At 64.0% G+C, this 56,179-nt stretch carries 56 protein-coding genes (2 of these 56 only partly in view); 18 read left to right on the forward strand and 38 right to left on the reverse strand.

Annotated features, from left to right (window positions below; all coding sequences use genetic code 11):
• The 7 genes in view from AQ12_RS15535 to scpA are tightly spaced (at most 37 nt apart) and all read right to left on the reverse strand, a layout consistent with a single transcriptional unit that may run on beyond the window.
• Positions 1-349 carry the 5' portion of an alkaline phosphatase D family protein gene (locus AQ12_RS15535; protein WP_053076757.1) on the reverse strand. The gene continues 716 nt to the left of window position 1, outside the view, so 349 of the gene's 1,065 nt are visible here — the first part of the coding sequence; its start codon is at positions 347-349; the stop codon falls past the left edge of the window.
• A gap of 13 nt (positions 350-362) precedes the next feature.
• Entirely contained in the window at positions 363-2,498 is a 2,136-nt protein-coding gene (locus tag AQ12_RS15540; protein WP_048440825.1) for an acetyl/propionyl/methylcrotonyl-CoA carboxylase subunit alpha, read from the reverse strand.
• 11 nt (positions 2,499-2,509) lie between these two features.
• A complete protein-coding gene (locus AQ12_RS15545) occupies positions 2,510-4,042 on the reverse strand; it encodes an acyl-CoA carboxylase subunit beta (RefSeq protein ID WP_048440826.1) in 1,533 nt (510 codons plus the stop codon).
• Positions 4,035-5,042, reverse strand: coding sequence for a methylmalonyl Co-A mutase-associated GTPase MeaB (meaB, locus tag AQ12_RS15550; protein ID WP_048440827.1), 1,008 nt, complete (start codon positions 5,040-5,042; stop codon positions 4,035-4,037). The genes AQ12_RS15545 and meaB overlap by 8 nt, the downstream gene beginning before the upstream one ends.
• Positions 5,039-5,455, reverse strand: coding sequence for a type II toxin-antitoxin system VapC family toxin (locus AQ12_RS15555; RefSeq protein ID WP_048440828.1), 417 nt, complete (start codon positions 5,453-5,455; stop codon positions 5,039-5,041). Before AQ12_RS15555 ends, meaB begins: the two co-directional genes overlap by 4 nt.
• The gene (locus AQ12_RS15560) at positions 5,452-5,829 is read right to left on the reverse strand and encodes a ribbon-helix-helix protein, CopG family (protein ID WP_048440829.1); all 378 of its coding nucleotides are present in this window, start codon (positions 5,827-5,829) and stop codon (positions 5,452-5,454) included. Before AQ12_RS15560 ends, AQ12_RS15555 begins: the two co-directional genes overlap by 4 nt.
• A gap of 37 nt (positions 5,830-5,866) precedes the next feature.
• The gene (scpA, locus tag AQ12_RS15565) at positions 5,867-8,023 is read right to left on the reverse strand and encodes a methylmalonyl-CoA mutase (protein WP_048440830.1); all 2,157 of its coding nucleotides are present in this window, start codon (positions 8,021-8,023) and stop codon (positions 5,867-5,869) included.
• A gap of 115 nt (positions 8,024-8,138) precedes the next feature.
• Here scpA and AQ12_RS15570 point away from each other — a divergent pair, with 115 nt between their 5' ends.
• The 4 genes from AQ12_RS15570 (at position 8,139) to AQ12_RS15585 (ending at position 13,491) form a co-directional block, all read left to right on the forward strand.
• Complete coding sequence (locus tag AQ12_RS15570) at positions 8,139-8,786, forward strand: GntR family transcriptional regulator (RefSeq protein WP_048440831.1); 648 nt, start codon at positions 8,139-8,141, stop codon at positions 8,784-8,786.
• 104 nt (positions 8,787-8,890) lie between these two features.
• Complete coding sequence (locus tag AQ12_RS15575) at positions 8,891-9,859, forward strand: TAXI family TRAP transporter solute-binding subunit (protein WP_048440832.1); 969 nt, start codon at positions 8,891-8,893, stop codon at positions 9,857-9,859.
• 7 nt (positions 9,860-9,866) lie between these two features.
• Entirely contained in the window at positions 9,867-11,912 is a 2,046-nt protein-coding gene (locus tag AQ12_RS15580) for a TRAP transporter fused permease subunit (protein WP_238587734.1), read from the forward strand.
• Positions 11,913-12,105: 193 nt separating this feature from the next.
• Entirely contained in the window at positions 12,106-13,491 is a 1,386-nt protein-coding gene (locus AQ12_RS15585) for a hypothetical protein (protein ID WP_048440833.1), read from the forward strand.
• Positions 13,492-13,497: 6 nt separating this feature from the next.
• On the opposite strand, the gene AQ12_RS15590 is transcribed toward AQ12_RS15585, so the two are convergent.
• The 24 genes from AQ12_RS15590 to AQ12_RS15705 form a co-directional block, all read right to left on the reverse strand.
• On the reverse strand, positions 13,498-14,679 hold the full coding sequence (locus tag AQ12_RS15590) for an acyl-CoA dehydrogenase (protein WP_048440834.1): 1,182 nt from the start codon (positions 14,677-14,679) through the stop codon (positions 13,498-13,500).
• Between the two features lie 99 nt (positions 14,680-14,778).
• On the reverse strand, positions 14,779-15,177 hold the full coding sequence (locus AQ12_RS15595) for a RidA family protein (RefSeq protein WP_048440835.1): 399 nt from the start codon (positions 15,175-15,177) through the stop codon (positions 14,779-14,781).
• Positions 15,174-16,331: an acyl-CoA dehydrogenase family protein gene (locus AQ12_RS15600; RefSeq protein WP_048440836.1), complete on the reverse strand. Its 1,158-nt coding sequence runs from the start codon at positions 16,329-16,331 to the stop codon at positions 15,174-15,176. Before AQ12_RS15600 ends, AQ12_RS15595 begins: the two co-directional genes overlap by 4 nt.
• Before the next feature lies 1 nt (position 16,332).
• A complete protein-coding gene (locus AQ12_RS15605) occupies positions 16,333-17,193 on the reverse strand; it encodes an enoyl-CoA hydratase family protein (protein WP_048440837.1) in 861 nt (286 codons plus the stop codon).
• A gap of 39 nt (positions 17,194-17,232) precedes the next feature.
• Positions 17,233-19,566 carry a bifunctional salicylyl-CoA 5-hydroxylase/oxidoreductase gene (locus AQ12_RS15610; protein ID WP_048440838.1) on the reverse strand — a complete coding sequence of 778 codons (2,334 nt, stop codon included), beginning with the start codon at positions 19,564-19,566 and terminating at the stop codon, positions 17,233-17,235.
• Positions 19,567-19,668: 102 nt separating this feature from the next.
• A complete protein-coding gene (locus AQ12_RS15615; protein WP_048440839.1) occupies positions 19,669-19,929 on the reverse strand; it encodes a hypothetical protein in 261 nt (86 codons plus the stop codon).
• 3 nt (positions 19,930-19,932) lie between these two features.
• On the reverse strand, positions 19,933-20,400 hold the full coding sequence (locus tag AQ12_RS15620) for a hypothetical protein (RefSeq protein WP_048440840.1): 468 nt from the start codon (positions 20,398-20,400) through the stop codon (positions 19,933-19,935).
• 55 nt (positions 20,401-20,455) lie between these two features.
• Positions 20,456-21,574, reverse strand: coding sequence for a tRNA dihydrouridine(20/20a) synthase DusA (gene dusA, locus AQ12_RS15625; protein ID WP_082151628.1), 1,119 nt, complete (start codon positions 21,572-21,574; stop codon positions 20,456-20,458).
• Positions 21,552-22,550 (reverse strand): phosphotransferase family protein, encoded by a 999-nt coding sequence (locus AQ12_RS15630; RefSeq protein ID WP_048440918.1) that lies wholly within the window; start codon positions 22,548-22,550, stop codon positions 21,552-21,554. The genes dusA and AQ12_RS15630 overlap by 23 nt, the downstream gene beginning before the upstream one ends.
• 56 nt (positions 22,551-22,606) lie before the next feature.
• On the reverse strand, positions 22,607-23,383 hold the full coding sequence (locus AQ12_RS15635; RefSeq protein WP_048440841.1) for an SDR family NAD(P)-dependent oxidoreductase: 777 nt from the start codon (positions 23,381-23,383) through the stop codon (positions 22,607-22,609).
• Positions 23,380-24,555, reverse strand: coding sequence for an acyl-CoA dehydrogenase family protein (locus AQ12_RS15640; protein WP_048440842.1), 1,176 nt, complete (start codon positions 24,553-24,555; stop codon positions 23,380-23,382). The genes AQ12_RS15635 and AQ12_RS15640 overlap by 4 nt, the downstream gene beginning before the upstream one ends.
• A 25-nt stretch (positions 24,556-24,580) precedes the next feature.
• Positions 24,581-26,023 (reverse strand): dihydrolipoyl dehydrogenase, encoded by a 1,443-nt coding sequence (lpdA, locus tag AQ12_RS15645; protein ID WP_048440843.1) that lies wholly within the window; start codon positions 26,021-26,023, stop codon positions 24,581-24,583.
• A 60-nt stretch (positions 26,024-26,083) separates the two neighbouring features.
• Positions 26,084-26,716, reverse strand: coding sequence for a TetR/AcrR family transcriptional regulator (locus tag AQ12_RS22215; RefSeq protein WP_053076758.1), 633 nt, complete (start codon positions 26,714-26,716; stop codon positions 26,084-26,086).
• Between the two features lie 24 nt (positions 26,717-26,740).
• Positions 26,741-27,451: an ABC transporter ATP-binding protein gene (locus tag AQ12_RS15655; protein ID WP_048440844.1), complete on the reverse strand. Its 711-nt coding sequence runs from the start codon at positions 27,449-27,451 to the stop codon at positions 26,741-26,743.
• Positions 27,444-29,294: an ATP-binding cassette domain-containing protein gene (locus AQ12_RS15660; RefSeq protein WP_082151629.1), complete on the reverse strand. Its 1,851-nt coding sequence runs from the start codon at positions 29,292-29,294 to the stop codon at positions 27,444-27,446. Before AQ12_RS15660 ends, AQ12_RS15655 begins: the two co-directional genes overlap by 8 nt.
• Positions 29,291-30,175: a branched-chain amino acid ABC transporter permease gene (locus AQ12_RS15665; RefSeq protein ID WP_048440845.1), complete on the reverse strand. Its 885-nt coding sequence runs from the start codon at positions 30,173-30,175 to the stop codon at positions 29,291-29,293. The genes AQ12_RS15660 and AQ12_RS15665 overlap by 4 nt, the downstream gene beginning before the upstream one ends.
• A 39-nt stretch (positions 30,176-30,214) precedes the next feature.
• Positions 30,215-31,429 carry an ABC transporter substrate-binding protein gene (locus tag AQ12_RS15670; protein ID WP_048440846.1) on the reverse strand — a complete coding sequence of 405 codons (1,215 nt, stop codon included), beginning with the start codon at positions 31,427-31,429 and terminating at the stop codon, positions 30,215-30,217.
• Between the two features lie 23 nt (positions 31,430-31,452).
• Positions 31,453-32,208, reverse strand: a complete 756-nt coding sequence (locus tag AQ12_RS15675) for a carboxymuconolactone decarboxylase family protein (protein WP_048440847.1) — start codon at positions 32,206-32,208, stop codon at positions 31,453-31,455.
• On the reverse strand, positions 32,205-33,731 hold the full coding sequence (locus tag AQ12_RS15680; RefSeq protein WP_048440848.1) for an AMP-binding protein: 1,527 nt from the start codon (positions 33,729-33,731) through the stop codon (positions 32,205-32,207). Before AQ12_RS15680 ends, AQ12_RS15675 begins: the two co-directional genes overlap by 4 nt.
• A 5-nt stretch (positions 33,732-33,736) precedes the next feature.
• Positions 33,737-34,909, reverse strand: a complete 1,173-nt coding sequence (locus tag AQ12_RS15685; protein ID WP_048440849.1) for an acyl-CoA dehydrogenase family protein — start codon at positions 34,907-34,909, stop codon at positions 33,737-33,739.
• A gap of 15 nt (positions 34,910-34,924) precedes the next feature.
• On the reverse strand, positions 34,925-36,202 hold the full coding sequence (locus tag AQ12_RS15690) for a dihydrolipoamide acetyltransferase family protein (RefSeq protein WP_048440850.1): 1,278 nt from the start codon (positions 36,200-36,202) through the stop codon (positions 34,925-34,927).
• 3 nt (positions 36,203-36,205) lie between these two features.
• Positions 36,206-36,991, reverse strand: coding sequence for an enoyl-CoA hydratase/isomerase family protein (locus AQ12_RS15695; protein WP_048440851.1), 786 nt, complete (start codon positions 36,989-36,991; stop codon positions 36,206-36,208).
• On the reverse strand, positions 36,984-37,985 hold the full coding sequence (locus AQ12_RS15700; RefSeq protein ID WP_048440852.1) for an alpha-ketoacid dehydrogenase subunit beta: 1,002 nt from the start codon (positions 37,983-37,985) through the stop codon (positions 36,984-36,986). The genes AQ12_RS15695 and AQ12_RS15700 overlap by 8 nt, the downstream gene beginning before the upstream one ends.
• Positions 37,982-38,956, reverse strand: a complete 975-nt coding sequence (locus AQ12_RS15705) for a thiamine pyrophosphate-dependent dehydrogenase E1 component subunit alpha (protein ID WP_048440853.1) — start codon at positions 38,954-38,956, stop codon at positions 37,982-37,984. Before AQ12_RS15705 ends, AQ12_RS15700 begins: the two co-directional genes overlap by 4 nt.
• A gap of 137 nt (positions 38,957-39,093) precedes the next feature.
• Between AQ12_RS15705 and AQ12_RS15710 the strand changes: the two genes are divergently transcribed.
• The 5 genes from AQ12_RS15710 (at position 39,094) to AQ12_RS15730 (ending at position 42,523) form a co-directional block, all read left to right on the forward strand.
• Positions 39,094-39,858, forward strand: coding sequence for an SDR family NAD(P)-dependent oxidoreductase (locus tag AQ12_RS15710; protein ID WP_048440854.1), 765 nt, complete (start codon positions 39,094-39,096; stop codon positions 39,856-39,858).
• Positions 39,859-39,983: 125 nt separating this feature from the next.
• Positions 39,984-40,826, forward strand: coding sequence for a universal stress protein (locus AQ12_RS15715; protein WP_048440855.1), 843 nt, complete (start codon positions 39,984-39,986; stop codon positions 40,824-40,826).
• 28 nt (positions 40,827-40,854) lie between these two features.
• Entirely contained in the window at positions 40,855-41,118 is a 264-nt protein-coding gene (locus AQ12_RS15720) for a CBS domain-containing protein (protein ID WP_048440856.1), read from the forward strand.
• A gap of 36 nt (positions 41,119-41,154) precedes the next feature.
• Entirely contained in the window at positions 41,155-42,012 is an 858-nt protein-coding gene (locus AQ12_RS15725; RefSeq protein WP_048440857.1) for a L,D-transpeptidase family protein, read from the forward strand.
• A gap of 106 nt (positions 42,013-42,118) precedes the next feature.
• The gene (locus tag AQ12_RS15730) at positions 42,119-42,523 is read left to right on the forward strand and encodes a hypothetical protein (RefSeq protein ID WP_048440858.1); all 405 of its coding nucleotides are present in this window, start codon (positions 42,119-42,121) and stop codon (positions 42,521-42,523) included.
• Between the two features lie 161 nt (positions 42,524-42,684).
• Here the strand turns inward: AQ12_RS15730 and phbB are convergent, their stop codons facing one another.
• The 3 genes from phbB to phaC are packed head-to-tail and all read right to left on the reverse strand — an operon-like array spanning position 42,685 to position 46,361.
• On the reverse strand, positions 42,685-43,422 hold the full coding sequence (phbB, locus tag AQ12_RS15735) for an acetoacetyl-CoA reductase (RefSeq protein WP_048440859.1): 738 nt from the start codon (positions 43,420-43,422) through the stop codon (positions 42,685-42,687).
• 42 nt (positions 43,423-43,464) lie between these two features.
• A complete protein-coding gene (locus tag AQ12_RS15740; protein ID WP_048440860.1) occupies positions 43,465-44,646 on the reverse strand; it encodes an acetyl-CoA C-acetyltransferase in 1,182 nt (393 codons plus the stop codon).
• 26 nt (positions 44,647-44,672) lie between these two features.
• Complete coding sequence (gene phaC, locus AQ12_RS15745) at positions 44,673-46,361, reverse strand: class I poly(R)-hydroxyalkanoic acid synthase (RefSeq protein ID WP_048440861.1); 1,689 nt, start codon at positions 46,359-46,361, stop codon at positions 44,673-44,675.
• A 90-nt stretch (positions 46,362-46,451) separates the two neighbouring features.
• On the opposite strand from phaC, the gene AQ12_RS15750 reads away from it, so the two are divergent.
• Positions 46,452-46,730 (forward strand): hypothetical protein, encoded by a 279-nt coding sequence (locus AQ12_RS15750; RefSeq protein WP_048440862.1) that lies wholly within the window; start codon positions 46,452-46,454, stop codon positions 46,728-46,730.
• Here the strand turns inward: AQ12_RS15750 and pgeF are convergent.
• The 4 genes from pgeF to AQ12_RS15770 are packed head-to-tail and all read right to left on the reverse strand — an operon-like array spanning position 46,662 to position 49,139.
• Positions 46,662-47,441, reverse strand: a complete 780-nt coding sequence (gene pgeF / locus AQ12_RS15755) for a peptidoglycan editing factor PgeF (RefSeq protein ID WP_048440863.1) — start codon at positions 47,439-47,441, stop codon at positions 46,662-46,664. The genes AQ12_RS15750 and pgeF overlap by 69 nt on opposite strands.
• A 3-nt stretch (positions 47,442-47,444) precedes the next feature.
• Positions 47,445-48,086: a maleylacetoacetate isomerase gene (gene maiA, locus AQ12_RS15760; protein ID WP_048440864.1), complete on the reverse strand. Its 642-nt coding sequence runs from the start codon at positions 48,084-48,086 to the stop codon at positions 47,445-47,447.
• A 35-nt stretch (positions 48,087-48,121) separates the two neighbouring features.
• Complete coding sequence (locus AQ12_RS15765; protein ID WP_048440865.1) at positions 48,122-48,430, reverse strand: AzlD family protein; 309 nt, start codon at positions 48,428-48,430, stop codon at positions 48,122-48,124.
• Entirely contained in the window at positions 48,420-49,139 is a 720-nt protein-coding gene (locus AQ12_RS15770) for an AzlC family ABC transporter permease (RefSeq protein ID WP_053076759.1), read from the reverse strand. Before AQ12_RS15770 ends, AQ12_RS15765 begins: the two co-directional genes overlap by 11 nt.
• A gap of 72 nt (positions 49,140-49,211) precedes the next feature.
• On the opposite strand from AQ12_RS15770, the gene AQ12_RS15775 reads away from it, so the two are divergent.
• The 8 genes in view from AQ12_RS15775 to AQ12_RS15810 are tightly spaced (at most 44 nt apart) and all read left to right on the forward strand, a layout consistent with a single transcriptional unit that may run on beyond the window.
• Positions 49,212-50,651, forward strand: coding sequence for a Rieske 2Fe-2S domain-containing protein (locus AQ12_RS15775; protein WP_048440866.1), 1,440 nt, complete (start codon positions 49,212-49,214; stop codon positions 50,649-50,651).
• Positions 50,652-50,660: 9 nt separating this feature from the next.
• Positions 50,661-52,142: a glutamine synthetase family protein gene (locus AQ12_RS15780; protein WP_053076760.1), complete on the forward strand. Its 1,482-nt coding sequence runs from the start codon at positions 50,661-50,663 to the stop codon at positions 52,140-52,142.
• Positions 52,143-52,186: 44 nt separating this feature from the next.
• Complete coding sequence (locus tag AQ12_RS15785; RefSeq protein WP_048440867.1) at positions 52,187-52,501, forward strand: antibiotic biosynthesis monooxygenase; 315 nt, start codon at positions 52,187-52,189, stop codon at positions 52,499-52,501.
• 14 nt (positions 52,502-52,515) lie between these two features.
• Positions 52,516-53,865, forward strand: a complete 1,350-nt coding sequence (locus AQ12_RS15790) for an FAD-dependent oxidoreductase (protein ID WP_048440868.1) — start codon at positions 52,516-52,518, stop codon at positions 53,863-53,865.
• Positions 53,862-54,917, forward strand: a complete 1,056-nt coding sequence (gtdA, locus tag AQ12_RS15795) for a gentisate 1,2-dioxygenase (protein ID WP_048440869.1) — start codon at positions 53,862-53,864, stop codon at positions 54,915-54,917. The genes AQ12_RS15790 and gtdA overlap by 4 nt, the downstream gene beginning before the upstream one ends.
• Positions 54,914-55,618 (forward strand): fumarylacetoacetate hydrolase family protein, encoded by a 705-nt coding sequence (locus AQ12_RS15800; protein WP_048440870.1) that lies wholly within the window; start codon positions 54,914-54,916, stop codon positions 55,616-55,618. Before gtdA ends, AQ12_RS15800 begins: the two co-directional genes overlap by 4 nt.
• A 15-nt stretch (positions 55,619-55,633) precedes the next feature.
• Positions 55,634-56,107: a TRAP transporter small permease gene (locus AQ12_RS15805; protein WP_048440871.1), complete on the forward strand. Its 474-nt coding sequence runs from the start codon at positions 55,634-55,636 to the stop codon at positions 56,105-56,107.
• A protein-coding gene (locus tag AQ12_RS15810; RefSeq protein ID WP_048440872.1) for a TRAP transporter large permease crosses the window boundary here: on the forward strand, positions 56,104-56,179 show its start. It continues 1,241 nt past the right edge of the window; the window shows 76 of its 1,317 coding nt (coding positions 1-76); the start codon lies at positions 56,104-56,106; its stop codon lies off the right edge, out of view. The genes AQ12_RS15805 and AQ12_RS15810 overlap by 4 nt, the downstream gene beginning before the upstream one ends.

The raw sequence follows: 56,179 nt of genomic DNA on the forward strand, positions 1-56,179 counted from the left end.
CATTGGCGCCATAGTCGTTGTCATCCCACACGGCCATGTGCGGCACCGAGCGACGAAAGCGTGCGAAGTGCGATTCGGCTGCCTGCAGCGCGTAGGCTTTGCGCAACTCTTCAACGGTCCACTGCGGCTGGCTGTAATAGATGTTGTCGCCGCCGAAGATATGCAGGTCCGGCTTGTCAGCAGCGATGGTGTCCCAGATGGGTTGCGCCAGCGTCTGGTGCGCGCACGACGCAAACGAGATACGGCTTGCAGCGGTCGGTAGCGGGGGCGGCGCATCCAGCGACCGCTGCGTGGTGGCGCAACCGCCAAGTCCGATGGCGGCCAGTCCCAGAACATCGCGTCTTTGCATCGCGCGGATTTCCTCAGATGAATTCGACGATGGGCTGATCGACAGTCAGGCTCTCGCCCTTGGCCGCGAGCACCTTGCCCACGACGCCGTCCGCCGCAGCGAAGAGCACGTTCTCCATCTTCATCGCCTCGATCACGGCGACGCGTTCGCCGGCCTGCACTTTTTGTCCCACTTCGACTGCGACATCGACCAGCAAACCCGGCATGGGCGACAGCACATAGCGGCTCATGTCGGGCGGCGCCTTGAAGGGCATCAGCGCGTGCAATTGCGCTGCACGCGGGGTGAGCACGAGTGCGTCCAGTCGAGCGCCGTTGTGCGAGATGCGGATGGCCAGCGGGTTCTTGCCGACGCCTCGCTCGACCTGCGCCGCAAATGGCTGGCCGTTGGACGTGCCGCGAATGCGCGCGCCGCCCAGGTGCCAGTTGCTGCACAGGTCGTAGCGCTTGCCGTTGGTCTCGACCACGCTGGAGCCGGAGGTCGCCTGGAAGTCGCTGACCCTGGCGGCCTGGCGGGTGTGTTTGCCTTCGTCATTGAGCTGAACGACGACGAAGTCTTCACCGACGGTAAATCCGTGGCCGGGCATCTGGCCGCTGATCCCGGCTGCGCGCTGCAGGTTGCGGCGATTGACAAATGCCGCGAGCGCAGCAAGGAAGTCCGGGTCGTCGTGCGTCACGTCCTGGGCGTGGAATCCATTCGCGTAGTTTTGCGCAATGAAGCCGGTGTTGAAGTCGCCCGCGATGAACTTGGGATGGGCCAGCAACGCCGCCTGGAACGGGATGTTGCTGGAGATGCCGCGGATCACGAAAGCATTGAGCGCTTCGCGCATCTTCGCGATGGCGTCGTTGCGATCGGTACCGTGCACGATGAGCTTGGCGATCATCGAGTCGTAGAACATCGGGATCTCGCCGCCGTCCTGCACGCCGGTGTCGACGCGAACGCCTCCCCTCACCCCAGCCCTCTCCCCTGCGGGGAGAGGGAGTTGGGACACCAGTGACTTGCCCCCTCTCCCGCTGGCGGGAGAGGGCTGGGGTGAGGGCGGCACACCCCCTGCAAACATCGTCTGCTTCGGCGTCTGGAATCTCACCAGCCTGCCGGTACTCGGCAGGAAATTGCGAAACGGATCTTCTGCATTGATGCGGCATTCCATCGCCCAGCCATCGCGCTTGACCTCGGCCTGCGTCAACGGCAACTTCTCGCCCGCGGCCACGCGAATCATCAGCTCCACCAGATCGAGCCCGGTGATGCACTCCGTCACTGGATGCTCCACCTGCAGACGCGTGTTCATCTCCAGGAAGTAAAAGCTCTGATCTTTGCCGACCACGAACTCCACGGTGCCCGCGCTCTCGTATTTCACGGCCTTGGCCAGTTGCACCGCCTGCTCGCCCATCGCCTTGCGCGTGGCATCGCTGATGAAAGGCGACGGTGCTTCTTCAATCACCTTCTGGTGCCGCCGCTGGATCGAACACTCGCGCTCGTTGAGATAGATCACATTGCCGTGGCTGTCACCCAGCACCTGGATTTCGATGTGGCGCGGCTCTTCGACAAACTTCTCGATGAAGACGCGGTCATCGCCAAAGCTGTTTCGTGCCTCGTTGCTGCACGATGTGAAGCCCTCGAAGGCTTCCTTGTCGTTGAACGCCACGCGCAGTCCCTTGCCGCCACCGCCGGCCGAGGCCTTGATCATCACCGGGTAGCCAATGCCCTTGGCAATCTCGACCGCCTGTTCGGCTGAATCAATCGCGGCGTTGTAGCCGGGGATGGTGTTGACCCTGGCGTCGTCGGCCAGCTTCTTGGAGGCGATCTTGTCGCCCATCGCCGCGATGGAATAGTGCTTGGGTCCGATGAAGGTGATGCCCTCTTCTTCGACCTGCCGCGCGAAGGCTTCGTTCTCGGAGAGAAAGCCGTAGCCCGGATGCACGGCCTGCGCGCCGGTCTGCTTGCACGCAGCGATGATCTTGTCGGCGCGAAGGTAGCTTTCGCGGCTGGCCGCGGGTCCGATGTGCACGGCTTCGTCCGCCAGTTCGACGTGTCGTGCGTCGCGATCGGCGTCGGAGTAAACCGCCACCGTCTTGATGCCCATCTTGCGCGCGGTCACGATGACCCGGCAGGCGATTTCGCCGCGATTGGCGATGAGGATTTTATTAAACATGGATGGTTCCTTCACAGCGGAATGTTCCCGTGCTTGCGCCACGGGTTCTCCAGCTTTTTCTCGCGTAGCATGATGAGCGAGCGGCAAATCCGCTTGCGGGTCTCATGCGGCAGGATCACGTCGTCGATGAATCCGCGCGCGCCCGCAATGAACGGATTGGCGAAGCGCGCCTTGTACTCTGCTTCGCGCGCCGCCAGCTTCGCCGGGTCGCCCTTGTCCTCTCGGAAGATGATCTCCACCGCGCCCTTGGCACCCATCACCGCGATTTCGGCCTGCGGCCACGCAAAGTTCACGTCACCGCGCAGGTGCTTGGAGCTCATCACGTCGTAAGCGCCGCCATACGCCTTGCGCGTGATTACCGTGATCTTGGGCACCGTGCACTCGGCATAGGCATACAGCAGCTTGGCACCGTGCTTGATGATGCCGCCGTACTCCTGGCTCGTACCCGGCATAAAGCCCGGCACATCGACAAAAGTAATGACGGGAATATTGAACGCATCGCAAAACCGCACGAAGCGCGCAGCTTTGATCGAGCTCTTGATATCGAGACATCCCGCCAGCACCAGCGGCTGGTTCGCGACGATGCCAACCGTCTGGCCTTCCATGCGGGCAAAGCCGATGACGATGTTCTTCGCGTACTCCGGTTGCAGCTCGAAGAAGTCGCCGTCGTCCACCGTCTTGGTGATCAGCTCCTTGATGTCGTAAGGCTTGTTCGGGTTGTCCGGCACCAGCGTGTCCAGCGACATGTCCATGCGGTCCGCCGGATCGTTGCTGGGGCGAACGGGTGCCTTCTCACGGTTGTTGAGCGGCAGGTAGTTGTAGAGACGGCGCAGCATCAAAAGCGCTTCAACATCGTTCTCAAACGCAAGGTCGGCCACGCCGCTTCGCGTGGTGTGCGTCACCGCGCCGCCGAGTTCTTCTGCTGTCACTTCTTCGTGCGTCACCGTCTTGACCACCTCGGGTCCGGTGACAAACATGTAGGAGCTGTCCTTGACCATGAAGATGAAATCGGTCATCGCAGGCGAGTACACAGCGCCGCCCGCGCAGGGACCCATCACCATGCTGATCTGCGGAACTACGCCGGATGCCAGCACGTTCTTCTGGAACACATCGGCGTATCCGCCCAGCGACGCGACACCTTCCTGGATGCGCGCGCCGCCCGAATCATTCAGGCCGATCACCGGTGCACCGACTTTCATCGCCTGATCCATCACCTTGCAGATCTTTTCGGCATGCGCTTCCGACAAGGCGCCGCCGAACACGGTGAAGTCCTGGCTGAACACGAAGACGAGGCGACCGTTGATCATGCCGTAGCCGGTCACGACACCATCGCCGGGGATCTTGGTGTTCTCCATGCCGAAGTCGGTGCAGCGATGCTCGACGAACATGTCCCACTCTTCGAAGGTGCCTTCGTCGAGCAGCAGTTCAAGCCGCTCGCGCGCGGTGAGCTTGCCTTTTTTGTGCTGTGCATCGATGCGCTTGGGGCCTCCGCCCTGGCGCGCGGCTTCGCGCTTTTTTTCAAGTTGTTCGAGGATGTCATGCATCGGGTGGTTCTCCGTGGAATGCGTTGAGCAGGCGCCGCGCCGCGGTTGAAGGAGCAAGCCGCCCTTCGTCAACGTCGCGTGTCATGGTGGCAAGAATGGCTTGCACCGCGGGTGCCTGCCGGAAGGATTGCTTGAGGCCCGCATCGATGCGCTGCCACATCCAGGCCAGGGACTGATGGCGGCGGCGGTCGGCCAGACGGCCATTGGCGGTTTGCGACTGGCGAAACCGGGTTACTTCGGACCAGAAGCTGTCGACGCCCGTGCCGTTGAGTGCGCTGAGCTGGATGACGGTGGGGGACCAGGATTGTTCTCGCCCATGCTGCGAATAAACCCGCAGCGCACTGGTGATCTGCGCCCTCGCCCGCGTCGCCGCATCTTCATCGAGGTCGGCCTTGTTGATCACGACCAGGTCGGCGATTTCCATCACGCCCTTCTTGATTGCCTGCAAGTCATCGCCGGCATTGGGCAACTGCATCAGCACGAACATGTCGGTCATGCCGGCGACGGCGATCTCGCTCTGTCCCACGCCGACCGTCTCGACGATCACGATGTCGTAACCGGCCGCTTCGCAGACCAACATCGCCTCGCGCGTCTTTTCGGCTACACCACCCAAAGTGCCGCTCGAAGGACTGGGCCGGATGAACGCGCGCTCATCGACAGACAGCTTTTCCATGCGCGTCTTGTCGCCCAGGATGGAGCCGCCCGAAACCGTGCTCGACGGATCGATGGTGAGCACCGCCACACGATGGCCTTGCCCGATGAGGTACAGACCCAGCGCTTCGATGAAGGTGCTCTTGCCCACGCCCGGCACACCGCTAATGCCCAGGCGAAACGACTTGCCGGTGTGCGGCAGCAAGGCGGTGAGCAGTTCATCGCCCTGCGCGCGATGATCGGCGCGCGTCGATTCGAGCAGCGTGATGGCTTTGGCGATGGCACGGCGTCTGGCCGGGGGATCGCCGGCAAGCACGTCGTCGGTCAGTGAACGCGCTGCTGTAGTCACAGTATCTCGAAAGCCTGGCCGTCAGGCAGGCGGTAGCGCGAGAAGTCGCGAATGTCCAGGGTCATGATGGTGCGAATGTCGGTCTGCGCCGCGACGCTGTAAAGCGTGGCATCGGCCAAATCCATGACGGTTCGCCTGGGCTCGGTCCAGGTGTCCATCAGCAGGGACAACTCCGGGAGTTCAGCCGCGTCCATCGGAAAGATTTGAACGGCCCCATGGCCGATCCAGCGCAGCAAGGCGAGCCGGGCCGTGCCGCTCACGAGATGTGAGGCTTCGATAACGCAGGGCCAGGTGCTGTGCAGACGCAGTTCATGACCTTGCTTGCGCAGCAGTTCCCTGTAATGCCTGTGCGCCTTGTCGCGCACGTCGAACAAGGCAACCATGGCGCTGGCGTCGATCAGTGCAGGCTTCATTTGGCTCGGGGCGATCGGGCGGGCCGCACGGGCCGAGCCGCAACAGCGGGCGCCGCTCGGTCCTGGGCCCATTGATCCTGCAGCGCCTGGTGCTTTTGCTCAAGCACTGCGCGCACGCGTTGTTTGGCGCTTGCGGCATCCGCGACATCTGCGCCTTTGGCAGCCGCTTTCGACGATTTGCCGGTGCCAGCTGGCGCGACTGCATATTCGGCCACCTCTTCCTGCACCTGGAGCAAGAGCTCGTAGGGATTCTTTCGCCCGAGGGCGCGCTCGACCGCATCGACGATGAACTGCGACTTGGTCTGGCCCATGCGCTTGGCCGCTGCTTCCAGCTCGCGCTCGAGCACCGGGTCCATGCGAACGGATACGGCCATGATGTTCTCCGAAGGATGTGAATACCGTATTACTGTATCACGCAGCCGGTTGATTCCTGCGAATCTGCTCCAGCACATCCTTCGCGCTCGCCGGGATCGGCGTACCCGGCCCATAGATCCCCTTGACGCCCGCGTTGTAGAGAAACTCGTAGTCCTGCTGCGGGACCACACCACCCACAAACACAATGATGTCGTCCGCGCCCTGCTTCTTCAGTTCGGCAATGATCTCGGGCACCAGCGTCTTGTGGCCCGCTGCCAGCGTCGAAACGCCAACCGCGTGTACGTCGTTCTCGATGGCCTGCCGTGCGCACTCTTGCGGCGTCTGGAACAGCGGCCCTATATCGACATCGAACCCGAGATCGGCAAACGCCGTCGCAACCACCTTGGCGCCCCGGTCGTGGCCGTCCTGGCCCAGCTTGGAAATCATCACCCGCGGACGGCGGCCCTGCTCATCGGCAAACGCTGCAATCTCGGCCTTCAGTTTGTCCCAGCCTTCGGCCGAGTCGTAAGCTGCTGCATACACACCAGTCACCTTTTGCGTATCGGCGCGATGGCGCCCGTAAACTTTTTCGAGTGCCTCGGAAATCTCACCCACCGTGGCCCGAAGCCGCACCGCGTTGACCGAGAGTTCGAGCAGATTGCCCGTGCCGTCATGCGCAGCCGCAGTCAGTGCATCCAACGCAGCCTGCACCGCCGAAGCATCGCGCGACGCACGAATCCTGGCAAGCTGCGCGACCTGCTGTTCACGCACCATCACGTTGTCCACATCGCGGATCTCGACCGGGTCGGCCTTGTCGAGCTTGTACTTGTTCACGCCGACGATCACATCCTGCCCCGAGTCGATGCGCGCCTGCTTTTCGGCTGCCGCCGCCTCGATCTTCAGCTTGGCCCAGCCCGAATCGACCGCGCGGGTCATGCCGCCCATCGCCTCGACTTCCTCGATGATCTTCCAGGCCGCGTCCGCCATGTCCTGCGTCAGCTTCTCCATCATGTAGCTGCCGGCCCAGGGGTCGATCACGTTGGTGATGTGCGACTCTTCCTGCAGGATGAGTTGCGTGTTGCGAGCGATACGGGCCGAGAACTCGGTGGGCAGTGCGATTGCTTCGTCGAACGAATTGGTGTGCAGCGACTGCGTGCCGCCGAACACGGCAGCCATCGCCTCGATGGTCGTGCGCACGATGTTGTTGTAGGGGTCCTGCTCAGTGAGCGACCAGCCCGAGGTCTGGCAGTGCGTGCGCAGCATCAGGCTCTTGGGGCTCTTGGCGTCGAAGCCCTTCATGATGCGCCACCACAAAAGGCGGGCCGCACGCATCTTGGCGACTTCGAGGTAGAAGTTCATGCCGATGGCCCAGAAGAACGAAAGCCGTCCGGCGAACTCATCGACATCCAGCCCCTTGCCCAGGGCTGTCTTCACATACTCCTTGCCGTCGGCCAGCGTGAACGCGAGTTCCAGCGCCTGGTTGGCGCCTGCTTCCTGCATGTGATAGCCCGAGATCGAGATCGAGTTGAACTTCGGCATCTTCTTTGCCGTGTACTCGATGATGTCGCCGATGATCCGCATGCTCGGCTTGGGCGGGTAGATGTAGGTGTTGCGGACCATGAACTCCTTGAGGATGTCGTTCTGTATGGTCCCGGAGAGCTTGTCTTGCGCGACGCCCTGCTCTTCTGCAGCGACGATGTAGCCGGCCAGCACCGGCAGCACCGCGCCGTTCATCGTCATGGAGACGCTCACCTTGTCCAGCGGAATGCCATCGAAGAGCACCTTCATGTCCTCGACCGAATCGATGGCGACACCGGCCTTGCCTACGTCTCCTGTCACCCGGGGATGGTCGCTGTCGTAGCCGCGGTGCGTGGCCAGGTCAAACGCAACCGACACGCCCTGCCCCCCGCCTGCAAGGCCCTTGCGATAGAACGCATTTGATTCCTCGGCTGTCGAGAAACCCGCGTATTGCCGGATGGTCCAGGGACGCGACGCATACATGGTGGCCTGCGGGCCACGCAGGTAGGGCTCGAAGCCCGGCAGCGTGTTGGTGTGTTGAAGATCAGCGACGTCGGCGGCCGTGTACAGCGCCTTGACTTCGATGCCGTCGGGCGTGTGCCAGTTGAGCCGATTCACATCGCCCTGCGGTGCGGATTTGGCGGCTGCGCGCTTCCACGCATCCAGTTCATCGGGTTTGTTGTCGGGCGTGGTCATGGTGTGCTCTTGATGTCCGCGTTTTTGGTGTGCGTTGCCAGTGTGCCGTGTTTCAGGGAGTTTACATCATTCATAATTATTGATTCAGAATTAAGAATCGACCTAGAATCGCCGCATGGCTTCCGCCGTCACTACCCTCACACTCACCCCGCGCGCCCTCTATGTAGAGGTCGCCGAGCAGCTGCGCCAGCGCATCTTTGCGCGCGAGCTGGAGCCCGGCAGCTGGATCGACGAGATGAAGATCGCCGAGGAGTTCGGCATCAGTCGCACGCCTTTGCGTGAGGCGCTCAAGGTGCTCGCCGCCGAGGGGCTGGTGACAATGAAGGTGCGGCGCGGTGCCTACGTCACCGAGGTTTCAGAGACCGATCTTGCCGATGTCTATCACCTGCTCTCGCTGCTGGAAAGCGATGCGGCTGGCGTGGTGGCCGAGCGCGCGACCGAGGCCGAACTCAAGGAGCTGCAATCGCTCCACAGAGAGCTGGAAGCTTCGGTGAGCAACCGCGAAAAGTTCTTCGCGCTCAATGAGCGGTTCCACATGCGACTGCTCGAAGTCGCGGGCAACAAGTGGCGCGACCAGATGGTGGCCGACCTGCGCAAGGTGATGAAGCTCAACCGTCACAACTCCCTGCTCAAGGCCGGCCGGCCGAAGGAGTCGATGCTGGAGCATCGCGCGATCGTCGATGCGCTGATGCGTCGCGACGCCGGGGCAGCCGTCAAGCGGATGCAGGAGCACTTCAGCAACGGGCTGGAAGCCGCAGCCTAGAAGCGCCGGAAAAACAGCGCCGCGCATACAAAAGGCACAAGCGTTTCACTGCATTGACAACGGCAGTACCGTCCTCCAGCATCCGTGCACCTATTGGAGACACCATGATTCGACTACTGCGTAACGTAGCAAGCTTTTCGGCGCTCGTCCTTTCCCTTGCACTCCCAGGCCTTGCAGGCGCCCAGAACATCTCGATTGCCACCGGCGGCACCGGCGGGGTTTACTACCCGATGGGCGGCGGCCTCGCGGCTGTGCTGTCCAAGAACGTGCCCGGCATGCAGGCCACGGCTGAGGTCACCGGCGGCTCGGTGGACAACCTCAAGCTCATCGGTACCGACAAGCCCTATGTCGGCTTCACGATGGCCGATGCGGGCCTCGATGCGCTGCGCGGCGAGGACAAGTTCAAGGGCAACAAGGTCGCTGTACGCACGCTCATGGTGCTGTACCCCAACCGCATGCACCTGGTCACGGTCGAAGGCCGCGGCATCACGAAGATGTCCGATCTCAAGGGAAAGCATGTCTCCACCGGTTCGCCGGGCAGTGCGACCGAAGTGATGGCCTTTCGCATCATCGAAGCCGCTGGCCTTGACAAAGACAAGGACATGAAGCGCGAGCGGCTCGGCGCTGCCGAGTCCGTCAATGCGATCAAGGACAACAAGATCGACGCCTTCTTCTGGGTGGGCGGCCTGCCTACTGCCGCAGTGACCGACCTGGCCAACACGCCCGGCACCAAGATCAAGATGATCGACCACAGCGAAGTCGTGGCCAAGATGAACCAGAAATACGGCCAGCTCTATGTCGAGGACAGCATCCCCAAGGCCGTCTACAAGGGCATGGACACCGACAACAAGCAGGCGACGGTCATGAACCTGCTGGTGGCCCACGAAAAGATGGACGACAAGACGGCCTACAACATCGTCAAGACCATTTTCGACAAGCGTGCCGACCTGATCGCGGTTCACAAAGAGGCCGAAAACTTCAAGCTGGAGAACCAGAAGGCGTCCGCTTCGCCGATGCCGTGGCACCCTGGTGCGGTGAAGTACTTCGCCGAAAAAGGCATCAAGCTGAACTGACCGCTGCGTGACACAAGAGACCGCACCGCTGCCGATGCCTGCCGCATCGGTGAGCGATGAAGCGCTGGAAAAAGCGCAGAAGTTCATCGAGGAAGAAGAAGGCGCCGCCAACCACTTCACGGGCTGGCGCGCTGCCTTCATCACGCTGGTCGCCGTCGCGATTTCGGCGTTCCATCTCTACGCCGCGTACGCCATCGTGCCCACGCAGATGCTGCGGCCCCTGCACGTGGCGATGGTGCTGTTCCTCACCTTCCTGATGTTCCCGATTGCCCGGCGGTTCCGGCATCGCATCATGTGGTGGGATGTGGTCGCGGCCTTGCTGGCCGTTGCCGTGGTCGCCTACCTGATCTACGGCGGCGACGACTTCACCGACCGCAACACGACACCCAACGGATGGGACATCGTGTTCGGCATCGCGCTGGTGGTGCTGATCCTGGAGGCGATGCGCCGCACCACGGGCTGGATCATGCCGGCGGTGACGAGCGTGTTCATCGTGTATGCGCTGATCGGACCCGTGTTGCCTGCGCCCTGGACGCACAAGGGTTATGAGGTCGGGCGACTAGTCGGCCACCTCTACATGACGCTCGAAGGCATCTTCGGCGTGGCGGTGGACGTCTCGTCATCGCTCATCATCCTGTTCACGATCTTCGGCGCGTTCCTGCAGTACTCGGGCGCGGGCAAGTTCTACATCGACTTCTCGTTCTCCGCGATGGGCGGCAAGCCCACCGGAGCGGGGCGCACAGTGGTGCTGGCGTCGTTCCTGCTGGGCGGGCCTTCGGGTTCCGGTGTGGCGACCACGGTGACGCTAGGCGCAGTTGCCTGGCCGATGCTGCAAAAGGTCGGCTACGAAAGGAACGCCGCAGGCGGTCTGCTCGCTGCGGGCGGCCTGGGCGCCATCATCTCGCCGCCGGTGCTCGGCGCAGCAGCGTTTCTCATTGCAGAGTTCCTGAAGATTTCATATCTGGACGTGCTGCTGATGGCCGTCATTCCTACCCTGCTGTTCTACCTGGCGCTCTTCCTGATGGTCGAGATCGATGCGCGCAAGTACGGCATGGGCAACGTCGCGTTCCAGAAGGCCGACACGCTCTGGAACCTCACCCGCAAGTACTGGTATCACTTCATCTCGCTGATTTCCATCGTCGTCTTCATGATGATGGGGTTCTCGCCAGTGCTCTCGGTGTTCTGGGCGACTGCCGTCACGCTGGTCGTGAGCTTTCTGCGTTCTGAAAGCGCGCTGATTCCGTACGACGTATTCAGGGGTCGCGGACCCATCGTGCCGCAGCTGTGGAACTCGGGCTTCATCAAGGCGATGTCGGCTGGCACGACTGGCGTGCTCAACGTTGCGGCGACCTGCGCAGGAGCCGGCATCATCGTCGGCGTCGTCACGCTCACCGGCCTGGGCCTGAAGTTCAGCAGCATCGTGATCGACCTGGCGGGCGGCTCTCTGATACTCACCGCGCTGTACACGGCGCTCGTCGTGTGGATCGTGGGACTGGCCGTTCCGGTGACGGCGTCCTACATCATCTGCGCGGTCATCGCAGCGCCAGCCCTGATCAAGATGGGTGTGCCCGATTACGCGGCGCACATGTTCATCTTTTATTACGCGGTGCTATCGGAAGTTTCGCCGCCCACTGCACTCTCGCCGTTCGCGGCATCGGCCATCACCGGCGGCGATCCGTACAAGACGACCATGCAGTGCTGGAAGTACACGACGCCTGCGTTCCTCTTGCCGTTCATGTTCGTGCTCGATCCTGCCGGGCAAGGTCTGCTTCTGATGGGATCGACCAAGGCGCTCGCTGCCGCGAACTGGTGGTCGATTGCCGAGGTCACGCTGACTGCGGCGCTGGGCATTGCGGCAATTGCTGCCGGCTTCCAGGGTTGGGCGTTGCGCAAGACAAATGCGCTGGAACGCACGATGCTGATCGCCGCCGGGTTCGCCCTCGTCTATCCGTCGGCGATCGCGGACCTGCTGGGCGTCGGGCTGGTGGCGGCTGCGCTGGGACTGCAGTACCTGCGGGGTCGACAGCTGTCCGTTGGAGCGGATCGCCTTTGATTCACGCCTGGAAAATGCCAGAGCAGTTGATGAACGATTTGCACGTGAGCGTTACTCAGTGCCTTTCATCAGCAAGGTGTTTTCGATGCAAGCAACCAGTCGCCCGGCCTCCTCATCTCACGGGCCTGCCCCCATCACGCGCCGGGGCCTACCGCGATCCCAGCCAGATGAGCGGGTACCCGCCCGCGAAAAATTGCGCGCGGCACTGTTCGACTTCCTGGGCGGACACAAAGCCACCACGCCCGCTGAGATCGCCGATGCGCAAGGGCTCGGCGCCTGCGCTTGCGACGAGCTGATCAGCCGCATCGCCGGCCCTGAGCTCAATCTCAGGGGGTTTACGCATGTAGAGGCGCTGCCGCCCGAAGTCTGGTCAGCGCTGCAACGTTATGCCAAGGCTGCAAACCGCGTTGGCATTCAGGAAGTGTGTGTCGGGTCGGGCCTCAACTTCCGCGACGGGATGCTGATGGCAGGGCTTGCCAAACTGGAGCTGGTCATCGTGCGCTCGGAAACCCCGGTTGAGCGTGCGGTGGGCGAGCGCCTGTTCAAGTCACTGGAGTACCTTGAGGTCATTTACTCGCCCGCAGCGCCAGGCGATGCACAGATAGTCGCGCTGCGCGACGCAGATTTTCAGACACCCGCACAGAACCTGCGCATCCGCAATCGCGCGAGCTGGGCCGCTTTCGACAAGGAGGTGAACCGCAGGGATGGGCAGTTTCCCGGCGCCATGGCCGCTGCCAGCCATCTGATTGCGCGGTCGGCTGACATGCCGTGGGGAGCTTTCGAGCAGGGCCTGCAGGGCGCACTGGCGCATTGCATTGACACGGGCAACGTGGAGGTCATACGAGGAATTGCACGCGCCGTGCTGACCTCCGATCACCTGATGCTTCACAACGACCGCAAGCTGTCGATATTGTCCGGCGGGGCGCTTGCGCAGCGCACCAGCTCGCACCAGGCTGCCCGCACAGCCAGTGCGTTGCGCCCGGCACCTGAGTACAGGTCACCGCTCAATGCCAAAGGCGCCAAGGAAGCATTGCGGGCCCAGCAGGGGAAGGTGTTCGTGCCTGCGCTCGGCGCGTTTGTCGAAGAGCCAGAGCACGAAGAAGCCGAGGCGCAAGAGCTACAGGGCGTGGCCGGGTCGGACGAGTTGGAGCACCCCGCGCAGCCGGCCCGCCCACTGCGTGCGCCTTTGCTGCACGCGCTGCTCGCCGATCCCTGGACGCCAGGCACCCCGATGACAACAGCCGTGCTGCGTTACGTGGGCATCGGTACGCTGATAGAAGAGGTCGTACGTTCTGGCCTTGACGACGCAGACATCGAGAAGCTGGTTGCATGCGAGCATCCGACCGCGCGAGGGCCGATGACATGGGCGCAGCTGGCGATGGCGAACGGCCATCCGGGCGCAGTCACCTACGCAATGGTGGCGATTCTGGAGTCGCCCCTGGAACTCGCTTTGCAGCAGCGATTCATCGTGGCCCTGGGCGTGGACCCGGCCACCGTTGTGACAGCGCTGCGTGATCCGATTTGGCACGGGGCCAACTGGACCAACACACTGATCCGCAAATTTACACCCCGCACCTAGACGCGCTCAAAACGCGCTGATCCCAGTCTGCGCCCTGCCCAGAATGAGGGCATGCACATCGTGCGTGCCCTCATAGGTGTTGACCACTTCCAGGTTCACCAGGTGCCGGGCCACGCCGAACTCGTCGCTGATGCCGTTGCCGCCCATCATGTCGCGCGCGGTGCGGGCAATGTCCAGCGCCTTGCCGCATGAGTTGCGCTTCATGATCGAGGTGATCTCGACTGCTGCGGTGCCTTCGTCCTTCATGCGGCCCAGGCGCAGGCAGCCTTGCAGGCCCAGCGTGATTTCGGACTGCATGTCGGCGAGCTTCTTTTGCACCAGCTGGTTCGCCGCGAGCGGCTTGCCAAACTGCTTGCGATCCAGCACGTATTGACGCGCGCGGTGCCAGCAGTCTTCTGCCGCACCCAATGCACCCCACGCAATGCCATAACGCGCGGAGTTCAGGCAGGTGAACGGACCCTTCAGGCCACGCACATCAGGGAACGCGTTTTCCTCGGGGCAGAAGACTTCATCCATCACGATCTCGCCCGTGACCGATGCGCGCAGGCCGACCTTGCCGCTGATCTTGGGGGCCGACAAACCCTTGGAGCCCTTGTCGAGCACGAAGCCGCGAATCGAGCCTTCGTCGTCCTTGGCCCAGACGACAAACACGTCGGCGATAGGGCTATTAGTGATCCACATCTTGGAGCCGGTGAGGCTGTAGCCGCCGTCGACCTTGCGGGCACGCGTGACCATGCTGCCTGGGTCGGAGCCGTGGTCGGGCTCGGTCAGGCCGAAGCAGCCGATCCATTCGCCGCTGGCGAGCTTGGGCAGGTACTTGCGTTTGGTTGCTTCATTGCCGAACTCGAAGATCGGCACCATGACCAGCGAGGTCTGCACGCTCATCATCGAGCGATAGCCCGAGTCGATGCGCTCGACTTCACGTGCAACCAGGCCATAGCAGACGTAGTTGAGGCCCGCGCCGCCGTAGGTCTCGGGAATCATCGAGCCGAGCAGGCCGAGTTCGCCCATCTCACGAAAGATGGCGATGTCGGTTTTCTCGTGGCGAAAGGCTTCCAGCACGCGGGGCAGGAGCTTGTCCTGCGAATAGGCAGCAGCCGTTTCACGCACCATGCGCTCGTCGCCGGTGAGTTGTTGCTCCAGCAGCAACGGATCGTCCCAATGAAAACTTGCTTTGCTCGTGGCCATGAATCGTTCCTGAAAAATGTGCGTATATCGTAGCCGCCAACTACCGATCGCGCGTCGTCGAACTGCATGGATGCCGGATCAGGTCCGGCATGACAACCCTCAGCCCGGCAGCATGGCTGTCGCCTCGATCTCCACCTTGGCGCGGTCCTCGACGAGCGCCACCACCTGCACTGCGGTCATCGCGATCGTGTAGTTGCCGATGATCTCGCGGTAGGCGCGGCCGATCTCGGCTGCGGCTGCCATGTATTCGCGCTTGTCCGTCACGTACCAGGTCATGCGCACGATGTGCTCGGGCTTGCCGCCGGCTTCGGTCAATACATCGACGATGTTTTGCAGCGCCTGCCGAACCTGCGCAGCGAAATCGTCGCTGTGAAAAACGCCCTGCCCGTCCCAGCCGATCATGCCCGCGATGAAGAGCATGCGGCCGCTGGCGACCACGCCATTCGAATAACCCTTGGGGCGCGGCCAGCCGGCCGGAAGAATCGCCTGGTGCGTCATGTCATGTCCTTGAGGAGTTCGCGCGCAATGATGAGTTGCTGCACTTCGGTCGCACCTTCGTAGATGCGAAGCGATCGGATCTCGCGGTAGAGGCGCTCGACCATCTGGCCGCTCACCACGCCCAGCCCACCAAAGATCTGCACGGCCGCGTCGATCACCTGCTGCGCGCCCTCGGTCGCAGTGAGCTTGGCCATTGCGGCTTCGCGCGTGACGTTCTCGCCCTGGTCGCGTTGCCACGCGGCCCGATAGACCAGCAGCGCCGAGCTGTCGATGGTGGTTGCCATCTGCGCGAGCTTGGCCTGCGTCAGCTGGAAGTCCGACAGCACCTGGTTGAACATCTTTCGCGTCGTGGCGCGTTGCAGCGCCTCATCGAGCGCGCGGCGCGCAAAGCCCAGCGACGCAGCAGCAACGGATGTGCGAAACACATCGAGCGTGCGCATCGCGACCTTGAAGCCCTCGCCTGCCGCGCCGACGCGCTGCGTCAACGGCACGCGGCAGTCGGTGAACTTGAGGCGCGCAAGCGGGTGCGGCGCGATGACCTGGATGCGCTCGGCAATCTCGAAACCCGGCGTATCGGCATCGACGATAAAGGCCGAGATGCCGCGCGCACCGGGTGCTTCACCGGTGCGGCAGAACACGACGTAGAAATCAGCGATGCCGCCATTGGATATCCACGTCTTTTCACCGTTGATGATGGCGTGGTCACCTTCGATGTGCGCACTGCACTGCATCGCTGCGACGTCGGAGCCGGCCTCGGGTTCGGACAACGCGAACGCTGCGATGGCTGCGCCTTTGGCAACCCTGGAGAGATAACGTGCCTTTTGATCTGCGGTCCCCTGCAGGCTGATTGCGCCCGAACCCAGGCCCTGCATCGCAAATGCGAAATCGGCCAGGCCGCTGTGCCGTGCCAGCGTTTCGCGAATCAGGCAGATCGCGCGTGTGTCGATGGCGTCCGACGCACCGAACTCGCCGCCCACGGCGTGCCGCAGCCAGCCGCCCGCACCCAGCGACTTCACAAGCTGGCGGCATTCGTCATCGACATCGCTGCCGTGGTCGTGAGGGATGTGCTCGGCGGCCCAGGCGTCGAGCGAACGCGCGAGTTCGCGATGCCGCTCCTCGAAGAACGGCCACTTGAGATAGCGGGTATCGGCCATGTCAGTTGCCCTCGAAGACGGGTTTGGATTTGGCAACGAACGCGTTGTAGGCGCGCGTGAAGTCCTCGGTCATCATGCAGATCGCCTGGGCCTGCGCCTCGGCTTCGATGGCCTGCTCGATCGTCATGGCCCACTCTTGATGAAGCATCGTCTTGGTGATGCCGTTGGCGAATGTCGGGCCTTGTGCGAGGTCACCGGCCAGCTTCTGCGCTTGCCCCAGGAGGTCTTCAGGCGTGCAGATGCGATTGAAAAAGCCCCAGCGCTCGCCCTCTTCTCCCCCCAGCGAACGGCCGGTGTAGAGCAACTCCGACGCGCGCCCTTGCCCGACGATTCGCGGCAGCATCGCGCACGCGCCCATGTCGCAACCGGCCAGTCCGACGCGGTTGAAAAGAAATGCGGTCTTGCTGCGCGCCGTGCCCAGGCGCAGGTCCGAGGACATCGCAATGATCGCGCCTGCACCCGCGCACACGCCGTCAATCGCCGCGACGATGGGCTGCGGACATGCGCGCATCGCCTTGACCAGATCGCCGGTCATGCGCGTGAACATGAGCAGCTCGGGCGCCTTGAGCTTGACCAGCGGACCGATGATTTCGTGCACATCGCCGCCCGAGCAGAAGTTGTCGCCCGCGCCCACAACGACGATAGCGTGAACATCTGTCGCGTACTTCAGGCGTGCAAAGAGATCGCGCAGCTCGGCGTACGAATCGAAGGTGAGCGGGTTCTTGCGCTCGGGGCGGTTGAGCGTGATCGTCGCGACGGCGTCGGTCACGTTCCAGAGGAAGTGCGTGGCCTGGTAGGTGGCGAGTTGCTGGCGGTTGCCGGCGACAAGGGCGGGGTCTACGCGTTGAAGGTCAGTGGTCATGTTGGTGGCCTTGTGATGGATCGCAGGGCTGCCCCCACCTTAGCCCTCCCCCAACGGGGGTGGGGATGGGAGCAAAGTCTTTTCGCGTTCGAGGTTGCGTTCGAGCTGGGTCTTGCCCGAAAGGTACTGCCTGGGCCAGTTCACCTGCGTGTAGCCGATTTTTGCGGCTTCCTGCAGGGTCCATGCGGCGTTGGCCAGGTGCGGGCGTGCAACTGCGCACAGATCCGCGCGCCCGGCGGCGATGATGCTGTTGACGTGGTCAGCCTCGGAAATCGCGCCCACCGCAATCGTGGGGATGCGTGCCTCGTTGCGGATGCGGTCCGAGAACGGCGTCTGGTACATGCGCCCGTAAACCGGCTTTTGCTTCTTGCTGACCTGGCCCGACGAGCAGTCGATCATGTCGGCGCCTGCCGCCTTGAACAGCTTCGCAATCTCGACCGCGTCGTCGGGCGTGATGCCGCCTTCGACCCAGTCGTGCGCCGAGATTCGCACCGACATCGGCAGGTGCTCAGGCCAGGCTGCACGCATCGCAGCGAAGACTTCGAGCGGATAGCGAAGGCGGTTTTCCAGCGACCCGCCGTACTCGTCCGTGCGCTGGTTGGTCAGTGGCGAGATGAAGCTGGAAAGCAGGTAGCCGTGCGCGCAGTGCAGCTCCAGCCAGTCGAAGCCCGCTTGCGCTGCGAGCCTTGTGCTGCGAACGAAGTCTGCCGTGACGCGATCCATGTCCTGGCGTGTCATCGCCCGCGACCAGTCGCTGACACCGTCGATGAACTGCTGCGGCGACGCGGAAACGAGCGGCCAGTTGCCTGTGGGCAGCGGCTGGTCTTCGCCTTCCCACGGAACGCAGGTCGAGCCCTTTGCGCCCGCGTGACCGATCTGGATTGCGATCTTCGCGTCGGTGTTGGCATGGACAAAATCCACGATCCGTTTGAAGCCATCGCGCTGCGTCTCGCTCCACAGACCCGGGCATCCGGGGGTGATGCGCGCATCGGGTGTCGGGCAGGTCATCTCCACCATCACCATGCCCGCACCGCCCATCGCACGCGCGCCCAGGTGCACCAGGTGATAGTCGGCGGGCAAACCATCCACGCACGAGTACTGCGCCATCGGCGAGACGACCACGCGATTCTTCAGCGTGACACCGCGCAGGGTGAACGGCGTGAACATCGGCGGCGCCGGGCGCTGCGCCGGCTGGCGTCGGAGCCCGGCGCTCGTAGCGATCCAGTCTTCGTAGGCCTCGACGTAGTCCTTGTCACGAGCGCGCAGGTTCTCGTGGCTGATGCGCTGGCTGCGGGTGAGCAGCGAATACGCGAACTGCTCGGGTGGCAGGTGCGCATAGCGGTCCACGTTCTCGAACCACTCGGTAGAGTTGCGCGCTGCATTCTGGATCTTGAGCACTTCGACGCTGCGGATGGCTTCGTATCGGGTCAGCGCCTGTTCGAGACCGTCGTGCTGGCCGTCACACAAAACGCGAGCCAGCTCGATCGCATCTTCCAGCGCCAGCTTGGTCCCCGAGCCGATAGAAAAATGCGCGGTATGCGCCGCATCGCCCATCAACACCACCGGTTGCCGCCCGTTGTGATGCACCCAGGTCTTGCACACCACGCGCGGAAACCTGATCCACTGCGCCGAGCCGCGGAGATGCGCCGAATTGGAGATCAGCGAGTTGCCGTCGAGGTACTTCGCAAAGAGCTTCTCGCAATACGCAATCGCGTCTTCCTTCTCCATCTTGTCCAGGCCCGCCTTCAACCAGACCTCTTCCGGCGTCTCGACGATGAAGGTGGAGGTGTCGCCGTCGTACTGGTAGGCATGCGCCTGGAACCAGCCATGCGGCGTCTCTTCAAAGGCAAAAGTGAAAGCGTCGAATTTCTTGTGCGTGCCCAGCCAGACAAAGCGGCATTTGCGCGTGTCGATGTCGGGCTGGTAGGTCTGGGCGTACTTGGTACGGATGCGGCTGTTGAGGCCATCGCAGGCGATGATGAGATCGGCGTCCGGATACTGTTCATCGCCCTTCACGTCGGTCTCGAACACGAGCTTGACGCCAAGCTCTTCGCAGCGTTTTTGCAAAATGTTGAGCAGCCGCTTGCGACCGATGCCGCAGAAACCGTGGCCGCCCGACACAGCCTTGTGTCCGCGAATATTGACTTCGATGTCGTCCCAGTGGTTGAACGCGCCCAGGATTTCGCTGGCGGTCTGGGGGTCTGCGGCCTGCAGGTTGCCCAGCGTCTGGTCCGAGAACACGACGCCCCAGCCGAAGGTGTCGTAGGGCTTGTTGCGCTCGACCACCGTGATGTCGTGCGCAGGCTGATGCTTTTTCATCAGCAGTGCGAAATACAGGCCCGAAGGTCCGCCGCCTATGCACACGATCTTCATAAATACTCCATGTCTGGATTATTTAAGTTTAAAGCATTTGACCGCCACCCCCAAACGAAAAAAGGCGGGGATTACCCGCCTTTTCAAAAGGGACGCCCGCGTTCAGATGAACTTGTCGGGATTCTTCAGCGAGCCGTCGCTCACGATGGCCAGCCCGCTGCGCACTGCTGCGAACAACTCCAGGCTGTCGGGCTTGCGCAGTGGCCTGAAAGATGTACTTTGCGGCACCTCGAAGTCCTTGCCCACACCCAGGTCCTCGTCGCCGCGCCAGGAGAGCGTGGACGCCGAGACGTCCTGCCGGACCATGCCTTGCGTGCCAGGATTTGGGACGCCGACTGGGGAACTGCCGTTGATCGCGCTCATGGATTAGCCCTTCTTTCCTGATTGCCGGCGGATGCGGTCGATTGCCGTCATCGCAGAGTCTTGAATCTTGCGGTATTGCGCATCTTCGCGGCCGAGTTCGAATGCCTTGTCGAAGTGTTCGATGGCCTCTTGCCCCCGGTTCATTCCGGCAAAGCATTCCGCCAGCCGGTACATCGGCAGCGCCGATTCGCCGTTGCGCATCGCGTGCTGGTAGAACGTGGCGGCGACGTTGTAGACGCCCAGCCGCTGGAACGCCCGACCGGTCAGAAAGTAAAAACGCGCATCGAAAGCGGTGTTGATCGCCAGTGACATGGCCAGCGGCGCGGCCTGGAGGAAGTTGCCCTCTTCGCACAGCATCTGGGCCACGATGTACATCTTTTCGTGCTCATCGCCGGGCGTTGCCGGAGGTGGCGTGCCAAGCGCACCCTTGGCCTCCAGGGCGCGCAAGCGATCCAGGGCGGTTTCAATCATTGCCGCCACAGCGGGGTCACGCCCTGAACCGGGTAGCCGATCCGGCGGGTTCGTATCAGGAAACATGCGTCTGGGCGGGTCGGGAGGTTGCCATTGCGGGTTCATGAGCAATGGGTAACGGCCCTTCGCAATTCGTTCCACCCGCGTGGGCCAGCCGCATGACCTCCAGCGGATGCGCATCGCGCAGCTTGTGGTCGCTCCAGACCTGCCGCCACCGGCGAGCGCCGGCAAGTCCGTTGCGCAGACCCAGCATGTGCCGGGCAATCGAGCTCCATGCCGTGCCGTGCGCCTGCGCCTCCCTGGCCATGTACTCGCACATTTGCGCTTCGACTGATTCGCGCGTCAGGGCTGAGGGTGCATCGCCGTAGAACTGCTCGTCCCACTCGGCCAGCCACCAGGGGTTGTGATAGGCCTCGCGCCCGACCATCACGCCGTCGACATGGGCGAGCTGATCGTGGACCTGCGCGGTGGTCTTGATGCCGCCGTTGACCGCGATGGTGAGATGGGGAAACTCCGCTTTCAGCCGATGCGCGAAGTCGTAGCGAAGCGGCGGCAGCTCGCGGTTTTCCTTGGGCGACAGGCCTTTGAGCCACGCGTTGCGCGCATGGATCAGGAACACCTCGCAGCCCGCCTCTGCGAGCGTGCCGACGAAATCACGAACGAACTCGTAGCTCTCGATCCGGTCGATGCCCACCCTGTGTTTCACCGTGACCGGGATCGACACCGCATCGCGCATCGCCTTGACGCAATCGGCAACCAGTTGCGGCTCGGCCATGAGGCACGCACCGAACGAGCCGCGCTGCACGCGCTCGGACGGGCATCCGCAGTTCAGGTTGATCTCGTCGTAGCCCCACTCTTCGCCCACGCGAGCGCAGCGCGCCAGGTCACCCGGCTCGCTGCCGCCCAGTTGCAACGCGACAGGGTGCTCTTCGGGATTGAAGACGAGGTGCCGCGGAATGTCGCCGTGGATCAGCGCGCCGGTCGTCACCATCTCGCTGTAGAGCAGCGCGTGGCGGGACAGGAGCCGGTGGAAGTAGCGGCAATGACGGTCGGTCCAGTCCATCATGGGCGCCACGCTCATGCGCCAGGATGAAGGGTTCTCTCTGATACTCAAACAAGGTCCCGGATGGTTTGCGAACGTTCGGCCGCACTCAGGTGCCGGCCCTGCCCGCATCGTAACGTCGGGCAGCGTCCCAGGCCAGGTCAGCAAGCGGCCGCGCCTTTTCTCCGGTCTGCGCTGCATCTGCGGACGCCGCATTGCCATCGCGCGCACGCCTGGCGATTCCCTGCAGGATCGCAGCCATGCGAAACAGGTTGAACGCCAGGTAAAAGTCCCAGTGCTCGTCGATGCCGTCGATTCCGGTGCGCTCGGCGTACCGGCGGCGGTATTGCGCTTCCTGCGGAATTGCGAGCGCGTCCAGGTCCAGCCCGCCAATGCCGCGCCAGAGCGCCGCCGGGATATGCCAGCTCATGCAGTGATAGCTGAAGTCCGCCAGCGGATGCCCCAGGGTCGCGAGTTCCCAGTCGATGACGCCAAGCACGCGGGCGCTGCTGTGGTCGAACACCAGGTTGTCGAGCCGGTAGTCGCCATGGACAACAGCAGTGCGTTCACCCAGCGGAATACGCTCAGGCAGCCATTCCATCAGGCGATCCATCGCGCCGATGGACTCGGTGAACGATTCGCGGTACTGGCGGGTCCAGCGGGCGATCTGGCGAGCGAAATAATTGCTGGGCTTGCCGAAATCCGATAGGCCCATCGCAGCGACATCCACGCGATGCAAACTGGCAATGACGCGGTTCATCTCGTCGTAAATGGCGGCGCGCTCTTGCCCCGTCATCCCCGGCAAGCCCTGGTCCACCAGCACACGTCCGTCCAGGAACTCCATCAGGTAGAAAGGCGCGCCAACAATCGAAACGTCGTCGCAATAGGCATAAACCTCCGGCACCGGCACGTCGCTCTGGCGCAGCGCCTTCATCACCCGTGCTTCGCGTTCGATCGCATGCGCGGACGGCAGCAAGTCGCCCAGGGGCTTTTGCCGCAGGACGCATACACGGTCCGCACCCGTCACCCGGTAGGTCGGGTTGGACTGCCCGCCGGTCAGCCTTGTCAGCGACAGGGCGTGCGGGGTCGCGATACCGTTGGCCCGCATGAATTGCGCCAACGCGCCGACGTTCAGCGCAGAGGGTCCCGAGCCTGACGGCGCCGTCACAGCGAGCTCACCAGATGCCCGTGATCCACGGCCAGCGATGCCCCGGTCATGGCCGCCCCGGCATCGGAGGCCAGCAACAGCAATGGACCATCGAGATCCTGCAGCTGGCCGAACCGCCGCGCCGGTATGCGCGCGCGCAGGCGCTCGCCGGCCTCGCTCGACAGGAACGCCTGATTCAGGTCCGTTGCGATGTAGCCGGGCAGCAGCGCATTCACGCGGATTCCATGGCGCGCCAATTCAAGCGCCATCACCTTCGTCGCCTGCAGCACGCCGGCCTTGGAGATGGCGTATGGCGCCACGCCGCCGGCGACTCGCTCACCCAGAATCGAGGCGACATTGATGACGCAGCCGGGCTTGCCTGCAGCGACCAGCCGCCGGGCGGCCTCGGTCGCCACCAGCCAGCTGCCCTTCAGGTTGGTGTCGATGACATGGTCCCAGTCGCTCTCGTCCTGTGCCAGCAGTGGTTTGGTCACCGACACGCCCGCGTTGTTGACGACCACGTCCGGTACCCCGGCCCGTGCGAGGATTTCATCAAAAGCGGCGTTCACGCTTGCGGTGTCTGTCACGTCCAGTGCAACCGCGTGCGTCCGGCAACCCTCGTCGGCGAGCTGCGCGGCCAGCTCCAGCACCCGGTCACGGCGCCGTGCTGCCAGCACCACCGTCGCACCCGCACGGGCCAGCACGCCAGCGAAATGCTGGCCCAGCCCACTGGACGCTCCGGTGACCAATGCGAGCTTGCCCTCCAGCCCAAACATGTCGCCGGGGGCGGTCATGGCGCCGCCTTTCCGTGCGCGGCCACCAGCTTGCGGGCCATGCTCCAGCGATGCGTTTCATTCGGGCCGTCGTAGATGCGAAATGCGCGCATGTCCATGAAGATGCGCATGACGGCCGCCTCGCCTGTCACGCCCTGCCCGCCCAGGATTTGCACGCAGCGGTCGATCACCCTCCACTGCGCTTCCGAGCACACCACCTTGGCGCGGCTGGATTCGAAGTTGCACTTCTCGCCCTGGTCGAGCATCCACGCGGTGTGCCAGATATGCAGCCGCGAAGTCTGCAGGTCCATGTCGTTGTCTGCCAGCATGAAGCCCACGCCCTCGTGTTCGGCCAGTGGCTTTCCAAAGGCCTGGCGCTGCGCTGCATAGGCGAGCGCCACGTCCTGGGCACGCCGCGCCTGTCCCAGCCAGCGCATGCAATGCGTCAGGCGCGCAGGCGCCAGCCTGATCTGCGCATAGCGAAAGCCCTTGCCCACCTCGCCCAGCACATCGCCTGCCGGCACGCGCACATCGTCGAACCGCAGCACGCCATGACCGCCGGTGAAGCACCGGTCCATGCTGTCCATGTTGCGCTCCAGGGTGATGCCGGGGCGGTCCATGTCCGTGAGAAACATCGTGGCCGAGCCGTCTTCCATGCGCGCCATCACGATGGCGTAGCTGGCCCCGTCGGCGCCGGTGATGAACCACTTGGTTCCGCTGATGACGTAGTCGTCGCCATCGCGCCTGGCGCTCGTTTGCAGCATCGAAGGATCGGCACCCGCGCCGGGAGACGGCTCCGTCATCGCGAAGCAGGAGCGGGTCTTGCCGGCGACTTGCGCACGCAGCCAGCGCTCCTTCTGGGCCGGTGTGGCGACCTCCTCCATCAGGTGGATATTTCCCTCGTCAGGCGCGTGGATGTTCAGCGCGGTCGGGCCGAGCCACGAGTAGCCCGCTTCCTCGAACACCACCGCCTTGGCCACATGGCTCAAGCCCATGCCGCCCATCTCGACGGATGCGTGCGGTGTCAGCAGGCCGGCAGCCCTGGCCCGGGCCACGAGTTCCTGCCGCAGGTCCTCGCTGGGGCCGTGGGCGCCGGCACGAGGGTCGTTTTCAAGCTCGATCACCTCTTCGCAGATGAAGTTGCGTACGCGCTCGCGCAGTTCGAGCAATTCCTTGGACAGTTGAAAATCCATGCAGGGTTCTCCCAAAGTTGCGGGTTCAGTGGTTGACGGCCCGACCCCACGCATCCAGCGTCGACTCGAGGATCGCTTCGCTCAACGTGGGGTGCGGAAATACGGTGTGCATCAGCTCGGCCTCGGTCGCCTCCATCGTCTGCGCGATGGCGACGCCCTGGATCAATTCGGTCACCTCGGCCCCGATCATGTGCGCGCCCAGCAGCTCGCCGCTGTCGGCATCAAACACCATCTTGACCATGCCCTCGGGCTCGCCGAGCGCCAGCGCCTTTCCGTTGGCCGCGAACCGGTGTCGGCCCACCTTGATCGAACGGCCCTGCGCCCTGGCCTGGGCCTCGGTTGCACCGACGCTGGCAATCTGTGGCGAGCTGTAGGTGCAGCCCGGAATGCGGCTCGTATCCAGCGGGGTCGTTCCGGGGACGCCGGCAATGTGCTCCACGCAGATGACTGCTTCATGGCTGGCCTTGTGCGCCAGCCAGGGGGCGCCTGCGAGATCGCCGATCGCATAAACCCCCGGCTCGTGCGTTTCGCTGAACGGCCCGGTGAGCACGTGCGTTCCTTCGATGCGGACCCTGGTCTGTTCGAGTCCCAGGTTCTCGACGTTGCCGCGTATTCCCACGGCCTGGATGACGCGTTCGGCGGTCAACTGCTGCACTTCACCCGACGCCAGGCGAATACGGGCGGTGACACCGTCGCCCTCGTTATCCATCGACTCCACCCGCGTGCCGACGAAAAACCCGATGCCCTGCCGCTCGAACGACGCCTGCGCCATCGCGGAGATCTCGGCGTCTTCTGCGGGCAGGATGCGGTCCAGCATCTCGACGACGGTGACATGCGATCCGAGCGAGCGATAAAAGCATCCCAGCTCGATGCCGATGGCGCCCGAGCCGATCACCAGCAGCGACTTCGGCAGTGCCTGGGGCGTGATGGCCTCACGGTAGGTCCACATGCGGTCAGGATCGGCCGCCATGCCGGGCAGCGTCCGCGCCCGGGCACCCGTGGCCAGGATGACGTGCCGTGCTCGCAGCGTGCTTGCTCCTGCAGCGCGCTCCACATGGACCTCGCGCTGGGCCTCGCCCACTGCCGCGCCCATTGCCGCGCCCAGACGTGCCGTGCCTTCGACGACCGTCACGCGGTTTTTTTTCATGAGGTAGCGCACGCCCTGTGACAGCTGAGCTGCGATCGCGCGCGATCGGCCCACGAGCCGCTGCATGTCGATGACCGGTGGTCCCGGCAAGGTGAAGCCATGCACCGCTGCCTCCTGCATGTCCTTGAACAGGTGCGCCGAGCGCAGCAGTGCCTTGGTGGGTATGCAGCCCCAGTTCAGGCAGATGCCGCCCAGGTTTTCGCGTTCGATGAGGACGGTTTTCAGCCCCAGCTGCGAGGCGCGGATCGCGGCGGTGTATCCGCCCGGACCACCACCGATCACGGCGAGGTCGTAAGTGTCTGGGGAAGCAGCAGCCGGCATGGCGGGAATCCTTGGTCGGAAAGGCGCGCAGCACCATGCGAAGGCGCCACGCAAATGAAGTCAGGTGCGAAACAGGCCTTCGGAAAGCAGCTGCCTGTACAGGTTCACCGCGTCATCGACGTTCATCGACCGCGGCGGGTTCGCGTCGAAGTACATCTGCGACACGTAGTTGCGGATGCCCGTCAGGAAGTGGGCCGCCAGCGGAAGGTCTTCTTCCCTCGCCTTCAGGAAGCCATGGCGGCGCTGCGCCCGAAGCGCACCTTCGAAGTCGCGCAAGGTGGCGGCAAAGTTGCGCGCGTATGCCGCCGGCGCGTACACCCGAGCCTCGGTAAACACCCGGTAGAACTCCGGGTTATCGGCGAGATATTCGAGATAGGCCCGAAAGCCCGCAACTTCGCGGTCCAGTCCCCAGGACATGGGGGCGATACGCTCAACCACGAATGCCACCATGTGCTTGCCCAGCGTCGGCAGCAATTCCTCGAGCAGCGCCTGCCGGTTCTCGAAGTGGTAGTACAGACCGCCTGCGGCAATGCCAGCCTCTTGCGCAATGCGGGCCGACGAGGCCTTGTCGTAACCCAGGCGCCCCACGACTTTGGCTGCTGCCAGGATCAGGCGCTCGCGCGTCAGGTCGGACTTCCTTCGGGGCGCAAGCTCCGGGGATGTCGAGAGTAGTTCTGCGCTGTCGCGGCTCATGGGTTGCGGCTCATGTCACACGGATCATAAGTAGGCCGCCGACAACTCGCTGGACGCCCCTCGCTCCAGGAATCCAGCGCTGGCGCCCTCCAGCGCCACGGTGCCCCGGCGCAGCACGACTGCGTGGTGCGAAGCCTTGAGCGCCAGCATGGCCATCTGCTCCGTGAGCACGACGGTCACCCCGGACGACCGCGCAAACTCATCGATGAACTCGTAGATCTGGGTCACGATGATGGGCGCCAGCCCGAGCGACGGCTCATCGAGCAGCAAGAGCCTTGGCGAGCGAACGGTGGTGCACGACAGGATGAGCATCTGCTGCTGCCCGCCGCTCAGAAGGCCGCAAGCGATGCGCGATCGCTCCCCAAGAATCGGAAAGCGGCCGTACACCTCATCGAGCGCCGATTTCAGCGGCGTGCCGCGCCGCCCGAAGCTCCAGGCCAGTTCGAGGTTTTCCTGCACCGTGAGCTGCTTGAAGAGCCGGCGGCCCTCCATGGCGTGCGCAATGCCCAGACGCGCGCGCTCCGTGGCCGACATCGGCCCGAGGTCTTGACCATCGAAGCGGATTTTTCCGCCGTAGCCGCCCGTCAGACCCGAGATGGCCCGCAGCAGCGACGACTTGCCAGCGCCGTTGGCACCCAGGATGGCGGTCTTGGTCCCCGATGGAACCGTCAGCGATACGCCCGACAGGGCCTGGATCGCGCCGTAGTTGACTGTGACGCCCTGGATCTCAAGCATGTCCGGTCACCTCATCGCCAAGGTAGGCGGCGATCACTTCGGGGTCCTTGCGCATGCCCTCCATGTCGCCGCGATAGATGATGTGTCCGCTGTCCAGGACCACCACGTCATCGACCAGGTTGGCCAGGAAATCCATGTGGTGCTCGATCAGCAGCACCGACAGCCCCATCGCCTTCAGGCGCATCACCACTGCAGACAAACGCGCCATCTCGACCTCTGTCAGGCCCGCCGCCGGCTCGTCGAGCATCAGGATGCGCGGGCCGGCCAGCAGCATGCGTCCCAGCTCGGCCATGCGTCTATGCCCGTACGGCAGGCTCTCCACGACCACATCAGCCAGCGAATCGAGCTCCAGCAAGGTGAGCACGGCATTGCACCGGGCCAGCTCGCGCCGCTCGGCAGAACGGGCGCGCGGCAGCGAAAGCGCGGCGTCAATCCACCCATAGCGAAGACTGCGGTGAGCACCGAGCATGAGGTTTTCGCGCACCGTGAAATGGGGAATCAGCCGGGGGTCCTGGAATGTCCGCACCACGCCCTGCGCGGCCATCTGGTAGTCGGCCATGCCGGTGACGTCGCGGCCGTCGAGCACCACCGACCCTTCGGTCGGCCGGTAGATGCCGCTGATCACGTTGACCAGCGTGCTCTTGCCCGAACCGTTGGGGCCGACCAGCGCAGTGATGTGCCCAGCCTTGATCTCCAGCGAAACCTTTTCCAGGGCCGTCAGGCCGCCGAACCGCATCGTCACATCGCGCACGGACAGCGACTCCCCGCCCTGGCTGGCGGCCTGCGTCGCAATGTCTTCGCTCCTGTCGCCCACTTCGCGCAACACGCCGGGCCTGACAAATCGCGGAGGCGAGAAAAGCAATCCGCCCACACCCTTGGGCAGCACGATCAGCGAGAACGCCAGGATGACGCCGTACACGATGTACTGGTACTCGGCGAACCCCTGCAGACGCTGCGGCAGGAATGCAAAGAACAAGGCACTGACCACCTGGCCCGCGCTGCTGAGCATGCCGCCGACGATGGAAACCACCAGCACATCGATCGAGCGCGAGACACCGAAGCTGTCGGGTCCGATATAGCCGACCAGATGCGCGTAGAAAGCACCCGCAAGCCCGGCAAGCGCGCCGCTGACGGCATAGGCGAACTGTCGCGAACTGCCCCGTGCGATGCCCACGCTGCCGGCAGCAAACTCGCTGTGGTGAAGCGCGCACAGTGCGCGGCCGAACCGGCTTTGCGACAGGTTGCGTACCACCAGCAGGACACACACCGTGGCAATCACGAGCACGCGAAAGAAGTTGCCCTCTTCCAGCTTCATGCCCAGCACGGACAGCGTGCGCAGGCCGGCCGATGGAATGCCGCTGAAACCACCGACGCCGCCGGTCAGACTGGTCCACTCGCGAGCCACCTCGAAGAAGATCTGGCCGAATCCCAGCGTCATCATGGCCAGGTAAACCTCGCGCACGCGACCGGCCGGAAACGACAGCAGGAAAGCCACCAGCGCCCCGGCAACCGCGGCACCGGGCACCGACACCAGCAGGCTGAGCCCAAGCGACTTGGTCAACAGGGCCGAGCCGTAGGCGCCGATGCCGAAGAACGCCGCATGGCCCAGCGAAATCTGGCCGGCCAGGCCGGTGAGCACGAACAGGCTCTGCGCAAAGATGATCGACACCAGCGCGAATGCCAGGATCTGCACGTTGGCGTTGCCCATGACCGCCGGAGCGGCAAGCAGGCCCAGCACGATGACCGTCAGGGTCACCGGATGCATCACGATCCGGGTCAGCCGCTCGCGAAACGGCAGTGCGGCGACAGCGCGCGCAGCCGTGTTGGAAGTTACGTCGGTCATGCCTTCATCACCTCTGCCCGTCCGAACAGGCCCTGGGGTCGCATCGCCAGCATGAGCACGAGCACCGCGAACGCAATGCCGTGCTCGGCAGCCGTCGAGACGTAACCACCGACCAGCTTGCTCAGGATGCCCACGCCGATCCCGCCCACGAGCGCACCGGCCGAACTGCCCATGCCCCCAACCACCGCAGCGACAAATCCGAAGAGCACCAGTTCGAAGCCGAATGCCGGATCGATGGTGCCCCCGATTTGCGCGACCAGAATTCCTGCGACACCTGCCAGCACGCTGGAGGCGACGAACGAGCCGGAGACGATCCATTTCACGGGCAGTCCCTGCACCTCGCCCAGTTCCGCATCTTGCGCAACCGCCCGCACCGCCGAGCCCATCACGGTGCGGCGCATCAGCAGTTCGAGCGCGCCGATGATCGTCACGGAGACAACGAAGATGGCTGCGTATTGCAGCGACAGCGGCTGTCCGCCGACGCTCACCACATCGGAAGCGCGAAACAGCAGCTCCGGAAATGGCAGTGCCTGCGAGCCGAACAGCTTGGCCGCAATGCCCTGCAGCAAGATGCCGAAGCCTAGCGTGGAGATCACCCATCCGAGGCTTCCGGCCGCTTTCAGGGCAGGTCGCACCGCCAGACGTTCCACCATCACCCCGACACCCGCAACGATGGTGATGGCGACCAGCGCGGAGCTCCACAGGCCCATGCCCCTGGATGCGAGCATGGCGGTCGCGATGGCGCAGATCATCATCACCGCGCCCTGACCGAAGTTGAGCGTGCGGGTGGTCCAGAACGTGAAGTTCAGGCCCACGGCCACCAGGGCGTAAACCGAGCCGACGCTTGCGCCGGCGATCAGGAGTGAGAGCAGGAAGTCCATGGGCGTCCTTGACGTGGCGCGCCGGGGCGCGCCGCTGTCTTATTCCTTCACGAGTTCCAGCACGACGCGATCGTTGCGCTTGACCATCTGGAACAAGCCCAGGTCCTGCGGTCGCAGTGCCTCATGCTGTGTCGCAGAGAAGTTGATCGCACCGATGGAGGCGCCCGGCAGGTCCTTGGTCTGCTCGATCGCACGCACCACCGCGGCGGCTTCGGTGGAGCCGGCGCGGCGCATGCCGTCGAGCAGCACATTCACGCAGTCATAGCTGGTGCCCACGACGGACGCCATCGAGATGGATGGGTTGGCCGCATCAGGCCCGTACCAGCGGTCGGTGCCGTGGCTGGCGCGGTAGGCATCGACAAAGCGCCTGGACGTCTCGGGCATCGGCCGATGGCCGAAGGTCAGCGTGCTGACCGAGCGCGTGCCGGTGGCGAGGTCGCCGGCGCCTTCGATATAAGGCGGTGTGGCTGCGCCGTTGGTGCCGTAGATCGGCACGTTCATGTTCAGGCGGCTCATGTTCTTGCGAATGAGCGCGAAGTCCGCGCCCAGGCCGATGACCAGCACGCTGTCGACGCCGGCGCGCTGCAGGCGCACGATCTGCGCAGTCATGTCCTGGGCACGCTGGTTGTACGACTCGGTGTTGACCTTCACATCGGCCTTGACTTCGTTGACGGCCTTCTTGACGAGTTCTGCGCCGGTCGTGCCGTAGGCCGTGCTCTCATGAAGGATGCCGACGTTCTTGTACGAACGCGCCAGCACTTCGCCCAGGCGGCGGGACTCGGCCGCGTTGGTGATGGCCATGGAGAACACGTTCTTGCGCGGCGGCTGGGCCGTGCCCTTGGGATAGGTGATCGTGGGCGACTGTGCCATCGGGTTGCACATCGGGCGGCCGTCGGCTTCGACCATGTCCACTGTTGCGAGCACCGGACCGCTGCCTGCGGGCGCGATGATGCCCACGATCTCCTTGTTGTCCAGGATGCGGCGCATGTTCTGCACCGCGCGATCGGGCACCAGCTGGTCGTCGAGCACTTCAGCGAGTTCGACCTTGCGGCCATTGACGCCGCCCTTGCGGTTCCACTCTTCCACTGCGAGCGTTGCACCCCGGCGGATGCCCTCGCCGAATTCATTGAAAGGCCCCGTCAGTGCTGCGGTGAGGCCGAGCTTGATGGGCGGCTGCTGGGCCAGCGCCGGCTGCGAGGCCAGCAGGGCGGCCGCGCAGGCGGTCAGTGCGAAAGTGGTTCTGATGGTGGTCATGGTTGTCTCCTAGAGTGGACCCGTCATTCACGGGAGGGTTGAGATGCGCGCAGCACGCGCGCGCCCAGGGCGCTGCTGCGCAGGCCCTCGACGCTCAAGAGCTGCAGCAAGGTCATGATTTCGGCAGCGCTCGCACCGTGCCCCAGGGCATTGCGGATGTGGATGCGCAGGCCCGGCTCGAACAGGTGATGCGTGGCTGCATCGATGGCGATGTACACGAATTCCTTGACCTTGGGCTCCAGCACGCCAGCTGACCAGGGGTGCGAGGAATAAGCCGTGTAGGCCTCGAAAAAATCGGGCGAATTGCGCAGCAGGTCATCCCACAGCGGGCTCCAGTAGCCGCGCTGGCGCATGAAGTCCTGCTTGAGGTCCTCGCGCCGGGTGTCGTTTTGCGCCGGGCCCATCTCGCCTTGCCGACCCAGGGCCTGCAGTTCCTGCGCCAGCATCGGCACGCCAACCGAGCAGCTGTGGATTCCCAGCACGGCGGTCAGGTGACAGACCTCGAGCACTTCTTCGGGCGTAGCACCCAGCTGCAGCGCGTGCGTGACGTCCTGCTGCACGGCTGCCTCGTCCAGATGCGTCACGGAGGCGTCGAATGCCAGCCGCATGAGCGCGCACAGCCTGGGCGAGAGCGCGCCGGACGCAACCGGCGCTTCGGCCAGGCGAACCGCGTGCGCGAAGAATGCCGCATCGAGCGCCAGCAGCGCTTCGCTGCCCGCATCCCAGTACCCGCGTGCGGCGATGAAGCGGGCCTTCAGCCCGGCGTTGTCCTGGGTCATTGACCGGCCTCCTTCGCTGCGTTGGCCGCTGCCTGCCCGGCGAACAGGCGGCGCAGTTCGCGCTTGAGAACCTTGCCCGTGGCGTTGCGCGGAAGGCTCTCGACCAGCTGCAACTCCCTGGGGACCTTGAAGCCGCCCAGATGCACGCGGCAGTGCTCGGTGAGCGCCTGCAAATCAAGCGCGGTGTCGGGGTTGAGCGCCACGATCGCCACCGGCCGCTCGCCCCAATGCGCATCCGGCACGCCGATGACCGCGACTTCGCGCACCTGCGGCAGCTGGTAGATCACGCGCTCGACCTCGGACGATGCAATGTTCTCGCCGCCCGAGATGATCATGTCCTTGATGCGGTCCGTGAGGAACAGAAAGCCTTCAGCGTCCAGATGCCCCGCGTCACCGGTGCGAAACCAGTCGCCGTAAAACGAAGCCTGCGTCTTCTCGGGATCGTTCCAGTAGCCGCGTGTGATCTTCGGGCCGCGCAGGCAGATTTCTCCGGTCTGTCCGGCGGGCAACACCGTGCCGTCGACTTCACGAATCTGGATCTCCAGGTGCAGCGTCGCGCGCCCGGCGGAGCCGATCTTCTCGATCTCGCGGCCTGCCGCCATGAAGGTGTCGCCACTGCACGATTCGGTCAGGCCGTACGCATCGATGTAGCGCGCATTGCGGAAGTATTCGGAAAAGGCACGGATGCGCGACTCCGGCGTTTTCTCGCCGCCGCCGCAAATCCAGCGCAGGCAGGAAACGTCGTAGCGATCGCGGTCTTCGCAGGCCAGCAGCATCCCGGTCATCACCGGAACCATGGCCGCCCCGGTGATGCGCTGCGCATCGAAGGCGGCGAGCACAGCCTGCGCGTCGAAGTCGCGGTGCAGCACGATGGTGCCGCCGCACCACAGCACCGCGACACCCGGCAGGTCGTAGGCGCCCACGTGGTAGAGCGGCAGCGCCACCAGCAGGCGGGTCTCGGGCGACAGCTCGAACTCCATCTGGTGAGCCGCGTTTTTCCAGTAGAAATTCTCGTAGGAATGCATCACGCCCTTGGGACGCGCCGTGGTGCCTGACGTGTACATCAGCCGCATCAGGTCATCGGGCTTGCGGGCAACCGCCTGCACTGGCGCGCAGTCCCCGGTCAACCGGCCCATGTCCTGCTGCGCCTGCGCATCGACCGCGACGACGCGATCGGCGCCGCCCGCCCGGGACAGCAGGTCCTCGTCAACGAGCAGCAGCCGCGCCCCGGCGTCGCCCACGATGTAGGCAACCTCGTCAGCCGACAGGCGATAGTTCACCGGCAGCAGCACCGCGCCTACGTGACTGGTGGCAAACGCGATCTCCAGGAACGCAGCACTGTTTTTCATCAGCACCGCCACCACGTCGCCGGGGCCTACGCCCTGCTGGAGCAGCCAGCCACCGAGCCGCTCGATACGGCCCAGGAACTGCGCGTAAGAGATGCGCTGCGCGCCGTACACCAGCGCCGTCTTGTCCGGCGTGCGTTGCGCGTGGAAGCGTATGAAGCTGGAGAGGTTGACCATGGCTGTCAGTAAGACCGTGGCATGCCCAGGTCGTACATGGCAATGAAGTTCAGGATCATCTCTTGCGGCACCGGCGCGAACTGCGACAGGCGCGCATCGCGCCAGAGGCGTTCGACATGGCTCTCACGCGCGAAGCCCATTCCGCCCATGGTGTGCATGGCGCGTTCGGTGGCCTGCGCGAGCGCCTCTGCCGCCAGGTACTTGGCTGTGTTGCCTTCGCTCGCATAGGGGCGCTTGTTGTCGCACAGCCAGGCCGCCTTGAAGTTCATCTCGCGCGCGCACGACAGCATCGCGTGCGCTTCGGCCAGGGGAAACTGCACGCCCTGGTAACTGCCGATCGCCTTGTTGCCGAACACTTTTCGCTGGTTGGCGTAATCCACGCCCAGCCGGATGGCAAGCCGCGCCGAACCCAGCGCAGCAGCGGTGGTCACGAGCCGCTCGGTATTGAGCACGTCGAACAATTCCACCCAGGCCATGTGTTCGGTGCCGACGAGTTCATCTTCGGTCACTTCGACATCATCGAAGAACACGCTGCTCGAGCTGAGGGTGTGGGTGCCCAGCTTGTCGATCGGGGTGTGGCTCAGGCCCTTGCGCGTCGTGTCGATCATGAACAGCGAGATGCCATGCGTCTTGCGCTCGACATCCTCGATCTTCTGGGTGCGCGCCACGACCAGCATCTTGTGCGAATCGGGCACTGCCGTGATCCAGATCTTGCGTCCGTTGATCTTCCAGCCCGACGACGTGCGGGTCGCGAAAGTCTTGATGCTGGTGGTGTTGATGCCGGCGTCCGGCTCGGTCAGCGCCATGCAAAAGCGCATCTCGCCCGAGACCATCTTTGGAAGAAACTCGCGGCGCGCAGCTTCCTGGCCATGCTCGGCAAGCGCCACGCCACCAAATACGGGGTTGAGGATGAACAACTGACCCAGGGTCGATCCGGCGCCGGCTGCCGCCAGTTCCTCGATCGCGATCACCAGTTCGAGCATGCCCAGACCCGAGCCCCCGTAGGCTTCGGGCAACGCGATGCCGCACAGGCCGGTGTCGCAGACGGCCTGCCACAACTCCGAGGGAAACGCGTGCGCCGCATCCTTGGCCCGCCAGTAGTCCAGACCGAAGTCGGCGCCGACGCGCAGCGCCGTCTCCTTGATCATCCGTTGTTCGTCATTGAGATCGAAATTCACGTGGACTCCTTGCGGCTAGGCACCTGCCAACAGCTGCAGCGGTCGCTGCAGGATGGACTTGAGCTGGTTGAGAAATGTGAGGGCCGAGACGCCCGTGTGAATGCGGTGGTCGGCTGACAGGACGAGGCCGAGCTCGCGGCGCAGGACCGGCCTGCCCTCGGCATCGGGCCTGAAGCACGACTGCACGCTGCCCACGCCGAGAATGGCGCTTTGGCCCGGCACGATGATCGAACTCATGTAACGCACGTCGTGCATGCCTGCGTTCGAGATGGTGATCGCGCCACCCTGCACATCGGCGGCGCGCAGCGAGGCGGTCCGGGCACGCCCGATCACCTCATCTGCCCGACGCACGATGCCAAAAAACGACTGCTGGCCCAGGTCGCGCACGACCGGGCTCATGAGCCCATGCGGCGTGTCCACTGCAAGCCCCACATCGAGGGTCGGCAATTGCTGCAGTCCTTCTTCGGTCCAGACGGCGTTCATGTCCGGCGACATGCGCAGCGCCTGGGCGACCGCGGCGATGAGCAGATGCGTGACCGATGCGCGGGGGCGGTCGGGCAGCTCGTTGAGCGACTGGCGCAAGGCAAACAGCTCACCCATGTCGACGTCGATGCTCAGGTAGAAGTGCGGAATCTCGCGCTTGGAGGCGCTGACCCGGGCTGCCATCGTGCGCTGGCTCGTCGTCGGGGCGACAAGGACGCCTGCTGCCGTTGCAGCCGCGGTTGAAGTTGCCGCAGCAGCCACACCCGGTGCCTTGGCGGCCGGGCTTGTGGCGGCGGTTGCGGTCGTTTCACTGCGCGCCAGCACGGCAGCAGCGACATCCGCCGCGACGATGCGGCCGTGCGGCCCCGTACCCGTCATGCCGACCAGATCGACGTTGCCGCTGGAGGCATGGCGGCGCGCAAGCGGCGTCGCAATGATCCTCGTTGGGGGGGTCGCTGCAGCGGGCGTTGCTGCAGGTGTGGTTGCAGGTGTAGCTGCAGGCGTTACCGTGGGGGGTGCAGCAGGCGGCTGCGCCTCATCCGGGCGCGAAGCGGCGGCGCTTGCGCCTGCAAGCGTCCACTTGCCGATTTCGGTCCCGACCGCAACGGTCTGTCCGACCGGAACCAGGATTTCGTGCAGCACACCATCTGCGGGCGCTTCGAACTCCACTGCGGCCTTGTCGCTCTCGACGACGAAGACCACTTGTCCGGCCGTGAAACGCGTTCCCGGCTGGATGCTCCATTCGGCCACGGACCCCTCGGTCATGGTGAGACCAAGCTTGGGCAGGACGAGCTGGCGGTCAGCGGACATGTTTCATATCCCCTTGAACTGCGCCGGGCGCTTTTCGAGGAAGGCGCGGCAACCCTCGTGCATGTCCTGGCTTTCGAAAGCCAGCGAAATCAGGCTGTGTTCATACGCCAGCGCTGCGCCAAGCGGCATGTCGCCACCATTGAGCAAGGCCCGCTTGATCAGCTTCAGGGCCAGCGGTGACTTGGTTGCCATCTTTTCCGCGAAGGCCAGCGCCTCGTCCATGACGCTCGCCTTGGGCACCACGCGATTGGCGATCCCGAGCGCAACCGCCTCCTGCGCGTTGATCCACTCGCCGGTGAACATGAGTTCCTTGGCCTTGCACAAGGGAATCTGGCGCAGCAAACGTTGCGTGCCGCCGGCACCGGGAAACATGCCCAGGTTGATCTCGGGCAGGCCCAGCCGCACATGGTCCCCCAGGATGCGGATGTCCATGCACAGCAGGATTTCGGTGCCGCCACCGAGCGCCAGGCCATTGACGGCGGCGATGGTGACCTTGTCGTACGTCTCGAAGCGGCGGAACACCCGGTGGATGATCTCGCCCATGTCGTTGAAGTGGTCGATGCTGCGGCGCGATTCGAGGTCGCCGATGTCGCCGCCTGCGATGAACGCCTTTTCGCCCGCGCCGGTCAGGATCACCGCGTGAACCGCAGGGTCGGCTGCGAACTGGTCCAGCGCGCTCTCGACCCGCAGCAGTTGCTCACGGCCCCAGGCGTTGTGCACGTCCGGGCGGTTGATGGTGATGACGCCAGCGGCGCCCTTTCGCTCGATGAGCACCCATTCGTCATGCATTTGCAATTTCTCCCTGGCCCAGTAGTTCGTGTACAGCCGCGATGACATCCTTTGCCGCTGGCATGAACGGCCCTTCCAGCGAAGGTGCGAACGGCGAGGGCATGAATGGCGCGCCAACCCGCAGAACCGGCGCGTCGAGTTCGTCGAAGCCTTCATGCGCGATGGTCGCGGCGATCTCCGCGCCGATTCCGAACGACATGACGGCCTCATGCGCGATCACCACGCGGTGCGTGCGCGCCACCGACTCCAGCACGGTCTGCTTGTCCCAGGGCTGGAGGCTGCGCAAATCGACCACCTCGATCTCGATACCCTGCGCGGCGAGCAGTTCTGCCGCTTCGAGCGCGCGATGGACCATGGCACCGTAGGTAATGACGCTCGCATCGCGGCCGGCTCGTGCGATCCGCGCCTTGCCAATGGGCACCACTGCGGGGGGCGAATCGAGCACACCGCTCATTCCGTAGAGCGCCTTGTTCTCGACGAACACAACCGGGTTGGGATCGTCGATCGCGGCTCGCAGCAATCCGTAGGCATCGGCAGGGGTGGCGGGGCAGACCACCTTCAGGCCGGGCACATGGGCAACCCACGCCTCCAGGCACTGCGAGTGCTGGGGGCCGGCGCTCTGGCCGCCGCCATGCGGCGTTCGCAGCACCATCGATGCACTGGCTTGCCCACCGAACATGAAGTGCGCTTTCGCGGCCTGGTTGACCAGCTGGTCCATGGCCAGGGTGATGAAATCCATGAACATGATTTCAACCACGGGCTTCAGGCCGCTGAGCGCTGCGCCAAGGGCTGCGCCGGTGATGGCCGCTTCAGAGATGGGCGTGTCGATGACGCGCTCGCCGAAGCGCTCCTGCAGGCCGCGCGTGACATTGAACGGGCCACCGGCAAGGCCGATGTCCTCGCCCATCACGACCACGGCCGGATCGGCTTGCATCGCATCGGCGAGCGCCTGGTTCAGCGCCCGCACCATGCGGATCGGTTTGGTCGCGGTCATGCGTAGACCCCCTGCAAGGCTTCCTCGAATACCGGACGCGTGCCGGCTGCGGCAGCAGCAGCCGCTGCATTGACCTGCGCCTTTACGCGCGCATCGACTTGCGCAATCGGCGTTCCAGCCTTTTCCAGGCGTTGCCGGGCAACGGCGATCGGATCGACCGAAGCCCGCGGGTCGGTGACGCCCTTGCGATAGACCTGGGGGTCGCCCTCGTAGTGCCCCTTGACCCGCAAGGTCAGGCATTCAAGTGCGGCGGGGCCTTCGCCTGCGCGCATGCGGGCCACTTGCCTGATCGATGCGTCATGCACGGCTTCGACGTCGTTGCCATCGACCTGGAGGTACGGGATGTTGAAGGTGGCGGCGAGCTTTTCGAACGTGCCCACGTACTGGGAACTCGAGGGAGAGAATTCGGACCAGCCGTTGTTCTCGCAGACGAACATCACCGGCAGCCGCTTGAGCGCGGCCAGGTTCATGGACTCGTAAAGAACGCCTTCTGCCAGTGCGCCGTCACCAAAAAAGACGGCGGACACATTGCCATTGCCCAGCCGGGCATGCGCCAGCGCACTGCCCACGGCAATCGGGATACCTCCGCCGACGATGCCGTTGGCCCCGAGCATGCCGACGGAAAAGTCAGCGACGTGAAGCGACCCGCCGCGTCCGCGGCATGGGCCTTCAAGGTTGCCGCTGATCTCGTGGAACAGCGCCTCTGGCGCCATGCCTTTTGCAATTCCGTGGCCGTGCCCGCGATGGGTGGAGGCGATGGTGTCTGAGGTACGCAGGGCGCCGGCGACGCCTGCCGCAATGCCCTCCTGTCCAATGCTCAGGTGGATGAAACCGGGGATCTTTCCGTCGTTGAAACGCTCGGCCAGGCGCAGTTCGCATTCGCGCACCAGGAGCATGCGCTCGTACAGGTCGATCAGGGACATGGGCGACGCGGTGTCGAGCCGTGCTGAATCGGGTTTTGGCTTGGCCATAAGGTGTGTGCGGCGCCTGAAGTGAGAGCCAATTGTGGAATCTATTGATTTTTGAGTCAATATTCAAATACTATCGTTAACCCTGACGAGGCAATAGCGCCGGACGGGGATATCAACCCAGTGAGGAGACAACCGACATGACAAAAAAAGTAGCCCTGCTGACCGGTGCAACCGGCGGAATCGGCCAGGCTTGCGCCCGCAGGCTGGTCGCAAGCGGCATGGCCGTTGTGCTCGTGGACCTGGACATGGCGCGGCTGGACAAGCTGGCCCGCGAAACAGGCGGCGATACCCTTTGCCTGACTGCCGATGTCGCCGACGAGCAGCAATCGAGCTCCTGCGTGCAGGCGGCGCTGGCGCGTTATGGACGTATCGACCAGGCATTCCTCAACGCGGGCATCGAAGGCCCGGCCGGTCTGATTGGCCAGACGCCGGTCGAGGCGTTCGACCGGGTCATGCAGGTGAACGTGCGGGGCGTCTGGCTCGGGCTCGCGCACCTGATGCCGGCGATGGCAAGCGCCGGTGGTGGCAGCATCGTGGTGACCTCATCGATTGCGGGACTGCGCGGCTCGGCGCGCCTGGCGCCCTACGTGGCCAGCAAACACGCGGTCATCGGGTTGATGAAATGCGCCGCCATTGAGGGCGCCGCACAGCACATCCGCGTGAACGCGGTTTGCCCGGGCGCGGTCGATACCCGGATGATGGAAGCCATCGAAGCAGGCGCGAACCCCGCCAGCCCAGGCGCAGTTCGCGCAGCGATTGAGGCAGGCATCCCGCAACAGCGCTACGCCGACCCTGACGAAGTCGCTGCAATGATGTGTTTCATCGCCGGTTCCGAGGCCGGCTACTGCACCGGCTCCGTGTTCACCATCGACGGAGGCGCCATGGCGGGCGCCGTGCGCTGACGCGCAACTTGCGTGGCCCCGGGGGGCTGGTGAAATTGCGGGGTGCAATACCGCCGTCACTTGATGCTCGTCAAGTCCGGCTTTGGCACCTCCCGCGATAGTCAACCCAATTCCAAGGAGATGCCATGAGCGACGCTCTCAAGCAGGTGCTGGTGCACCTCGACTCCACATCCGGCTCATCGATTCGCCTGCAGGCCGCACGGGACATCGCCGCGCAGCACGGCAGCGCCGTCTGCGCGCTCTACGCGGTCGCGCCGTGCATCGCCGACATGCCCTATGGCGGCGACATCACCGGCTCGGTCGCCGAGAACCTCGCGCAGATTGACGAAGAGCGACTGGCCACGGCCCGGGCCGCCTTCGAGCAGGCCCTCAAGACGCCCGGGCCCCTGCCCGCCTGGAGCCAGCTCGATGAGTTTCCGGTCTCGGGCGCGTTCGTGCAGCAAGCGCTGTACGCCGACCTGCTGGTGCTGGGCCAGCCCGATCCGGCTGAACGCCATGCCACCTCGGTTCCACCGGATTTCAACCAGTCGGTCATCATGGCAAGCGGGAAACCGGCACTCATCATTCCCTACATCGGCGGCTTCAAGCCTGCAGGTGAAACCGTGCTGATCGCCTGGAAGGAAACGCGCGAGGCGGCGCGCGCCGTCACCGCTTCCATGCCGCTGCTGCGCAAGGCCAGCAAGATCCACGTGATCGCCTGGGATGCCGAGCCCACACCGCGAATCAAGGGACCGCATCTCGACCTGCAAGGCTACCTGCGCCTGCACGGCCTGCAGGCCGAATTCCACTTCCCGGGTGCAGAGCCTGAGTCGATCGGCGAAATGCTGCTGTCGCGCGCGTCCGATTTCGAAGCCGACCTCATCGTGATGGGCTGCTATGGGCACAGCCGTGCCCGCGAACTGGTGCTGGGCGGTGCGTCGCGCAGCATCCTCAAGTCCATGACCATGCCGGTCCTGATGGCGCATTGAAACGGCAGCCGTGAACGGGAAAAACACCATGACCCTCGCCGACCTGTGCCGTCCGCAGGCGCTGGTCTCGCTTTCCTCAACGGCGACGCTGCGCGAGGCCGTCGCTGCGATGCGCGAAAACGGCGTGAGCGCCGTTGCAGTGATGGATGCCCTCACGCCTGAGCGCCTCATCGGTGTCCTGTCAGAGCGCGATCTTTTCAACGCCCTGCTGCGTGACCCCGCGACCGAAACCGACAGGCCGGCAACACCGCCGCCCGAACACCCGGGCTACATCAAGCGCAACGAGCCCTGAAACGACGCCACGTCCGATAACCGGATCACCCATTCCATGAAGAACACATTGCGCGCCTTGCTCGGGATGGGCGTTCTTGCGGCGGCCGCAATCGCGTCGGGTCCATCGATGGCCCAGGCGTCACCGTCGGCCGCCGAATTAGCGCGAATTTACGCGGCGTCGGTCGATCGCCGCATCGAGGTTCCGGCCGTCGAGGTCAAGCGCTACGCCGCTTTGGCGGACAGCGCGCTCTTTCGCGCCGAGGTCACGCCCGCCCAGCCGCAATACATCGTCGTGGTGGATCGCAGCGCCTGGGTGCAGGCTGTGCTGCTGCTCTGGCGGGCCGGCGAAGGCGACTATTCACTCGTCGGTGCGTCGCCCGTCTCGACGGGCCTTGCGGGCAGCTTCGATCATTTCGAGACGCCCCTTGGCGTTTTTGCCCACGACTTGCGCAACCCCGACTTCCGCTCCGAGGGAACCTTGAACACCAACGGCATCCGCGGCTACGGCGCCAAAGGGATGCGCGTGTTTGACCTCGGTTGGCAGCCCGCGCCCAAAGGCTGGGGTGACGGCAAGGTGATGGACATGCGCCTGCAGATGCACGCAACCGACCCCGACCTGCTGGAGCGGCGCCTGGGCACCGCGCAGTCCAAGGGCTGCATCCGGATTCCGGCCACACTCAACCACTTGCTCGACCACCATGGCGTGCTTGACGCCGCCTACGAGGAAGCCGCCAGGACCGGTCAGGCCAACTGGGTGCTGCCGCCCGATCGCGAGCCCGTTGCTGGCGCTGGCCGCTACGTCATCGTGGTGGACAGCCTTCGCAACGACAGACCCGAGTGGTCGCCCGCGCCATATATCCCACATGTTCGCCCGCCCGCACGACCAGCCCTGCCGGTGGCGCCTGCTCGCTGAAAACGGGTGCAACCGGCAAGCTGTCCTACGCGGCCTTTCCACCGAAACTGACAGTGCTGCAGAGCCTGCGAGCCCCTAATGGGCACATAACGCAAGGAGAGCTGCAATGAAAAATTTCGTCATGGATTCGAGCATGCTGACGATGGGCGGGGTCTTCTACCCCACGGGTCACATGTTCATGATGTTCCCGACCGAACAACAGGCGCGCGATGCCGCCCACCTGCTGGAGACCGACGGCCTGTCGGGCGAAGAAATTTCGATGCTCACGCCGCAGGTCATCCAGGAACAAGTCGCTCGCACGGTGGGCACTGCCGATATTCCGCTGCCGTCAGCAGGGACCGAAGCCGATACGGTCAGGCATTTCCTGAAGCTGGCGAGCCAGGGCCATCACGCCCTGCTCGTGCACGCGCCGGACGCCAAGGACAGCGATCGCGTGATGGAGGTGCTCAAGAACGCCAACATGTCGTACGGGCAGAAGTACCGGCAGCTGGTGATTGAAGACCTGGAGTGAGCGCGGCAAGCTGACGCCTGACGCATCACAAAAAAACGCCCGCAGTCGCGGGCGTTCTTGTTTGGGTTGTCATTGCGGACTTGATACGCAATCCATCGCTGATCGGGCGCAGTCGCCGCTTCGCGGTGGATGCCGGATCGGGTCCGGCATGACACGCGGCATCAGCCCATGTGCAGGCCGCCATTGACCGAGAAATCAGCACCGGTCGAATAGCCGCCCTCGTCCGATGCCAGCCACGCAATGATGGATGCGATTTCTTCCGGCTTTCCAAGGCGCTTGACCGGGATCGTGCCGACGATCTTGTCGAGCACGTCGGGACGGATCGCCTTGACCATGTCCGTGCCGATGTAGCCGGGGCTCACCGTGTTGACCGTCACGCCCTTGTTGGCCAGTTCCTGCGCCAGCGCCATCGTGAAGCCGTGCATGCCAGCCTTGGCGGCCGAGTAGTTGGTCTGGCCCGCCTGGCCCTTTTCACCGTTGACCGAGCTGATGTTGATGATGCGGCCCCAGCCCTTTTCGACCATGTCGCCCACGACCTGCTTGGTCACGTTGAACATGGAATTCAGGTTGGTTTCGATGACTGCATCCCAGTCTTCGCGGGTCATCTTCAGGAACATGCGGTCGCGCGTGATACCGGCGTTGTTGACCAGCACGTCGATGGTGCCGTGCTCGGACTTGGCCTTGGTGAATGCATCGACCGTGGACTCCCACGCGCCGACATTGCCGACCGACGCGTAGAAGGTGTAGCCCTGCTCCTTTTGCTCGGCCAGCCACTTGGCGTGGTCGCGCGTGGGGCCGCAGCCTGCAATGACCCTGAAGCCTTCTGCGTGCATGCGCTGGCAGATCGCGGTACCGATGCCGCCCATGCCACCCGTGACGTATGCGATTTTCTGGCTCATCTTCTTATCTCCTGGTTTTGTTCGTTGTTGATTTAACTGCACTTAGACGCGTTCGACCGCAAGGGAAACCCCCATGCCGCCGCCGATGCACAGGGCCGCGACGCCCTTCTTCGATTCGCGGCGCTGCATCTCGTGCAGCAGCGTGACGAGAATGCGGGCGCCCGACGCACCGATGGGGTGCCCGATCGCAATCGCGCCGCCGTTGACGTTGACCTTGGACGCATCGATGCCGAGCTCCTTGTTCACCGCGCAAGCCTGCGCCGCAAATGCCTCGTTCAGCTCGAACAGGTCGACATCCGAGGCCTTCCAGCCAGCGCGCTCCAGCGCCTTCTTCGTGGCCGGGACCGGGCCCATGCCCATCGTGGCCGGGTCCAGGCCGCTCGTGCCAAATGACTTGATCCTTGCCAGTGGCTTCAGGCCGAGTTCGGCAGCCTTCTTTGCGCTCATGAGCACCAGTGCGGCAGCGCCGTCATTGAGGCCCGACGCATTGCCGGCAGTCACGCTGCCGGCCTTGTCGAATGCGGGACGCAGACCGGCCAGCGCCTCTGCATTGGTCTTCTTGTTGATGTACTCGTCCGTGTTGAAGATGACGGGATCTCCTTTCCTCTGCGGAATGCTCACGTCGACGATTTCGTCCTTGAACCTGCCGGCGTCCTGCGCAGCGGCGGCCTTTTGCTGGCTGCCCAGCGCCAGCTGGTCCTGTGCTTCGCGGTTGATGTCGTAGGCCTTGGCAACGTTCTCTGCCGTCACGCCCATGTGGTACTGGTTGTAGACGTCCCACAGGCCGTCCACGATCATGGTGTCCTGCATCTTCCAGTCGCCCATGCGCTGGCCGTCGCGCGAGCCCATCAGCACGTGCGGCGCAGCGCTCATGTTTTCCTGGCCACCGGCAACGACGATCTCTGCATCGCCCCAGGCAATCGCCTGGGCTGCGAGCATCACGGCCTTCAGGCCCGAGCCGCAAACCGCGTTGATGGTGAGCGCAGGCACTTCCTTGGGCAGGCCGGCCTTGAGCGTGGCCTGACGGGCCGGGTTCTGGCCCGAGCCTGCGGTCAGCACCTGGCCCATGATCACTTCGCTCACCTGCGAAGGATCGACCTTGGCGCGCCTGAGCGCTTCCTTGATCACGATGGCGCCGAGTTCGGTTGCCGGAATCTTGGCGAGCGAGCCGCCGAACTTGCCGACGCCCGTGCGGACGGCTGAAACGATGACGATGTCTTCCATTTGTCTTGCTCCTGTTTGCACTGTGTTCATGCTTTCTGTTTCACATAGCGACCGGGCGCGGGCTCGATCACCTTGTACTTGCCCTTGCCATAACCCTTGGGCGCAGGCACCTGCTTGCCCGCGAGGGGTTTGAGCCAGGCAGACCAGTCGGTCCACCAGCTGCCGGGATGCTCTTTCGCGCCCTTGAGCCACTCGGCGTGGGTCTTGGGCAATTTGTCGTTGGTCCAGTAAGAGCGCTTCTTCTTGGCCGGCGGGTTGATGACACCGGCGATGTGGCCCGAGGCGCCCATCACGAATCGCTTCTTGCCTGGCAGCACCTGCGTGGATGCGTACGCGCCTTCGATCGGCACGATGTGGTCTTCGCGCGAGCCGTAGATATAGACGGGGATGTCGAGCTTGCCCAGGTCGACCTTCTCGCCGCAGACCGTGAGCTTGCCCGGCTTGACCAGGTTGTTCTCGAAGTAGGTGTTGCGCAGGTACCAGGCGTACATCGGCCCGGGCAGGTTTGTGGAATCGCTGTTCCAGTACAGCAGGTCGAACGGAGGCGGTGTCTCGCCCTTGAGATAGTTGCCCACGACGTAGTTCCACACCAGGTCGTTGGGCCGCAGGAAGCTGAAGGTGGAAGCAAGCTCCTGGCCCTTGAGCAGACCGCCCTTGCCCATCTGCATTTCGCGGTACTTCACGAACGCATCGTCGATGAAGATGTCCAGGATGCCAGTGTGGGTGAAGTCGAGCAGCGAAGTGAGCAGCGTGGCCGACGCCACCGGCTTTTCGCCGCGCGCGGCCAGCACCGACAGCGCAGTGCCCAGGATGGTGCCGCCCACGCAAAAGCCCAGCGCGTTGATCTGTTTGGCCGCAGTGATTTCCTGCACGGTCTTGATCGCGGTGATCGCTCCGCCGCCGATGTAATCGTCCCAGCCCATCTGTTCCATCGACTGGTCGGCATTGCGCCAGCTCACGACGAAGGTGCGATGACCCTGCTCGGCGAGATACCGGATGAGCGAGTTCTCGGGCTGCAGGTCGAGGATATAAAACTTGTTGATGCAGGGCGGCACCACCAGGAACGGCCGCTCGTAAACCTGTTTGGTCAGCGGCTTGTATTCGATGAGCTGGAAGACCTCGTTTTCGAAGACGACCGCGCCCTCGGTGGTCGCCACATTGCGGCCGACTTCGAACAGGCTCTCATCGGTCATCGACACATGGCCCTGCTGCATGTCGGCCAGCAGGTTCTGCATGCCCTTCGCAATGCTCTCGCCCTTGGTCTCGATCGCCTTCTTCTGTGCCTCGGCATTGAGCGCCATGAAGTTGCTGGGAGCCGATGCCGCCATCCATTGCTCGACGGCGAAACGCAAACGCGCCTTCGTTTTTTCGTCGGTGTCAGCGGCCTCGACCATGCCGAGCATGGTGCGCGCGTTCAGCAGATAAACGGCGGCGGAAAAAGCGGAGATGGGGTTGGCGGCCCAGGCGTCAGAATTGAATCGCCGGTCGGCAACGGGGCCGCTTGCAATGCCGTTGTTCCACAGCTGCGAGGCTTCCTCGAGGTAGCTCTTCTGAAGCTCCTGCAGCTTCTCGGGCGTGAAAGAAAGATGGGGCAAATCAGGAGCGCCGGTGTTGCCACCCAGGCCCTGAAACGATTGCATAGCCTTGGCGAATTGCTCGCCGGCGTTTTGCTGGAATTGCTGCGCCGCGGCGGCCCAGTCTGGTCCAGAATTCATGTCTTTGTCTCCTGATCCCGATTTGCTTCGGGTTAACCCGAGTATCTGATAAAGCATGTTGCAGCGCAACAAAAACTACGCGGCCAACCCATGTACCTCATTGCGATAGGCTGGCTCTACGTGGCACTGATGATGGCCGTCGCAGAAGCCACCAACACGACCGGCAGTGTGCTTGGCGCCATCATCACCTTTTTTCTTTACGGTGTCGCGCCGGTCGCGTTGGTGGTTTACCTTATGGGGACACCGTCGCGCCGCAAGGCATCGCGCGCACGCGATGCGGCCGCTGCGGCCGAGTGGGCTTCACGCCAGCCAGATGCTGGCAGCCAGGCGCCCGCTGATGCGATCGCGCCGGTGCGAAAAGAACCTTGACGGGTTCGACGACGTGCACCAAGCAAGGCTGCCGTCATTGCCAAACACTTCATGGACTCCATTGCGCGCCAGGCGCTGCCTTGCGAGCGCGGGCAAGTCGGCCAGCCATTTGCCATCGCCATAGGGTTTGAAGCAAACGCGCGATCCGGGGTCGGTCTCTTCGAATGCCGCCTTGACTTCGGGACCGACTTCAAACGCATCCGGGCCGATGCACGGACCCAGCCATGCAACGACATCCTGCGGCGCACCCCTGGAAACTTCGAGCAATGCGTCGCAGGTGGATTCGATGATGCCGCGCCCCTCCTCCCCCACCAGTCCGCGCCAGCCGGCGTGCGCGGCCGCGACCGCTGCCACCGGTACGCCAACCCGCGTTGCGAACAGGATCGGCAGGCAATCGGCGACCATGATGGTGCAGGCGATGCCGCGCCCTGATGTGACGCATCCGTCTGCCTGAGTTCCGTCGGGTGTGTCGGCGTCCAGGACTTCAACATGCCAGCCGTGAACCTGCTTGAGAAACACCGGATGGGCGTCCAGCGCGCCACTGAAAATCTTTCGATTGGCAGCGACGTGGGCTTCGTCATCGGCCACATGGTCGCCCAGGTTGAGGCTCGCATAGGCGCCGACGGAGACCCCCCCCGCACGCGTGGTGCAGAGCGCACGCACACCCGGCGGCGCCGGCCATGCAGGCGTGATCCAGCTTTCAGGAACCATCGCTCAGGCTTCGTTGTCAGGGCAACTCGAAGGCTGCGCCTTCTGGAAGGCGGGATGCTTCATGCAGGCATCGAATGCGGCCATGGTGCGGTCAAGGCCGCTGAAGTCCGTGTCGAAGCGCCTGCCGTTGAATATCTGCGGCACGAGGCAACAATCTGCCAGTGTCGGCGTGTCTCCATAGCAGTAGGTCGAGGGCGGCAGCTGGGCGAGTTCACGCTCGAACGCCTGCAGGCCGTCACGTACCCAGTGCCGATACCAGGTCGCCTTGGCTGCGTCGTCCACCTTGAGTTCGTTGACCAGGTACTTCAGCACCCGCAGGTTGTTCAGCGGATGGATTTCGCAGGCGATGAGTTGCGCGAGTGCCCGGACCCGGGCGCGACCGACAGGGTCTGAAGGCAGCAGCGCGGGCTCGGGATGAACTTCGTCGAGGTATTCGATGATGGCCATCGACTGGCCCAGGTGCTCGCCGTCGTCGGTCGCGAGTGTTGGCACCAATAGCGATGGGGACACGGCGGCGTAATCCGGCTTCTTGTGCTCGCCCTTGACCAGGTGCACTGGCAGGTAGTCATAGGAGAGGCCCTTGAGCTCAAGCGCGATGCGCACACGAAAAGAGGCCGAGGAGCGAAAGTAGTTGTACAGCTTCATGGCACAAAGGATAAACCCAACGCTGCGCGCAGGCTTCAGGCAGCCAGCATCCATCGGCAGATCGCAACGGTGGCCGCACCTGCCATCGCCGCAACAAGGTCGTGCCTGAAAAGCTTCATCGAGACACCCACAGCAACAAGCGCGATCAACTCGGGCAATTTGCCCGCCGCCACGGCCGGGGTCACGATGCCGATCATCACGCCCAGCGGCATGGCGCGCAGGGCCGCCTCGACGCGCGGGGTGATGGGGATGTAGCCCATCAGAACGAATCCGGCAGCGCGTGTTGCGAATGACGCGACGGCCATCGCCGCCACCGCGAGGTAGAACGTGTTGTCACCGTCCATGAGATTTACCGTGCTTTTCGTAGCGCATCGCACCCACGATTCCCGCTGCAATGCCGGCGCCGACGATGTACCAGCCGCCGGGTATCCAACGGTGCAGCGCCAGCGCCACGGCGGCTGCCGCGGCGGCCGGCCACAGGTCGCCCGATCCACGCCACATGGCGATGCCGATGGCCGCAGCAAATGCGACCAGCATGAAGTCCAGTCCCAGCACCGCAGGGTCGGGCACGCTGTGGCCCATGAGATGCCCGCCCAGCGTGCCGAGGAGCCACGGTGCAAACATCGCGATACCGGTGCCGAACACGAAACCCGCATCGCGGTAACCGGCGTGGAACTCCCGCATGGAGAGCGCCCAGTTGCCATCGCCCAGCACAAAGAGCGAAGCGTAGGCCTGCGTCCTGGAAGCGCCCTGGAGCCAGGGCTGTATGGCAGCGCCGTAGAGAACGTAGCGGGCGTTGATGACCAGAACCGTGGCGATGAGTGGCGTGATGAGGGTGGCGCCGGTCCAGCCCTGTAACGCCGCGAGTTGCGCGCTGCCCGAGTAGACAAATGCACTCATCAGCATGGCCTGCAGCCAGGAGAGGCCGCGCTCGCTGGCGAGCACGCCGAACACAATGCCGTACACGACGACGCCAGGTGCGAGTGGCTGGGCGGCGACGAAACCACGTCGCACGCCGGCGAGAGTGAAGCTGGTTGCCGGTGTTGAGCTCATCGGGTCGCGGCAACTGTACACTGGAAACGCGATTGAACACGCACTAGCCGAGCCCTGTTTTTTAAGGTTGCCATGAGAGCTGAACAAAACGAGTTGGTGACACGGATCGGACCCGCAACTGCCTGCGGCGCCGTACTGCGCAGCTACTGGCAGCCCATCGCGCTTGTCGATGAATTCAATCCCCTGCTCGATGCGCGAATGGCATCGCGAAAGGTGAAGGCGGTGCGCGTGCTTGGCGAGGACTTCGTGCTGTTCAGGGACCAGGCGGGCGCATACGGGTTGCTCGATCGCGGATGCGCGCATCGCGGCGCCGACCTGAGTTTCGGACGCGACGAAGGAGACGGCATCCGTTGCCCGTTCCACGGCTGGAAGTACGACGTGAACGGCCGCTGCACCGACACGCCGGGCGAGCCCGCAGGCAGCAAGCTGTGCGACCGCATCCATGCGCGCAGCTATCCGGTGATCGAGCGAAGCGGCATCCTCTTTGGCTGGTTCGGCGCAGAAGGCACCAGCCCGCCGCCCTTTCCCGAGTTCGACTGTTTTGCTGCACCTGCCACGCACACTTTTGCATTCAAGGGCCTGTGGAATGCCAATTGGCTGCAGTGCTTCGAGGTCGGCATCGACCCCGCGCATCCATCGTTCCTGCATCGCTTCCTGAACGACGAGGCCCTGGAAGGCATCGGCGACAACGCAGCGGGCAAACAGTTTCGAAGCGCCAGCGCGGGCACCGTCGGCGGCGAACACTGGCCGATGACGCGGATCATGCGCGAGTTCCACAAGCCTGAAATCAGCTACCAGCCCACGCCCTGGGGCATGCAGCTCACGGCCCTGCGGCCGATGACGGATGAACTCACGCATGTGCGAATCACGCAAGCGATCTTTCCGCACACCTTCGTCATTCCACTGTCAGAGACGCTCACCATTTCGCAGATGCATGTGCCGGTGGACGACACGCACACCTACTGGTATTCGATCTTCACGAGCTTTGCAGGACCGGTGGACAAAGAGGCCATGCGCGAGCAGCGGCTCAAATACATCTCGCTGCCAGACTACATCCCGAAATCGGGACGGCACAACAACTGGGGATTCAACGCCGACGAGCAGCGCAAGCAGACCTACCTGGGCATGGGCGAAGACGACATCAACGTGCATGACCAATGGGCCGTGGAAAGCATGGGCACGATCCAGGACCGGACAAAGGAGCATCTGGGCACGAGCGACAAGGTCATCATGGCCAACCGACGGATGCTGCTGGAGGCGATCAAGACGGTGCAGGCTGGAGGCGTTGCGCCGGGTGTGGCGGATGCCTCCCAGGCGGCAGCGATGGTAGGACCGGACACGGTGGACGGGATTGCGCCGGCGGGGACTTGGGGTGCGTGGTGGAAGGAGCAGGTGCTGGTCAAACGCCAGAGTGCTCCATGGGCCGCAGACCCTCACCCCAGCCCTCTCCCGCACGCGGGAGAGGGAGCAGATGCGGTCTCGTCCCCTCTCCCGCTTGCGGGAGAGGGCTAGGGTGAGGGCGTGACTGCCTCATTCGCCGCGCTGTGCGGCATCCACGACGCCGCGCGTGAGCAGGCTGTGCGGCAAACCGCCGACCTCATCACCGCCAGCGGCATCGAACTCGTACGCTTCGTCTGGTGCGACCTGCACGGCGTGACGCGCGGCAAGACACTCGTCGCCTCTGCAGCAGCCAACGCCATGCGCCAGGGCGTGGGCATGGTGAGCACCTTGATGCTCAAGGACACATCCGATCGCACCGCATTCAAGGTGTTCGAGCCCGGTGGCGTTGCCGCCCTGCCCGGCTTCGAATACGCGAGCAACCTGCTGCTTTTGCCCGACCTCTCCAGCTTCCGGCAGTTGCCGTGGGCGCCAAAAACCGGATGGCTGCAATGCCAGCCCTGGTTCCAGGACGGCAGGCCCGTCGAGCTCGACTCGCGGCGCGTCCTGCAGGCAGCACTCGGCCAGCTGCGCGAGGCGGGCCTGGCAATGAAGTGCGGTCTCGAAGTCGAGTTCCACATTTACCGGATGGAGGACACGCAGCAGCAGCTAGACCCTGAACTTGCGTCGTGGCCTTCGCAGCCTCCGCGCGTGTCGATGATCCACCCCGGCTACAACCTGCTGACCGAGTCGTGGTTCGATATGGCAGACGAGCCGCTTCGAATCGTGCAGCACACGGCGCAGGCATTGGGCTTGCCCCTGCTGTCGCTGGAAGTTGAACTCGGCCCCAGCCAGGTCGAAGCGGTCTTCGAGGCGACCGATGCGATGACCGCCGCCGACAACATGGTGCTGTTTCGCAATGCCGTGAAGCAGGCCCTGCGCCGCGCCGGCTATCACGCCACCTTCATGTGCAGGCCGCCGTTTCCCGGAATCATGTCCAGTGGCTGGCACCTGCACCAATCGCTCGTCGGCGCCTCTACCGGCAGCAACCTGTTCCAGCGCGAGAAACCCGCAGAAAACAGCACGCCTGCGGATGCGGGCCACACGCTTTCGAAGACCGGCGAGCAGTACCTGGCGGGTCTGCTCGATCACGCGCGCGGCATGGCTGCGTTCTGCACCCCGACGGTCAACGGCTTTGGGCGCTTCCGGCCCAATGCACTGGCGCCGCAATCGGTGCTGTGGGGCCGCGACAACCGCGGCGCGATGCTGCGCGTCATTGGCGGATGCGGCGACGCGGCCACCCGCATCGAGAACCGGATCGGCGAGCCTGCGGCCAATCCCTACCTGTACTTTGCATCGCAGATTCATGCAGGGCTGTCTGGCATTCGCCGCCAGCTCACCGCCCCGCCCGCCACCGATTCACCCTATGGTGCGGACGCCGCGCGGCTGCCCACCTCGCTTGGTGAAGCGCTCGCCGCGATGCGCACCGATACGGCGATGACCCAAGGTTTTGGTCCCGCATTTATCGACTATTTCGATCGCATCAAGCAAGCCGAACTGGCGCGGTGGAACGAGGCGCAGGACAAGGACGATTTCCACAGGCGCGAATACTTTTCTCGCATCTGAAGTTCTCCGCCACATCCATGACAACCCCATAAGGAACGACATTCATGATTCTCGAACTCGCAGAAATCCGCATCAAGCCCGGCCAGCAAGCCGCATTTGACGAAGCCATCACCCGTGCGCTCACCACCGTGATGTCACAGGCCAAAGGCATGCGTGGCTACAAGGTCAACAAGGGTATCGAAAGCCCCGAGCGCTACGTGCTGCAGATCTTCTGGGACACGATTGAAAATCACAACGTCGACTTCCGCGAAGGACCGCTGTTTGCGCAGTGGCGCGCCATCATCGGGCCGTTCTTTGCGAGCCCGCCGTTCGTGGAGCACTTCGACCTGGTCGTCAAGAGCGACGGCGCAAGCGCATGACTGCGGCCTGATCGATGAGCCACATCACCGAGCCCAGCCGCGACACACCGGTCCACGGTGAGTACGACGTCGTCGTGCTGGGCGGCGGGCCGGCTGGTATCGCCGCCGCTGTCGCTGCGTCACGCGCAGGCCGCTCGACGCTGCTGGTCGAGCGCTACGGCTTCCTGGGCGGAATGGGCACGGCGGCCGGTGTCACCAACTTCTGCGGCTTGCATGCCAATGTGCACGGCGAAATCCGGCAGGTGGTTCATGGCGTGGCCGATGACCTGCTCTCGCGCATCGACCGGCTCGGCGGCCTCAACACCCCACATGCGCTTTTCGGCAAAACGGTGGCGCAGGCGTACGACACCGCCGCCTACAAGATCGCTGCCGATGACCTGATGGAGTCGTCGGGCGTGCAGATGCTCTTTCACGCGCTGGCCGCTGGGGTTTCGATGGCCACGCCGAATGTCGTCGATGCGCTGTTCGTCGAGACCCGGTCGGGCCGTCGCGCCATCCGGGGACGCGCCTTCATCGATTGCTCGGGCGATGGCGACCTGGCCGCCTGGGCGGGCGCAAAGTACGAGCTGGGTGATGAGCACGGCAACATGCTGTATCCGTCCACGATGTTCCGGCTCAACGGCATCAACCCGCAGCGCGCGGGTAAGGCCTGGGAGATCATTCCCGGGCTCATGCTGCAGGCGCAGGCCGAGGGCCGCTACCGCTTCCCACGCAAGACGCCCATCGTGCGTCCGCAAAAAAGCGGCATCGAGTGGCGCGTGAATCTCACGCAACTGGCCAATGCGCAGGGCAACGCGATGAACGGCATCGACGCTGTCGAACTCAGCGAAGCCGAGATACTGGGGCGCAAGCAGATTGCGAGCGTGGCGGGCTTTTTGAAGGAAGTGCCCGGGTTCGAAAATTCATACATCGTCGACATCGCGCCGCAGGTCGGCATCCGTGAAACGCGACGCGTGCAGGGGCTCTACATGCTCACAGAATCGGACGTGCTCGACTGCGCGAGCTTCGACGACACGATTGGCGTCAACGGCTGGCCGCTGGAGCTGCACCTCAAAGGCGATGTGGAATTTCGCTGGCCGAAGATCCCCGAGAGCCGCGGCTTCAATCACCTGCCCTACCGGATGACCGTGCCGCCGGGTTTCGACAACCTGTGGGTTGCGGGGCGCTGCGCCTCGATGACGCACGAGGCGCAGTCGGCCGCTCGCGTGACGGGCGCCTGCTTCGTCATGGGCCAAGCTGCGGGAACAGCCGCGCATCTGGCCCTGGCTTCCGAGCAGAATGCAGCATCGGTTGACATAGCCGCGCTGCAGACGAAACTCGAAGCCGATGGTGCCTACCTGGGCAAGCAATGGAGACAGACATGAACGCACCCCACCCCGCCGCACTGGAGCGCGAGCAGCTCAACCGCGACATGGCGCCATTGAACCTCTCGCCGCTGTGGGAAGTTCTGCATGCGCTGGTGCCGCGCGAGCCGGCCACGCCTTGCCTGCCCGCGCACTGGAAGTACGGCGAGGTGCGCCCCTTCCTGATGCGGGCCGCTGAAGCGATCACTGCAGAAGAAGCGGTGCGGCGTGTGCTGATCCTGAAGAACCCGGGCCTGGGCGGGCAAGCCGCAATCACCCAGTCGCTCTTTGCAGGGCTGCAGCTCATCATGCCCGGCGAGGTGGCGCCCAGCCACCGTCACACCCAGAGCGCCCTGCGATTCATCGTCGAAGGCACGGGCGCCCACACTGCGGTGGACGGCGAGCGCACCAGCATGAAGCCGGGTGACTTCATCATCACGCCGAGCTGGACCTTTCACGACCATGGAAGCCAGGCGCAAGGGCCGGTGATCTGGCTCGATGGCCTGGACATTCCGATGATCCGGTTCTTCGATGCGGGCTTTTCCGAGAACGACGTGAACAAGTCGCAGGCCGTCACGCGCGCCGAAGGCAGCAGCATGGCGCGCTATGGCCACAACATGGCTCCGGTGCAACACGACGCACCGTTCGGCAAAACCTCACCGATCTTCAGCTATCCGTACGACCGCACGCGCGAAGCGCTGGAGCGCCTGGAGCGCGATGCGCCCATCGACGAATGGGACGGCGTGAAATTGCGCTACGTGAACCCGCTCACCGGCGGCGCGCCGATGCCCACGATGGCTACCTTCATGCAGAAGCTGCCGGCGGGGTTCGAAGGCAAGGGCTCGCGCCAGACCGATGGCGCCGTGTACAGCGTGGTCGAAGGCGAAGGCGTTGCCCTGATCGAACGCAACGGGCAATCGTGGCGCTTCGAGTTCGGCCCGCGCGACCATTTCGTGATTCCGTCATGGCACACTGCGCGGTTCTCATCGAAGCGCGGCTGTGTGCTTTTCAGTTTTTCGGATCGACCGGTGCACCAGGCACTGGGTATTCACAAGGAAGAAAGGTTGTCATGAGTTTTGTTTTTGAACCCAAGCCGCAGGCCAGCGTGGCCGTTGTCGGCACGCAAGACCGTTTTCCCATCCGCCGCATTTATTGCGTGGGCCGCAACTATGTGGAGCACGCCAAGGAGATGGGCTTCACCGGCCGCGAAGCGCCCTTCTTCTTCCTGAAGCCGTCCGACGCCGCAGTGCCGGTCGAAGCCGGCCAGACCGGATCGGTCGAATATCCCAGCCTGACGCACGACCTTCAGCACGAGATCGAACTCGTTGTCGCCATTGGCACCGGCGGCCGTCGCATCAAGGCCGCCGACACGCAAAAACATATCTTCGGCTACGGCGTCGGCCTGGACATGACGCGCCGCGACCTGCAGGGCGAGATGAAAAAGCAGGGTCGTCCCTGGTGCATCGGCAAGGCGTTCGAGCAATCAGCCCCCATCGGCCCGATCACGCCCGCGGCGCAAGCCGGTGACGTGGCCAACGCTGAGATTTTCCTGCAGGTCAACGGCAACGATCGCCAGCGCAGCAATGTCTCCAAGCTGATCTGGAACATCGGCGAAATCATCGAGCACCTGTCTGCCGCATGGGACCTGCAGCCGGGTGACCTGATCTATTCGGGCACGCCTGAAGGTGTCGCCGCAGTCGTTGCCGGCGATACGCTGACGGGCGGCGTTGCCGGGCTCACACCGCTGTCGATCAAGATCGCCGCCGCCAGCTGACCCCGAAAGAACCCGTTGCGCGTACTCGAAAACCTGGCCAAGTTCTCGGCCATCCTGGCGGGGGTGCTCCTGACGGGCATCACCTTCATGACATGCCTGAGCGTCCTGGGGCGCAACACCATCGGCACCACGCTGGTGGGCGACTTCGAGCTGACCGGCGTTGCCGCAGGCGCTGCCATCGCCCTGTTCATGCCCTGGTGCCAGATCCGGCGCGGCAACATCATCGTGGATTTCTTCACCGCCCGGGTCAGCGACCGAGCCAATGAGCGGCTCGACCGAATGGGCGCCTTGCTGCTGGGCCTGGCGATGGCCCTGCTCGCATGGCGCGCAACCCTGGGCGGCCTGAACGCCTGGGACACGAAGTCAGGAACGATGATGATCGGGTTTCCGGAGTGGATCGTCTACGCGGCCATGGTGCCGCCGCTGGTGCTCACCGCCGTGATCGGCATTGCGCAGTTCGCGCGCGGTTTTCCGCAGGTGGCCGAATGAGCCCATTGACGCTCGCCCTGCTCATTTTCGCGATCATGCTGGTGCTCATGGCGCTGCGCACGCCGATTGCCA

Origin of the sequence: Caenimonas sp. SL110, from assembly GCF_001044395.1 — a bacterium.
In the GTDB taxonomy this organism is placed as follows: Bacteria; Pseudomonadota; Gammaproteobacteria; order Burkholderiales; family Burkholderiaceae_C; genus Ramlibacter.

Bases quoted from the DNA above. Each gene is read 5' to 3' on its own strand.
- AQ12_RS15750 (WP_048440862.1), top strand. From the start codon at position 46,452: ATGTACCTCATTGCGATAGGCTGGCTCTACGTGGCACTGATGATGGCC.
- AQ12_RS15790 (WP_048440868.1), top strand. From the start codon at position 52,516: ATGAGCCACATCACCGAGCCCAGCCGCGACACACCGGTCCACGGTGAG.
- AQ12_RS15615 (WP_048440839.1), bottom strand. From the start codon at position 19,929: ATGAGCGCGATCAACGGCAGTTCCCCAGTCGGCGTCCCAAATCCTGGC.
- AQ12_RS22215 (WP_053076758.1), bottom strand. From the start codon at position 26,716: ATGAGCCGCGACAGCGCAGAACTACTCTCGACATCCCCGGAGCTTGCG.
- AQ12_RS15665 (WP_048440845.1), bottom strand. From the start codon at position 30,175: ATGGACTTCCTGCTCTCACTCCTGATCGCCGGCGCAAGCGTCGGCTCG.
- AQ12_RS15715 (WP_048440855.1), top strand. From the start codon at position 39,984: ATGAGCGACGCTCTCAAGCAGGTGCTGGTGCACCTCGACTCCACATCC.
- AQ12_RS15670 (WP_048440846.1), bottom strand. From the start codon at position 31,429: ATGACCACCATCAGAACCACTTTCGCACTGACCGCCTGCGCGGCCGCC.
- AQ12_RS15725 (WP_048440857.1), top strand. From the start codon at position 41,155: ATGAAGAACACATTGCGCGCCTTGCTCGGGATGGGCGTTCTTGCGGCG.
- AQ12_RS15720 (WP_048440856.1), top strand. From the start codon at position 40,855: ATGACCCTCGCCGACCTGTGCCGTCCGCAGGCGCTGGTCTCGCTTTCC.
- AQ12_RS15740 (WP_048440860.1), bottom strand. From the start codon at position 44,646: ATGGAAGACATCGTCATCGTTTCAGCCGTCCGCACGGGCGTCGGCAAG.
- AQ12_RS15620 (WP_048440840.1), bottom strand. From the start codon at position 20,400: ATGATTGAAACCGCCCTGGATCGCTTGCGCGCCCTGGAGGCCAAGGGT.
- AQ12_RS15700 (WP_048440852.1), bottom strand. From the start codon at position 37,985: ATGACCGCGACCAAACCGATCCGCATGGTGCGGGCGCTGAACCAGGCG.
- AQ12_RS15575 (WP_048440832.1), top strand. From the start codon at position 8,891: ATGATTCGACTACTGCGTAACGTAGCAAGCTTTTCGGCGCTCGTCCTT.
- AQ12_RS15545 (WP_048440826.1), bottom strand. From the start codon at position 4,042: ATGCATGACATCCTCGAACAACTTGAAAAAAAGCGCGAAGCCGCGCGC.
- AQ12_RS15640 (WP_048440842.1), bottom strand. From the start codon at position 24,555: ATGGATTTTCAACTGTCCAAGGAATTGCTCGAACTGCGCGAGCGCGTA.
- AQ12_RS15570 (WP_048440831.1), top strand. From the start codon at position 8,139: ATGGCTTCCGCCGTCACTACCCTCACACTCACCCCGCGCGCCCTCTAT.
- AQ12_RS15800 (WP_048440870.1), top strand. From the start codon at position 54,914: ATGAGTTTTGTTTTTGAACCCAAGCCGCAGGCCAGCGTGGCCGTTGTC.
- AQ12_RS15605 (WP_048440837.1), bottom strand. From the start codon at position 17,193: ATGACCACTGACCTTCAACGCGTAGACCCCGCCCTTGTCGCCGGCAAC.
- phaC (WP_048440861.1), bottom strand. From the start codon at position 46,361: ATGAATTCTGGACCAGACTGGGCCGCCGCGGCGCAGCAATTCCAGCAA.
- AQ12_RS15660 (WP_082151629.1), bottom strand. From the start codon at position 29,294: ATGACCGACGTAACTTCCAACACGGCTGCGCGCGCTGTCGCCGCACTG.
- AQ12_RS15590 (WP_048440834.1), bottom strand. From the start codon at position 14,679: ATGGCCACGAGCAAAGCAAGTTTTCATTGGGACGATCCGTTGCTGCTG.
- scpA (WP_048440830.1), bottom strand. From the start codon at position 8,023: ATGACCACGCCCGACAACAAACCCGATGAACTGGATGCGTGGAAGCGC.
- dusA (WP_082151628.1), bottom strand. From the start codon at position 21,574: ATGCGGGCAGGGCCGGCACCTGAGTGCGGCCGAACGTTCGCAAACCAT.
- AQ12_RS15730 (WP_048440858.1), top strand. From the start codon at position 42,119: ATGAAAAATTTCGTCATGGATTCGAGCATGCTGACGATGGGCGGGGTC.
- AQ12_RS15630 (WP_048440918.1), bottom strand. From the start codon at position 22,550: ATGCGGGCCAACGGTATCGCGACCCCGCACGCCCTGTCGCTGACAAGG.
- AQ12_RS15655 (WP_048440844.1), bottom strand. From the start codon at position 27,451: ATGCTTGAGATCCAGGGCGTCACAGTCAACTACGGCGCGATCCAGGCC.
- lpdA (WP_048440843.1), bottom strand. From the start codon at position 26,023: ATGCCGGCTGCTGCTTCCCCAGACACTTACGACCTCGCCGTGATCGGT.
- phbB (WP_048440859.1), bottom strand. From the start codon at position 43,422: ATGAGCCAGAAAATCGCATACGTCACGGGTGGCATGGGCGGCATCGGT.
- AQ12_RS15595 (WP_048440835.1), bottom strand. From the start codon at position 15,177: ATGACGCACCAGGCGATTCTTCCGGCCGGCTGGCCGCGCCCCAAGGGT.
- AQ12_RS15785 (WP_048440867.1), top strand. From the start codon at position 52,187: ATGATTCTCGAACTCGCAGAAATCCGCATCAAGCCCGGCCAGCAAGCC.
- AQ12_RS15610 (WP_048440838.1), bottom strand. From the start codon at position 19,566: ATGAAGATCGTGTGCATAGGCGGCGGACCTTCGGGCCTGTATTTCGCA.
- AQ12_RS15770 (WP_053076759.1), bottom strand. From the start codon at position 49,139: ATGAGCTCAACACCGGCAACCAGCTTCACTCTCGCCGGCGTGCGACGT.
- AQ12_RS15710 (WP_048440854.1), top strand. From the start codon at position 39,094: ATGACAAAAAAAGTAGCCCTGCTGACCGGTGCAACCGGCGGAATCGGC.
- maiA (WP_048440864.1), bottom strand. From the start codon at position 48,086: ATGAAGCTGTACAACTACTTTCGCTCCTCGGCCTCTTTTCGTGTGCGC.
- AQ12_RS15540 (WP_048440825.1), bottom strand. From the start codon at position 2,498: ATGTTTAATAAAATCCTCATCGCCAATCGCGGCGAAATCGCCTGCCGG.
- AQ12_RS15560 (WP_048440829.1), bottom strand. From the start codon at position 5,829: ATGGCCGTATCCGTTCGCATGGACCCGGTGCTCGAGCGCGAGCTGGAA.
- AQ12_RS15600 (WP_048440836.1), bottom strand. From the start codon at position 16,331: ATGGCCGATACCCGCTATCTCAAGTGGCCGTTCTTCGAGGAGCGGCAT.
- AQ12_RS15690 (WP_048440850.1), bottom strand. From the start codon at position 36,202: ATGTCCGCTGACCGCCAGCTCGTCCTGCCCAAGCTTGGTCTCACCATG.
- AQ12_RS15695 (WP_048440851.1), bottom strand. From the start codon at position 36,991: ATGCATGACGAATGGGTGCTCATCGAGCGAAAGGGCGCCGCTGGCGTC.
- AQ12_RS15675 (WP_048440847.1), bottom strand. From the start codon at position 32,208: ATGACCCAGGACAACGCCGGGCTGAAGGCCCGCTTCATCGCCGCACGC.
- AQ12_RS15705 (WP_048440853.1), bottom strand. From the start codon at position 38,956: ATGGCCAAGCCAAAACCCGATTCAGCACGGCTCGACACCGCGTCGCCC.
- AQ12_RS15765 (WP_048440865.1), bottom strand. From the start codon at position 48,430: ATGGACGGTGACAACACGTTCTACCTCGCGGTGGCGGCGATGGCCGTC.
- gtdA (WP_048440869.1), top strand. From the start codon at position 53,862: ATGAACGCACCCCACCCCGCCGCACTGGAGCGCGAGCAGCTCAACCGC.
- AQ12_RS15680 (WP_048440848.1), bottom strand. From the start codon at position 33,731: ATGGTCAACCTCTCCAGCTTCATACGCTTCCACGCGCAACGCACGCCG.
- AQ12_RS15635 (WP_048440841.1), bottom strand. From the start codon at position 23,383: ATGACCGCCCCCGGCGACATGTTTGGGCTGGAGGGCAAGCTCGCATTG.
- AQ12_RS15555 (WP_048440828.1), bottom strand. From the start codon at position 5,455: ATGAAGCCTGCACTGATCGACGCCAGCGCCATGGTTGCCTTGTTCGAC.
- pgeF (WP_048440863.1), bottom strand. From the start codon at position 47,441: ATGGTTCCTGAAAGCTGGATCACGCCTGCATGGCCGGCGCCGCCGGGT.
- AQ12_RS15775 (WP_048440866.1), top strand. From the start codon at position 49,212: ATGAGAGCTGAACAAAACGAGTTGGTGACACGGATCGGACCCGCAACT.